Genomic DNA, 55,421 nt, shown 5'->3' with positions numbered 1-55,421 from the left:
CGCAGCAGGCCGGTGCTCAGCGGGTAGGCCGCGTAGGCGCGGTTGCTGCGGATGTACCACATCAGGGCCAGGGCCATGCCATTGGCAACGATGGCGGTCACCAGGCCAATCCCCATCAGGCCCAGCTTCGGCAGGCCGAACATGCCTTCGATCAGCGCGTGGTTGAGCAGGTAATTGACCACCGTACCGCACAGGCTGATCACCATCACCGGCGTGGCTTTGCCGATGGCGCTGGTGAAGCCGCGCAGCGCCATGAAGCTCAGGTAGCCGGGCAGGGCGAAGGGCAGGATCGTCAGGAATTGCCCGGCCGCGTGCACGTTGGTCTCGGTCTGGCCGAACATCAGCAGCACCGGTTCCAAGTTCCACAGCAGCAATGCCGCCGCCAGAGCCATCAACCATGCCAGCCACAGCCCGGCCTGGGTCAGGCGCGTGGCGCCGTCGATATCGCCCGCGCCATGGCGAATGGCGACCAGGGTGCCCACGGCGGCAATCACGCCGATGCAGAAGATCGCCACGAACGAATAGCTCGCCGCGCCCAGGCCACCACCGGCCAGGGCCTCGGGGCTCAGGCGCGCCATCATCAGGGTGTCGGTCAACACCATCAGCATGTGCGCCAACTGTGAAGCAATCAACGGCCCCGACAGCCGCAGAATGGCCCAGAGCTCGGTACGTGCCGGATGTTGCATGATCATCACGCTCGAATGGTCAGAGGATTGGAGGAGAGGGTTGATTCTCGGCCCTTTGCGCCCGCTGCACAAAAGGATAAATGCGATCATTCGCATGATTAAAACTCATGCTGGATTGATTCTGGTAGGGTGCCGATATTGCGCCGTCGGATCTTTCCCAATGTCTCGTCGTCTTCCTCCACTGTATGCCTTGCGTGCATTTGAAGCCGCTTCGCGACACAACTCCTTCACCCGTGCGGCGCAGGAGTTGTCCATTACCCAGAGTGCGATCAGCCGCCATATCCGCACCCTTGAAGAGCATTTCGCCTGCCGTCTGTTCCAGCGCAGCGGCCGCAACCTGCAGCTTACCGAAGCTGCGCGCCTGTTGCTGCCCGGGGTGCGCGAAGGGTTCGCCGCGCTGGAGCGCGCTTGTCATACGCTGAATGCCGAGGATGACATCCTGCGCATGAAAGCGCCGTCCACATTGACCATGCGCTGGCTGCTGGCGCGGTTGAGTCGCTTCCGCGCCTTGCAGCCAGGCAATGAGGTGCAACTGACCAGTGCATGGATGAACGTGGACGAGGTGGACTTCAATCAGGAGCCTTTCGACTGTGCGGTGTTGTTGAGCTACGGGCATTTTCCGGCGGACTGGGAAGCCTGTTACTTGTTCCCGGAGTTGCTGATCCCCGTCGGCGCGCCGAACCTGCTGGACGATGGCCCCTGGGACGTGGCCCGGCTAGCGAGTGCCGAGTTGCTGCACCCCACCCCCGACCGTCGCGACTGGCGCAACTGGCTGGAGCGCATGGGGTTGTCATCCCAAGTGTCCCTCAAGGGCGGGCAAGTGTTCGATACCCTCGAACTGGGCATGATCGCTGCGGCGCGAGGCTATGGCGTTTCCATGGGCGATCTGCTGATGGTGGCTGAGGATGTGGCGCAAGGTCGACTCAGCCTGCCGTGGCCAACGGCAGTGGCGAGTGGGGAAAATTATTACCTGGTGTGGCCGAAAACCCGCCCCGGTGGCGAGCGTTTGCGCAGGCTGGTGGAGTTTCTTCAAGGCGAAGTCAAGGCGATGGAATTGCCCCGGGTTGAGCGCCTTGATTGAGCATGGTCAGGCCCATGGTGCAATCGTTTGCGCGATACCCCTGTGATTCGCTCAAGTATTGGCAAATGCCGCCGAAGAAGGGGTGTTGGAACCATCGTGCACCAACGCTTCCCACTAGAATAATTTGCCGAGCAGCGCTAAGAGATCAGGATGATCCTGGCCTCGGCCAGGAGCTGTCATGTCTCAACCCCGTGCCCGGATTGCCTCCCAGTTAGGTCTCGCACTCGCCGTGATTCTGGCTGTCGTTATCAGCGGCAGTACCGTCTTCGCCCTGCGTTCCCTCGACTCCGCCAACCTCGACACCCGTGAGGAACACCTGGCCAGCGAGGCGCGTTTGCTCGCCGACCAACTCAATACCTTCCACAGCACCTTGCGCGAAAGTACCCAGCGTTTGAGCGGGCTGTTTGAAGAGCGCTTCGTCGCCGGCTTGAGTGTACGTGCTGACCAGCCGGTGGCGGTGGCCGGCGTGCAGACCCCGAGCCTTTACTTGGGCGACGAGGTGCTGAACAACAATTTCGAAGAAGTGGATGAGTTCAAGCAGATGTCCGGCGGCGTGGCCACGGTGTTCGTGCGCAGCGGCGACGACTTTATCCGCGTCAGTACCTCGCTGACCAAGCAGGATGGCAACCGCGCCATCGGCACTGTGCTGGACCGTCAGGGCGCGGCTTACCAGCGCGTTGCCGAGGGGCAGACCTATATCGGTCGTGCGGTGTTGTTCGACCGTTCCTACATGACCCAATACAGCCCGGTGCGGGACAGCAGCGGCAAGGTCATCGCCGTGCTGTTCATCGGTTTTGATTACACCGACGCCCAGAATGCCCAGTTTGAAAATCTCAAACGCTTCCGTATTGGCCAGACAGGCTCCCTTGCGCTGCTTGATGAGCAGAAACACTGGTTGGTGGCGCCAGCTGGCGTGCAGGCGCCGGATGAGGCCATTGCGGTGATGCTCGACCTGGCAAAGAAACCGGGAGCTGGCCGCTTCTGGAGCGACAAGCACGAGGACTTCTACAGCGTTTCGGTGCCGTTCGACGGCGGCCCATGGGCGGTGGTAGCGAGCATGCCCAAGGCTGAGATTCGCGCCGTGACTTGGGAAGTCGGTATCCGCCTGGTAATCGGCAGTGTGCTGGCGATGTTGCTGGCAGTGGGTGCCACGGTGTGGCTGTTGCGCAGCAAGCTGGCGCCACTGAGCGACCTGGTTCGCCAGGCAGAAGCCCTGGGCGCGGGTGACTTGAGCGCACGCCTCAACGTGTCCAGCCATGACGAGATCGGCCAGTTGGCGCGTAGCTTCAACCAGATGGGCGACGCGCTGTCGACCATGGTTTCCCATATCCGCAACGCTGCCGAACAGGTCAACAGCCGCGCCCAGGCGCTGTCAGGTTTGTCCGGTGGTGCCTATGAAGGCATGGAGCAGCAGTCTGGCGAAATCACCAGCATGGCCGGCGCGGTGGAAGAATTCAGCGCCACTTCGTTGAACATCGCCGACAACATGGGCAACACCGAGCGCCTGGCGCAAGAAAATGCCCAGCAGACCCGCATTGGCCGCGACTCGATGCAGGAGGCGTCATCCTCCCTGGAGCATATCGCCACCGCCCTGAACAGCACCGCTGCGGTGATCAACACCCTGGGCCAGCGCTCCCAGGAAATCGGCGGGATCGTTGGCGTAATCACGTCCATCGCTGAACAGACCAATCTGCTGGCGCTCAACGCCGCCATCGAAGCCGCCCGCGCCGGTGAGCAGGGTCGGGGTTTCGCCGTGGTCGCCGACGAGGTGCGCAACCTGGCGTCGCGCACCCGTCAGGCCACCGATGAAATTTCCACGATGATCCAGAGCATCCAGCAGGAAACCGGCAATGCCATCAGCACCATGGAACACGGCAATGTGCTGATGCAGGAAGGCCTATCGCGTAACGCCGCCGTGGCCTCGGCCCTGGCGCGCATCGACGAGCAAAGCCGCTCGGCCGGCCAGCAGTTCGCTGCGATCAACACCGCGACCCAAGAGCAAAGCAGTACTGCCACATTGCTCAGCAGCAACTTGCAGAGCATTGCACTGGCCAACAGCGAGCAGCGCGAAGTGGTGTCGAACCTGGCGGTTACCGCCAAGGAGCTGGAGACCTTGGCGGCTGGCTTGCGTCAGGAGGTCGACCGGTTTCGTTGAGGTTCAGGGCTCCCCAAGCCCTGGGTCCACGCGCTTGCCGATGTCTTTGAGCCGCGCCAGTTGGTCGACCATGCCTGGCGCTTCGTCCAGGCTGGTGACGAAGGTCCACAGATAGGTCATGACCGCGTAGATGTGGCCAGCCTTGACCGCTGGGGTCATGGCCAACTGGCTGATCGCAACCACGAACAGTAAGGCTGCGATCGCGCCGATAAACAGGAACGCCGCGGCCTCGCGGTCTGACAGCCAGATACGCAGGCGTGACAGCACCTGGTAATGGCGTCGCAGGGTTGGCGCGCCGACCTTTTCGACCAGGCCGATCTCTTTTTCCAAGCGGTTGTTCAGGCGCTCGTGCAGCGCCTGATTACGTTCGGCAAAGCGTGGCAACAAGGTGATGCACAGCAGCAGCGCGGCCAGGCATGCCATGCCTACCCATGGTTCAATCACGATCAACATCACCGCCGCGCCCACAATCGATACCAACGCCGTGGCAATGGTTGGCACGTGTTTTTCAAAAAAGTCGACAAACTCCCGTGCTAGTACCACCCGTGCCGCCGATTTCGAGGTGCTGTGGTTCTGTAGGCGCTGGTTGAGAATGACCGGCACCGCGAGGTCGGCATAAATGCGCGTGAACGTGCGCGTGTCCAGTGCCCGTCGTGCCGCCCCTACGGCCCAGAACGCCATGACCACGGCGGCATAGAGCAACGCACTGGTGGTATCGCCGCGGATAATCGAATCCACCGCGAACCCGGCAAACAGCGGGTAAGCCAACAACAGTGCGTTCTCCAGCGCCACCAGCGACAAGGTGCATGACAGCTTGCCGGGATAGGCTTTGGCAATAGCTTTGAGCGTCTGACTGGCGGACTGTTGGCCGATTTTCTTGCTTTCTTCGATCAGAATGTGTGGGGTGACGGATGTCATGGGGTGCACCAAAGGAGTGATAGACGCTATTATTGAGCGACTGCTCAAGTATCCTTGAGCGATCGCTCAAAAAGCAAGCGCCGTTTATCTGTCCACGCTCGAAGGAATTGCTCTATGTCGCGTATCGACCGTAAAGACCAGATCATCGCCGCCGCCCTGGAGCTGTTTCGCAGCAAGGGTTTTGCCGATGTATCCACCCGTGACCTGGCCGAACATGCCGGGCTGTCGCGCAGTCACGTTTATCACTACTTCAGCGACTGGAATGAACTGCGCCGCGAAGCCTTTGTGCGTTTTGCCAATGAGCAATTGGACGAAGTGCGCGAGCCCTTGGCCGATGCGCCACCGCAGGAGGCGCTCGTGGGGTTCTTGCACGACTGCCTGCCCAGCACTGCCGATGCCGGTTGGGCGCTCTGGCTCGACGCCTGGGACGAGGCCATGCACGACGGGCAAATGGCCCAGGCTTACCTGGCGATCAACGCTCAATGGCAAGGCATGCTTGCCGAGGTGATCGAGCGCGGCGTTGCCTCCGGCGCGTTTCACTGCGAGTCGCCCCAACGCGCTGCACGGCAGATTTTTGCCATGGCGATGGGCTATGCCGATGACCTGATGCTCAAGCCTTCCACCGAGTCGGCAGAAGCGGCATTGGATGAGGTGCTGGAAGTGGCGAGGCCGCTGCTGGGGTTCTCCTGACCGCTGCTAGCCAATCGCGGCCGGTCGGTACTGCAATGCCTCCGCCAAATGATGGCGAACGATGCCGTCTACTTGCTCAAGGTCCGCAAGCGTACGCGCTACCTTGAGTAACCTGTGTGCTGCGCGCAGGGATAACGTCAGCCGTTCACAGGCGCTCTCCAGCCAGTGTTCATCGGCTTTCTCCAAGCGGCAGTGTTCGCGTAGTCCAGGCAGATCCAGGAACGCATTGGCACAGCCCTGGCGCTGTTGCTGGCGCTCCCGGGCCTCGGCCACCTGGGCGGATGCCTGAGCGGTGGTGTCGCCGGCCTGCTGGGAGGGGTTCAGCACGGTGGTCTCCCGGGCTACGGTCAGGTGCAAGTCAATCCGGTCCAGCAACGGCCCGGAGAGCTTGTTGCGATAGCGCTGGATCTGCTCCGGCGTGCACCGGCAACGCCCACTGGGCTCGCCCATGTAGCCGCAAGGGCAGGGGTTCATCGCCGCGACCAGTTGAAAGCGCGCCGGGAACCTCACCCGGTCACGGGCTCGGGAGATCACGATATGCCCCGACTCCAATGGCTCGCGCAGCACTTCCAGCACCTTACGATCAAACTCCGGCAGTTCATCCAGGAACAGCACCCCGTGGTGGGCCAGGGTGATTTCCCCCGGTTGCGGCTTCGAGCCGCCCCCCACCAGTGCCGGCCCGGATGCCGAATGGTGTGGTTGCCGGAACGGGCGGTTAGGCCAATGGCTCAGGGGCTGGAGGCTGACCACGGATTGGATCGCTGCTACTTCCAGGGCTTCCTGCTCGCTCAACGGCGGCAGCAAACCCGGAAGCCGGCTGGCGAGCAGGGTCTTACCGGTGCCCGGGGGGCCACTGAACAACAGGTTATGCGCGCCGGCCGCGGCGATCAGCAGCGCACGCTTGGCCGCCAATTGGCCCTGTACTTCGATCAGGTCCGGGTAGGGTTGGTTCAAATACAGCAGGCCGTCGGATGTGTAGGGTTCAATCGGCACGTGTCCATTCAGGTGCGCCACCACCTGCAGCAAATGATCCACGGCGATCACTTTCAACCCAGACGCCAGGCACGCTTCCTCGGCATTGGCTCGGGGCACTATCACGGTGCGCCCAGCCTTGCGCGCTGCCAGTGCTGCCGGCAACACACCCTTTACCGCCCGCACCTCACCGGATAGCGCCAGCTCTCCCAGGCACTCCACCTCATCGAGCATCATCGCCGGCACTTGCACGCTGGCCGCGAGGATCCCCAGGGCAATCGCCAAATCAAAACGCCCGCCGTCCTTGGGCAGGTCGGCGGGCGCGAGGTTGAGGGTGATGCGACGTGCTGGGTATTGCAGCGCCGAATTCAGGATGGCACTGCGCACGCGGTCTTTGCTCTCTTTCACCGCCGTCTCCGGCAAACCCACCAGTGTCAGTGATGGCAGACCATTGGCCATATGCACTTCGACGGTGACGGCAGGGGCTTCGACGCCGAGCTGGGCGCGACTGTGGACGATGGCGAGGGACATGCTCGTTCCTTGAAAGGGAGGGCCGCTTCCTGCGGGTTCTTCAAGGGTAGACGAGGGGGGAAGAGCGAGGCGGGGAAGGTTTTACAGAACGTATCCGTGGTGCAATGCATAACAAATGTGGGAGGGGGCTTGCTCCCGATGGCGATGCATCAGCCAATATTAATAGCGACTGACACACTGCTATCGGGGGCAAGCCCCCTCCCACGTGGACTGCGTTTATTCAGCCGACGTTGGCGTCAGCCGCGCTTCCAGTTCTGCCACTTTCGCCTCCAGGCTCTCCAATCGCGCACGCGTGCGGGCGAGCACCACCATCTGGCTATCGAATTCTTCGCGACTGACCAGGTCGAGCTTGCTGAAGCCGCTTTGCAGCAGGGCCTTGAACTGGCTTTCGATTTCATTGCGGGGCAGCGGGGTGTCGCCGCTGAACAGGCGAGAGGCGTGGCCGCTCAGGGCGTCGAGGAAGTCTTTGGGCGCGAGCATGGGAAGTAGTCCGGAAAACAGTTGGCCGGCAGTGTATCACGCAGCGTCTATAGTCTTTTCACGTCCCCGCTGCGCACGCTTTTCGCGCAGTGGGGCGGGCAGTCGCGCACTGTTTTGATGCGCATTGCCGCCGCGCAAACGCCTCGAGAGTGGGCACAAGTGGGCAAAGGACTGTTTTCAGTGGCTTTTACGGAGCTGGCAAGGTTTCTGCTTAGACGATCATGACCCATGCACTGACGCAGTCGCTGTGACGAATGCAGTGCGCCGAGGGATCAGGGGGTAAAGGTTTCGTCACCAGTGGTTCGCTGGCGTCGTGACGGCATATGCCGAGGCGACGATGCGTTACAAAGCCAGGCGCTGCGCTTAGACTTGAGACGGGTTTGTTTTCCTGGGGCAAGTCCACCAATTCGGGAGAGAGTTTTCATGAAGCTAGTCACTGCCATCATCAAGCCGTTCAAGTTGGACGATGTACGCGAGTCACTGTCCGAGATCGGCGTGCAGGGCATTACCGTTACTGAGGTCAAGGGCTTCGGTCGGCAGAAGGGTCATACCGAGCTGTATCGCGGCGCGGAATACGTGGTCGATTTCCTGCCGAAGGTGAAGATCGATGTCGCCATTGACGACAAGGATCTTGATCGGGTTATCGAGGCGATAACCAAGGCGGCCAACACCGGCAAGATCGGTGACGGCAAGATCTTCGTGGTCAATCTGGAACAGGCTATTCGCATCCGTACCGGCGAAACCGATACCGACGCAATCTAAGCCGCCAAACCCCAACGCCCCAGGAGAAAACAATATGACTCTGCGTAAATTCGCAGGGCTCGGAGCCCTGCTGTCCATCGTAATGCCAGGCCTGGCCATGGCGGCAGATGAAGTGGCTGCTCCAGTCCTCAATTCCGGCGACACTGCCTGGATGCTGACCGCCACCGCACTGGTGCTGTTCATGACCATCCCTGGCCTGGCGCTGTTCTACGGCGGCATGGTCCGCTCCAAGAATATCCTGTCGGTGATGATGCAGTGCTTTGCCATCACTGGACTGATCAGCATCCTGTGGGTCGTCTACGGCTACAGCATCGCGTTCGATACCACCGGTATGGAACAGGGCGTGGTCAATTTCAATTCCTTCTTCGGCGGCATGGGCAAGGCGTTCCTGGCGGGTGTCACCCCGGCCAGCATTACCGGGCCTGCGGCGCTGTTTCCGGAAGCGGTGTTCATCACCTTCCAGATGACCTTCGCCATCATCACCCCAGCGCTGATCGTCGGTGCTTTCGCCGAGCGTATGAAGTTCTCCGCGATGCTGATCTTCATGGCGATCTGGTTCACCCTGGTCTATGCGCCGATCGCGCACATGGTCTGGAGCGGCAACGGTGGCCTGATGTGGGACTGGGGTGTGCTGGACTTCGCCGGCGGCACCGTCGTGCATATCAACGCTGGTGTGGCTGGCCTGGTGGCGTGCATCGTGCTCGGCAAGCGCAAAGGCTTCCCGACCACCCCCATGGCACCGCACAACCTGGGTTATACCCTGGTGGGCGCGGCCATGCTGTGGATCGGCTGGTTCGGTTTCAACGCCGGCTCCGCCGCGGCGGCCAACGGCACTGCGGGCATGGCGATGCTGGTTACCCAGATCGCCACCGCCGCTGCGGCACTGGGCTGGATGTTTGCCGAGTGGATCACCCACGGTAAACCAAGCGCACTGGGGATCGCCTCGGGCGTGGTGGCCGGCCTGGTCGCTGTCACACCAGCCGCTGGCACCGTGGGACCGATGGGCGCCTTGGTGATCGGCCTGGTCGCTGGTGTGGTGTGCTTCTTCTGTGCTACCAGCCTCAAGCGCAAGCTCGGCTATGACGACTCCCTGGACGCCTTTGGCGTACACGGTATCGGCGGCATCGTCGGCGCGATCCTCACCGGTGTGTTTGCAGCCCCCGCCCTGGGCGGCTTCGGCACCGTGACGGACATTGCTGCCCAAGTCTGGATCCAGTGCAAAGGCGTCGGCTTCACTGTGATCTACACGGCGATCGTGACCTTCGTCATCCTCAAGGTACTGGACATGGTCATGGGCCTGCGTGTCACCGAAGAGGAAGAGGCTGTAGGCCTCGACCTGGCGCAACACAACGAGCGCGGCTACAACTTGTAAGCACAAGAAAAAAAGATGCCCGGCTTGCCGGGCATTTTTTTGCGTGGCGTTTGTCTGTGGCTAAAGGTGCGTGGGTTTTTTGTCGACTTTGTGATGGGATCCACGCGGCACTTTCAAGGGTGCAAATGTCTTACAGCTATGAAGGCGTATTCGGCACTTTGTTTTTTCCCAGAGCGCGCTAGAATGCGCGCCGATGGGCGGAGAACTATATGTGGCAACAGACCCTGATTACCCTGCGGGCCAAGCCCCGGGGCTTTCATCTGGTAACGGACGAGTTGCTTGCCGGCTTGCCTGAATTAAAGGCGTGTCGTGTGGGCCTGTTGCATCTGTGGCTGCAGCACACCTCGGCCTCGTTGACCATTAACGAGAATGCCGACCCGGCGGTTCGCCGTGACTTCGAGCGGTTTTTCAACCTGCTGGTACCGCAAGGCAGCGCCGGGTTTGAACACAACGACGAAGGTCCGGATGACCTGCCGGCGCACTTCAAGGCCAGTCTGCTGGGCTGCCAGCTGAGTTTGCCGGTAAAGGTCGGCCGCTTGGCGATAGGGACCTGGCAAGGTGTTTATCTGGGCGAGCACCGTGATCATGGCGGTGCTCGTAAAGTCCTCGCCACCTTGCAGGGTGAAGAGGCATAAGCCACTGGTTATCCGGTGGATGTTGATTTTTTTCCGGCGACCTCGACAGAGGGTGAAGCTGGGCTATAACTAATCTGCTTTTCGCAAGTCATGAGGTAGAACATGAGCGACGATGATCTGGAACAAGACGACCTCGAAGTAGGTGATGAAGACGAAACCGAAGAAGGTCTTGAAGTAGCAGCGGAAGACGTTGCTGACGATGTCGATGAGAGCAGTGTCGATGAGGCGAGTCCCAAAGCCAAAGGCAAAGCCAAGGCTGCGGTCTCGGTAGACGAGCTGCCGAGCGTTGAAGCCAAGAACAAAGAGCGCGATGCCCTGGCCCGTGCGATGGAAGAATTCCTCGCCAAAGGCGGCAAAGTGGTCGAAGTCGAGCCCAACGTGGTAGCTGATCCACCGAAGAAGCCGGACAACAAGTACGGCAGCCGACCCATCTGAGGTCTGCCTCCTGCTTGCCGAAAAAGCCCGCCGTCGCTGCGGGCTTTTTCACGCCTTATGATTTATCCGAGCCTTGTGGTGTTCTAAATGTGGGAGGGGGCTTGCTCCCGATCGCGGTGTATCAGTTGCCAAATGTGCTGGCTGAACCACTGCTATCGGGAGCAAGCGCCCTCCCACATTTTGATCTGCGGTGTTACTGCCAGCTCTGCAGCAACTGCGGCAACTCCGTCAGGCTACGAATCTCTGCATCCGGACGCTTGGAGGCTTCCCACACTTTGCCCGTTGGGTTAAACCACACCGCCCGCAACCCCGCCTGCTGTGCGCCGGCGATGTCATCTCCAGGGTGATCGCCCACATGCACTGCCGCACTGGCATCCACGCCGCCCCGCTGCAACGCCTCTTCAAACAAGCGTGCATCCGGCTTGGCGATGCCGATATCTTCGGCGCGCAAGGCAAAGTGAAAGTAGTCCGCCAGGCCCACGCGCTGCACATCGGCATTGCCGTTGGTGATCACCCCCAGCAAAAAGTGCTGGCGCAGCGCTTTGAGCATCGGCTCAGCTTCCGGGAAAACGGTGAGCTGGTGGCGTGCATGGATAAACGCTTCAAAGCAGACATCCGCCATCTGTGCAGCTTCTGGTTGTGGATAACCGGCCTCTTCGAACGCATGCACCAAAACACGATGTCGCAACAGACTGATGCGGTGTTTGAGTTCAGGATGGCGCTGCAGTACTTGCTGGCGCAGGCTGGCGAAATGCTCCAGGGGCAAGTCCCCGACCTTGGAGGCGTTGACCGCCAGCCATTCGCGCATCGACGCTTCGGCGCTGATGATGACAGGTACGTTGTCCCAGAGGGTGTCGTCCAGGTCGAAGGTGATCAGCTTGATACTCATGAGTCGCCGCCCTTGATGCGTTTGGCCCGTGGATGGGCGCTGTCGTACACCGTTGCCAGGTGCTGGAAGTCGAGGTGGGTGTAGATCTGCGTGGTCTTGATATCAGCGTGACCGAGCAGTTCCTGCACGGCGCGCAGGTCCTGGGAGGACTCCAGCAGATGGCTGGCGAAGGAGTGGCGCAGCATATGCGGGTGCAGGTTCTGCCCGAGCTCCCGCGCACCGGCGGCCTTGACCCGCAGCTGAATCGCCCGTGGTCCCAGGCGCCGACCTTGCTGGCTGACAAACACCGCATCGTCCGCAGGGTTGGTCAACAGGCGCAGCGGCAGCCAAAGCTCAAGGGCTTCCCGGGCCTTCCTGCCGACCGGCAACACGCGGGTCTTGCTGCCTTTGCCGAGGACTTGCACCAGGCCATCTGCGAGGTCCAGTTGATCGAGGTTAAGGCCGGTCAGCTCCGACAGGCGCAGGCCCGAAGAATAGAACAGCTCCAGGATCGCCTGGTCGCGATGGGCCAGGAAGTCATCTTCCACGGCGCCATCGAGCAGCTGCAGGGCGCGGTCGGTATCCAGCGTCTTGGGCAGGCGTCGCTCGCCTTTGGGCGGGGACAGGCCATTGGCCGGGTCGTGGTCGCACAGGCCTTCGCGATTGAGGTAGTGATAAAGCCCTCGCACCGCCGACAGCAGCCGAGACAAGCTGCGCGAGGACTGGCCTTGCTGGTGCAATCGTGCGATCAGGCTGCGCAGGGCTTGGATATCCAGGGCCTTCCAGCTGCCGATGTGCTGCTTTTCGCAGTAGGCCAGGACCTTGTTCAAGTCTCGCCGATAGGCTTCGAGGGTGTGGGGCGACACCTGGCGCTCGTTGCGCAGATGAGCGCAGTAGGCGTCCAGTTGCCGCTCCATGGTCAGCGCACCGCGCGCAGGGTGGTGGTGTGGCGTGGCAGGACGCGGCCCAGCACTTCGGCGATGTAGGTCAGGAACAAAGTGCCCACCGAGCTCTTGTAGTGTGCAGGGTCGCGGCTGGCAATGGCCAGTACGCCGTGCAAACCCTGATGGCTGAGGGCAATGACTGCAGTAGAGCCGATCTGCTTGCGCTGTTCGGCGCCGAACAGGAAATCCAGTTCATGTTCGCGCAAGGTGCCGCTGACGGTCTTGCCTTCGGAAAGAAGGCCACCGATGGCCGTCTGCGCCTCGCCACCTGTGACCCAGCGACCCACCGGCATTGGGTTATCGCTGAACAGGATCAGGCTGACAAAAGGCACCTGGAAATCCTCGCGCAGGCTGTCTTCCACGGCGATCACCGTTTCTTCCAGGCTGGCGGCGTCCATCAGGGTCAGGATCAGGCGGCGGGTCTTGTCGAACAAACGGTCGTTGTCGCGGGCCACGTCCATCAGATGGGAGAGCCGATGGCGCATTTCGATATTGCGCTCGCGCAGGATCTTCATCTGCCGCTCCACCAGCGACACGGTATCACCGCGCTGGTGGGGGATACGCAGGGCCGGCAGCAGCTCTTCGTGCTCTACGAAGAAGTCCGGATTAGCCTCAAGGTACGCCGCGACAGCAGCGGCCTCCAGGCTTTCACTCGGGGTAGCGTGTGCGGGTACTTGAGGCTTATCGGTCATTGGCTTGGCTCACTCATAGACGGACCTGTCCTTCGTATACACGCGAGGCCGGCCCGGTCATCATCACCGGGTGGCCAGGGCCTGCCCATTCGATGGACAAGCGTCCGCCGGGCAGGTCGATCAGCAGCGGCGAATCCATCCAACCCTGGCTGATCGCGGCCACGGCAGCGGCGCAAGCACCAGTGCCGCAAGCCTGGGTTTCGCCGGCGCCACGTTCCCATACGCGCAATTGCGCACGGGTACGGTCGATCACCTGCAGGAAGCCCACATTGACCCGTGCCGGAAAGCGCGGGTGATGTTCGATCTTCGGGCCCAGTTCGTGCACCGGGGCATTGTTGATGTCGGTGACCCGCAGCACTGCATGGGGGTTGCCCATGGACACGGCAGCGATATCCACGGTCTTGCCATCCACATCCAGCGGGTAGCTGAGGGCCTGCTCGGTGGCCTGGAACGGAATATCCGCCGGCACCAGGTGTGGCGCGCCCATGTTGACGCTGATCTGGCCGTCACTGCGGATATCCAGTTCGATCACGCCGCCCTTGGTCTCGACGCGAATCTGGCGTTTGGCGGTCAGGCGCTTGTCGAGCACAAAGCGCGCAAAGCAGCGCGCACCGTTGCCGCACTGTTCCACTTCGGAACCGTCGGAGTTGAATATCCGGTAGCGGAAATCCACCTCCGGGTTGCTCGGCGCTTCAACCAGCAGCAACTGGTCGAAGCCGATACCGGTGTGGCGATCGCCCCACTGTTTGGCGTGCTTGGGCAGGATGTGCGCGTGCTGGCTGACCAGGTCGAGGACCATGAAGTCATTGCCCAGCCCGTGCATCTTGGTAAAACGCAGCAGCATGGCTTACTCCGGCAGCAGGCTTTCGCCAGCATACAACTGGGCTACCGTCTCGCGGCGACGCACTTCAAATGCTTGATCACCGTCCACCAGCACCTCGGCGGTACGCCCGCGGGTGTTGTAGTTGGAACTCATGACAAACCCGTAGGCACCGGCCGAATGCACGGCCAGCAGGTCACCTTCTTCCAGGGCCAACTGACGATCCTTGGCCAGGAAGTCGCCGGTCTCGCAGATCGGGCCGACGATGTCATAGGCGCGGGCAACGCTTGCGCGAGGCGTCACGGCGGTGACATTCATCCAGGCCTGGTACAGCGCCGGGCGGATCAGGTCGTTCATCGCCGCATCGACGATAGCGAAATCCTTGTGTTCGGTGTGCTTGAGGTACTCGACCTGGGTCAGCAGTACACCAGCGTTGGCGACGATATAACGGCCCGGCTCGAACATCAGGGTCAGGTCGCGGCCTTCAATGCGTTTGCGCACGGCCTGGATATAGTCGGCGATCGCCGGTGGTTCTTCATCGCGATAACGCACGCCCACGCCACCGCCAAGGTCGATGTGGTGCAGGTAGATGCCGCACTCGCCCAGGCGGTCGATCAGCGCCAGCAGGCGGTCGAGCGCATCCAGGAAGGGTGGCAGGGTGGTCAGTTGCGAACCGATATGGCAGTCGACGCCCAGCACTTCCAGGTTCGGCAGTTGGGCGGCGCGGATGTACACGTCTTCGGCGTCGGCGATGGCGATGCCGAACTTGTTCTCTTTGAGACCGGTGGAAATGTACGGGTGGGTGCCTGCGTCGACATCCGGGTTGACGCGCAGGGAGATCGGCGCGCGTACGCCCATTTCAGCGGCAACAAGCTGCAGGCGCTCCAGTTCGTCGGTGGACTCGACGTTGAAGCAATGTACGCCGACTTCCAGGGCGCGGCGCATGTCATCGCGGCTCTTGCCGACCCCGGAGAACACGATCTTGTCAGCCTGGCCGCCGGCGGCCAGTACGCGTTCCAGCTCGCCACGGGAGACGATGTCGAAACCGGCGCCCAGGCGCGCCAGGACATTCAGTACGCCCAGGTTGGAGTTGGCCTTGACCGCGTAGCACACCAGGTGCGGTACGCCGTCGAGCGCGTCGGTGAACGAGCGGTATTGGGCTTCGATATGCGCACGGGAGTACACATAGGTCGGGGTGCCAAACTGCTGGGCAATCGCGGACAACGCCACGCCCTCCGCGCACAGCTCGCCGTCCCGGTAGTTAAAAGCGTCCATAAGTGTCCCTTAGTAGGTGTCGTGCTTATGCGCTTTTGACGGCTTTTGCGACGATTGCGCCTGTTCATTCGGGTCTTTGCTGTCATCGGGAAGGTACAGCGGGCCTTTTTGACCACAGGCACTGACGAGACAGGCGACCGCGACGAGCGCAGCAAGGGAAGAGATCAGGCGCTTCATGGCGAAATCCTTGAATATGCATTAATTGCGCCCGAGTATACCGACCACCCGCCAGCTTGCCTATGCGCCGCAATACCCGTCCGGCGGGGGTTTGCCGAGATGACTGCGAAGCGGGTTACGCTGTTAGAGCATATTTCGTACTGCCGCCTGTAATGAAATCGGTATCCTTTGCAATCAGTGAAGCGCGTCCGTATCGTGCGGCGCTTGAGCAAAACCAGACACTTTTGAGGTTGCCACAATGAGTTTGACCGAAGCCCGTTTTCACGACCTGGTGGATACCACACAGGAGAAGCTGGAAGATATTTTCGACGACAGCGGCCTGGATGTGGATCTGGAAAGCTCGGCCGGGGTGTTGACCGTCAAGTTCGAGAGCGGCCAGCAACTGATCTTCAGTCGCCAGGAACCGCTGCGTCAGCTGTGGCTGGCGGCGCGCTCCGGTGGCGTTCACTTCGACTACGACGAAGAAAGCGGCAAATGGCAGTGCGACAAGAGCGAAGAATTGTTGGGCGAGATGCTCACCCGCCTGGTCCACGAATATAGCGGCGTCGAGCTGGATTTTGATGAGTTGGGGCAGGACGAGATCTGACCGTGACCCAGCCTGCACCTGCACGCCCGCCCAAGCCGCTGTTCAGTAATGTCAGCCCGGCGGTGCCATCACCTTGTATCAGTTTGTGTCGCCTGGACGAACAGAAGGTCTGCCTCGGCTGCTTCCGCCATGTGGAAGATATCCGCGAATGGCGCTCCGCCGACGATGCGCGGCGCCGGGTGATCTGCGCTGAAGCCGAGCAACGCAAGGCACGCCTCTGACGCCGTCTTGTTTATTTGTGTCGCTGTGGTAGTGTCCGGATACACCTCAACTCATCGAGGTCCGTGAGAACCCCGCCTTTTCCTGGCGGGGTTTTGCTTTTTTTGTGCAGAAAAAAGGAGTCTGCCTGAATCATGACCGCACCTTCCATCATTCTTACCCGTCTCGACGTGCAGCGTCTTGAGCAGCTGATCGACCGCTTGGGCGACGAAACTCCCGGCGTCGAAGCGTTGCAAACCGAACTCGACCGCGCCGAAGTGGTTGGCCACGATGAAGTGCCCCCAACTGTCGTGATCATGAACTCCAGCGTGCACTGCCGTGAACAAGGCAGTGGCAAGGACTACCACCTGACCCTGGTCTACCCCAAGGACGCGAATGCCGACCAAGGCAAGATCTCGATCCTTGCGCCGGTGGGCAGTGCCTTACTGGGCTTGCAAGTGGGCCAGCATATCGACTGGCCTGCGCCGGGCGGCAAGACCCTCAAGCTTGAACTGCTCAGCGTCGAAGGCCAGCCCAAAGATGGCGGCGCCTTCACCCTCTAGACCTGATCCAGCGCGGCATTGAGCGACTGTTCCAGTTCTGCCTTGTAGCGCAGGTACAGATTGCTCGGGCTCTGCACATCCCCCAGCAGGCCCGACAAATCCAGATCGGTGATATAGCAGCGGTATCGTTCGGTTTCCTGGCGTTGCGCGACGATCTCCCGGGCTACCACGGCAAACAGTTGGTCGCCAAATTCCAGCTCGGAAAATTCCCGCTGATTGCAGTACAACGTGATCCCCACCTGGCCCGGCGTGCCCTTGCCGATAATCGCCTGCACGTCATAAAACGGCTTGTCGGCAGGATTTTGCGGGGCTGGCCTGGACTCGACTCGGCGCGCGCGGGAGTTGCCTGAGGGCAATAGCTGGTAGTACAGGGTGCGAATCTCACCCACGGGTGGCTGCGCGTCCAGGGACGATAACGCCTCCCGACGATAGAGGATCGATTGCAGAAAGCGCTGCAGTGGCGCCAGCAGACTCTGTTCATCGTGGAATGGCAGGCGTTGCTGCCACAGGGCATTGAATTCGTCGAGCACGTACAGCTCGGCGAAGCCTTCGTTGACCCGATAGAACACCTGCACACAATCGGCCTGACCCATGGGTAGCAGCAGCGCCAGGTCGTGGTCTTCCAGGGCCATGGCGTCAAGGTGCCACGGGCTGTAGCTGGCCAGTTCCTCACTGAGGTAGGCAATCAGCGCATCCTGGGTGGGCAGCGGCACATGAGTAGCCTGGCCCGGTGTCAGTTCCATGACGTGATAGTGCTGCTGCACCTGAAGCAGGTAGCGATGATTGCCTTGGCTGAGCAGCAGGTTCTGCGCAGTGTCGAATACTTCCTCCACCCTTTGGGCAATGAACTGCGCACGGTTGTGGCAGAAGCAGCGCACCCGCAGCCGTGGCAGATGATCCTGTGGCAGCTGGTTGAGGTAGTCGCGCAGACAGTCGAGCAGCGCGTGGGGGCCGTCGTAGCGGCTGACCATCACCTCGTTCCAGCTATTGAGCGTGACCTGGTCCAGGGTCAGCACCAGGTTGTCGCGTACACCGGCATAGCTCAGGGAGTCGGTGCGCTCGGTGGTCATCAGGATATTCAGCTCGCGATGATGTTTGAGCGGGTCGACGCCGACGTTGATCAGCAACAACACCTCTTCCGGCACTGCCGGACGCAACAGGCGGACTTCATCGACGCTGGCCAGGGGCAGGGCGATGGTCTGTTGCAGGCTGCCCAGCAGGTTGAACAGCTCGAACTCGGTCATGTCACTGGTGCCAGGGTGCAGCGCCAGGCGCGTACTGCTGTCGATTACCCCATTGCGGTGGCACCAGGTAAGCATTTCCAGCAGGTCGCGGCTGCGTTTGATCGGCGCGAAGTGCTCCCATTCCAAGGCCGTGAGGTTGCCGTTATACAAGCCCCAGTGGTATTGGCCAGCTTCCTTGCGGTTGGGCGACTGCACCAGTGTCAGGGTATCTTCGGCCAGGTCGGGCGCAATACCGGGGTTGATGAACTCAACCTTGCCGGCTTTGCGCTCAAACGCTGCATACAGGCGCCGGCCCAACACATTGAGGTCACGCTTGTTGATCAGGCTGATGGTCTGTTCGGTACGGGCGAACTGGGTGAGGAAGCGGTAACTGTAGTTCAGCTCATTGACCAGGGCACGGCGCTCGGAAGCGACCTGGCGCACTTTCCACTGGCTGCGGCTGTCCAGCAGGGCCAGTTGGCGTTGGTCCCAACCCCACTCAAGCGCCAGACGCTCGAGCAGCAACCGTTGCCAGCCGGTAGTGCGCTGGCCACCGCTGAGCTTGCGATTGACCTTCAGGTACAGGCTGCGCCGCACCAGCTCCAGGCGCTCTGGCTCGTTGCGGGCCTTGAGATACTCCTCGATGCGGCGGTAGACCATGATGTAAGGGTCCAGCTCATCCAGATCAATCTGGTTGGCGAACACCGCCCGTTTAAAACGCAGGCTCAGGCACTGCACGTTCGGGTGTTCGCTGGCGTAGACCTCGGTCAGCAGCAGCTTGAGCACCGACTTGTAGGGGGATTCGATGCCCTTGAACAATTGCCACAGTCCGGCACCCGTGAACTCGCCCGGCGGAATGTGGGCCAGGTGGCCGAGGTCGAGCGTCTCGTCGGCGCGGATGAAGCGCTTGGAGATCAGGGTGTGGGTAAATTCGGCGTAGCGGCTTTCTTCATACACCGGCACCAGCCACCAGATCGGCGTGCGCCCGGCCAGCCATATGGCGGTGCGGTAGAACTCGTCCAGCAGCAGGTAGTGCTGGGTGGTGCCGCAATCGTCGGAACTCAGTTGTGTGTCGCGTTCGCCGAGTATGAAGCGCGTCGGTTCAATCAAAAAGAAATGCGCTTCGGCGCCCATGCCCAGGGCCCATGCCTCGAGCAATTGGCACTTCTTGCGCAGCTCGGCCAGTTCGTTGTCGTTCAGATCGGGCGCATGGCACACCCACACATCCATATCGCTTTGATCGGCCTGGGCCAATGTGCCGAGGCTGCCCATCAGGAACAGGCCATGGATCGGCCGGGGCGGGTTGCCGTGGCGAGGTTTATAAGAGAACGAACGGGTCAGGCGCTGGGCTTCGGCCAAGGCCAGGACGTCGGGTTCGAAATTCGACAGCCCGGCCGGGGTGGTGCTGGAGACGTAGCCCGGCAACAACGGGTGATTGACGTGAAAAAACAGCGGCAGCAGGGTCAGTACGCTTTGCTGGCGCGGTGTCAGCCCCTCAACGGCACGGGCCATGCGTCCTTCATTTAGGGCCATGAAGCGCGCGCGCAACTGAGTCAGCACCTTGCGGTCGATGCCTTCATCCAGGTCGGGGCGGATTTCATGGGTGCGGGTCATGTCGAACTCGGTGGCTCGCAAGGCCCGACATGGGCGGCCGTGTAGGAGTTTACAGCCAGAAGCGTAGGAGGTTTAGAGGGGAAATGATTTTGGCGTCAGAATTTTCGCCGTTGCGCAACAACACCCTTGGAATCCGCAAGGGCGGACTCCACGGGCGGTATCCGTTATCAGGCGGCTTCTTTGGTCGAGCTGGTAGTCAGGATAGTCAGCAGGGTTTGCGCTTGTTCGGCGGCGTCGCGACCCAGGCTGGTCAGATAACCGCCATCCGGCTGGTCGATCAGTTTTTTCTCGAAGAGGCGCTTGGCAGCGGCAATGGCGGCAGGAGCGGCAGTCTGGTGGACTTTCAGACCTTCCTGGGAGCTGCCCAGGTTGAAGAGTGCAAGGATTTCCAGTTCGGCAACCAACTCGGGGGTATACGACATAAGGACTCCAGACTTTCTAAATTTATTAGAGGCTAGCAAGCCATAAGGTGAACGCACTTTGACGGGCTGTCCAGTGAGAAAGTCGCAGGTATTGATATGGCGCAGATTTGTGGCGAGGAAGCGGGCTTCCTGGCCACGCCAAGGCTGGTTTCAGTTGTTTTCAGGCGGTAGTTCAGGAAGTGCTCGCAGCGCCGTTTCATACCATTCGGTATCGAAAGCACGGTCTTCTTCGAGCATCTTGTCTATCTCAACGGCCAGCACATGGGCCATGAGATTCAAAATATCTTCGCGCTCGTAACCAACCAGGGTCAGTTTATTGAAGGTCGCCTTGGCGGCAGGCGGGTTGTCGCTTTCGATCTGGTTTTCGATAGCCTGGGTCAGCGTGCTTTCGGTGAACTCTTCTTCGTCGTTATCAATATCGGTCGGCTCGCTCATGGCAGGCTCCTCAAGGAAAGGGTGCCAGTCTACCGCCATTCAGGCAGGTGATGCTGCTGGTCAGCCCGGCTTCGGGCATCTATAACTCTTGCAGCCAACCCCACACCCGGCCTGGAGGCTTTGCGATGCTCAAGCTTTACGGATTTTCGGTCAGCAACTACTACAACATGGTGAAACTGGCGCTGCTGGAGAAAGGACTGCCTTTCGAAGAGGTGCCTTTTTATGCCGGGCAAACCCCCGAAGCGCTGGCGATAAGCCCCCGCGGCAAGGTGCCGGTGCTGGGCTTGACGCAGGGATTTATCAACGAAACCAGCGTGATCCTCGAATACATCGAGCAGACCCAGGAAGGCCCTGTGCTGCTCCCGGCCGAGCCGTTCCAGCGTGCCCAGGTGCTGGCGTTATGCAGGGAGATCGAGCTGTACATCGAATTGCCTGCCCGTGCCTGTTTCGCCGAGGCGTTTTTCGGCATGCCGGTGCCGGAGGCGATCAAGGAAAAATCCAAGGCCGAGTTGTTGCTGGGCATCGCTTCTTTGGGGCGGCATGGCAAGTTCGCGCCTTATGTGGCGGGTGAAAGTTTTACCATTGCCGATCTGTATTTCATGTACAGCTTGAATCTGGCCTGTGGTGTGGGCGAGAAGCTGTTTGGCCTGGATCTGCTGGCTGGGTTACCGAAGGCGAAGACGCTGCTCGCGCGCCTGAATGAAATGCCCAACGCACAAAAGGTGGAGGCGGACAGGCAGGCGGCGCTGCCGTCATTCATGGCGATGATTGCGGCCAGAAAGTGATCAAGTGTGGGAGGGGGCTTGCTCCCGATAGCGGTGTGTCAGCTAAGATTTTCTTACCTGATACATCGCTATCGGGAGCAAGCCCCCTCTTATCAAACATAAAATAACCCATTGTTTTTGCTCTTAAAATTTAAGCCGCTTTTACCAACTGCAGTCCCATCTTGCGTGCCTTGCGTTCCAAGGCGCGCATCTGCCGGCCACGGCTTCTTTCTTCGAATTCCGCGATACCTTTTTCAACGTAGGGTTGGCCCTTGGTCAGCATTGCGTAAATCAACCGTGCCAGTTGGTGCGCTGTCGCCTTGATTGCGCAGCAGGTATCCATCCGGGTTAGGCGCGCCCGATGGCTTGCGCCGATAAAGCTTTTGTCGTTGCGTGCGATAGAAGCGGCTTGCTTCAAAGCCTGCGCAGCTCGGTTAATCACGGTTACAGATTTTCCAGGCAAGGTTTTTCCTCCTGAAATACGCGTTGGCGGCGCGAGGCCCAGCCACGAACAAAAGTGCTGCGAGGTCGGAAACTTTGATAAATCCGGTCCCAGTTCACTGGCCAAGACCAAAGCAGTATCGATGCCGATAGTAGGAATTGCGGTTAAATCCACCCCCATCACTTTGTTCAGCGCTCGATGCAGGATCAATTGCTGCTCATTCGAGCGGTGTGGATTGCGCAGCGTTTTAGCCGGGCACACGACCTCGTTTTGAAGAACAGGCAAGCGTTCAAGCGTAAAAGCGATGGCTTGGTCGCACTCACCAATCTGTTTTTCCAGGAAGTCATAAGCCGCCAGCTCTTGACTCAGTGCATGCAGATGCTCAGCTCGCCAATTACCCCGCAAACTACGAGCGACGGTGGCTTGATCGGCTTTAACACGCTTGTCTCTAAGCATTGCCAGCACTTCGGGATCGCGCTCGCCATTAACAATTGCCCGCAAAATGCTCATGCCCGTCACGCCTGCGATGTTACTGATGACTTGAGCCAGTTGGATGTTCATCTGGACTAAAGCCTTTTGCATCCGGTTGAGAGCTTTGGCTTGATCGCGCACCTTATTGCCACGCTGACGGACCAGTGAGCGTAATGAACACACGTCGTCCGAAGGACGAAAAGCACCTCTCAACAGGCCATGCGTCATGAGCTGAAGAATCCACTGACAATCCAGTACATCGGACTTGCGTCCGGTTATCTGCCGCGTCGCGCGGGAGTTAACGAGGTAGACCTCAAAGCCTCGTCTATCGAGTATTTCGAAGAGCGGGATCCAATAAACGCCGGTCGCCTCCATCGCCACCACCTTGACTCCCATGGACTCAAACCAATCGGCCATGGCATGCAAATCATCGGTGAAGGTTGAAAATCGTTTAACCGGCTCATCGCATTTCGTCGGATCAACAGCGGCCAAATGCTCACGCCCGCCCACATCAACAGCACCGCAGTCGGGATGGATAACCTCAAAACGTTTTTGGTTCTTGCGCGTCATGACAATTCCTCGCAGGATTGAACGACGCGGGCGGGGTACACGGTGGCGAGCGGATTCACTCTCTTATACGTGGTCACAGCTTGCTGTGCCGACAATGACTCCACGCCGATACCGTGCAGGCCACTCTCCCACTCGGGTGCTGACACACCAGTGCTGGCTACGGCCTTTGCCCCGCACGCGTTCTTCAACCTTACGATGAACCAGTTTGATGCGCGACAGCGCTATGTCGAAGACTTAGTGGGGCCTCCCACATTTTTTAGCGGCTGGCGAGCAGGGCCTGGCCGCATACTACGGCAGCCTTGACCTGTGCCGGTGCAGTACCGCCCACATGGTTGCGGGCATTCACCGAGCCTTCGAGGGTCAGCACGGCAAACACATCCTGCTCGATCTGGTCGCTGAACTGGCGCAGTTCTTCCAGGCTCATCTCCGCCAGGTCCTTGCCGGTGTCTACGCCATATTTAACCGCGTGGCCGACGATTTCGTGACAGTCACGGAACGGCAGGCCACGGCGTACCAGGTAGTCAGCCAGGTCGGTCGCGGTGGAAAACCCGCGCAGGGCCGCTTCACGCATCATCGCGTGCCTGGGCTTGATCGCCGGGATCATGTCGGCAAAGGCACGCAGCGAGTCGCGCAGGGTGTCGGCGGCGTCGAACAGCGGCTCCTTGTCTTCCTGGTTGTCCTTGTTGTAGGCCAGGGGTTGGCCTTTCATCAGGGTCAACAGGCCCATCAGTGCGCCGAATACCCGGCCGCTTTTACCCCGTACCAGCTCGGGCACGTCGGGGTTCTTCTTTTGCGGCATGATCGAGCTGCCGGTGCAGAAGCGGTCCGGCAGGTCGATGAACTGGAACTGCGCGCTGGTCCATAGCACCAGTTCTTCCGAGAAACGCGACAGGTGCATCATCGCAATGCTGGCGGCGGCGCAGAATTCGATAGCGAAGTCACGGTCCGACACGCCATCCAGGGAGTTGCCGCCCACGGCGTCAAAGCCCAGCAGTTGTGCGGTGTACTCGCGGTCGATCGGGTAGGTGGTACCCGCCAGCGCGGCGCTGCCCAATGGCATGCGGTTGGCGCGCTTGCGGCAATCGACCAGGCGCTCGTAGTCGCGGCTGAGCATTTCGAACCAGGCCAGCAGGTGGTGGCCGAAGGTCACCGGCTGTGCGGTCTGCAAGTGGGTGAAGCCGGGCATGATGGTGTCCGATTCACGCTCGGCCTGCTCCAGCAAACCTTTTTGCAGGCGGGTGATTTCGGCCAGGATCAGGTCGATTTCATCGCGCAGCCACAAGCGGATATCGGTGGCTACCTGATCGTTACGGCTGCGGCCGGTATGCAGTTTTTTGCCGGTCACGCCGATGCGGTCGGTCAGGCGCGCCTCGATGTTCATGTGCACATCTTCCAGGTCGACGCGCCAATCGAACGTACCGGCCTCGATCTCACCGCGGATGGTGGTCAGGCCGTCGATGATGCTGTCACGCTCGGCGTCGGTCAGCACGCCGACCTTGGCCAGCATCGTGGCGTGGGCGATGGAGCCCATGATGTCGTGGCGGTACAGGCGCTGGTCAAAGGTGACGGAGGCGGTGAAGCGGGCGACGAAGGCGTCGACGGGTTCACTGAAGCGGCCGCCCCAGGACTGGTTGGTCTTGTCGGTGCTCATGGATTCGCTCGTGATCTGTTTGAAAGAGGCATGGAGGTGTGCCGGCGATAATAACAGGGTTGCCCTTGGTGGCGGTGTTGCGGGTGTCTGGCAATTTTATTTGCGCGGTAGATGGCTAAGTGCCTTGCCGCCGACCGCATCCGGGACGAGACTGGACAGGTACTTATTGAAACGATATTTGACGATTGAGCAATATCGTCTCGGTGAGCGTCTACAGTTGCACTGATAGTGTGTGAATGCACCAAAGTCGACTGATGCGGTCATAACCAGACTATCCATTAAACAGGGGGGTATTCGGATTGTGTATCAGTGAACCCTACGACGATGCCCGACGGCAGCAGGTCCTGGGCGCAATTGAACAGGTCCGGGTAAATTTGGGTGCCGCTCTCAGGGCACTTTTTGCCGCTCGCGCTAGTCTTAGCGTGGATCGCTGTGACGTAAGTCACCGCACCTGTCTACGCTATCCTTGTGCGAGACTCACGCAGGAATCCAGCGCAATATGAATGTCCTGATCGTTGATGACGAACCCCAAGCCCGCGAGCGACTGAGCCGTCTGGTCAGTGAACTCGAGGGTTATACAAACCTTGACCCGAGTGCCACCACTGGGGAGGAGGCGTTGACGCTGATCGAGAGCCTCAAGCCAGATCTGGTGCTGCTCGATATCCGCATGCCGGGCCTCGACGGCTTGCAAGTGGCCGCCCGCCTGAGCGAGCGCGAGTCGCCGCCGGCCGTAGTTTTGTGCATGGCCCATGATGAGTTTTCTGCTCAGACGCTTGAAGAGAGCAATGTCAGTTTTCTTATCAAGCCAGTCACTGCCGAAGCCTTGCTCAAGGCGTTGAAAAAAGCCGAGAGACCCAACCGCGCCCAGCTTGCCGCTTTGACCCAGCCGGCTGCCCAGAGTGGTAATGGGCCACGCAGCCACATCAGTGCGCGCACTCGCAAGGGTATCGAGCTGATCCCACTTAGCCAGGTCGTCTATTTTATTGCCGATCACAAGTACGTGACCTTACGTCATGAGTCTGGTGAAGTGCTGCTCGATGAGCCGCTCAAGGCCCTGGAAGACGAGTTTGGCGACCGCTTCGTGCGCATCCATCGCAACGCGCTGGTAGCCCGTGAGCGCATCGATCGCCTGCAACGTACGCCCCTGGGGCACTTTCAGCTATTCCTGAAGGGGCTCAACGGCGATGCACTGATTGTCAGCCGACGCCACGTCGCCGGCGTGCGCAAGATGATGCAGCAGCTTTAACCCAAGGTCTGCGGCGCGGTCTGCGTTCCTTGTCGTGGTGCGATGTGGCCAGGGAGGCCCCGCACTTGCTGATTCAAATCAAAGCGTATTTGCCTGAGCTGTTATTATCCGCTGTAACTATTCAGTTCGGATTGATCCATGTCCTCTCGCGAAATCCGCATCGCCACCCGTAAAAGCGCCCTGGCCTTGTGGCAGGCCGAATACGTCAAAGCACGCCTTGAGCAGGCCCATCCGGGCCTCAAGGTATCCCTTGTACCCATGGTCAGTCGTGGCGACAAGCTGCTCGACTCGCCACTGTCGAAAATCGGCGGCAAGGGCTTGTTCGTCAAGGAGCTGGAAAACGCGCTGCTGGAGAACGAAGCCGACATCGCCGTGCATTCGATGAAAGATGTGCCCATGGACTTCCCTGAAGGCCTGGGCCTTTTTTGCATCTGCGAACGCGAAGACCCGCGCGATGCCTTTGTTTCCAACACCTACGCATCCCTGGATGAATTGCCGCTGGGCAGCATCGTCGGCACCTCCAGCCTGCGTCGCCAGGCTCAGTTGCTGAGCCGGCGCCCCGATTTGCAGATCCGTTTCCTGCGCGGCAACGTCAACACTCGCCTGGCCAAGCTCGACGCCGGCGAATATGACGCAATCATCCTTGCCGCTGCCGGCTTGATTCGCCTGGGCTTCGAAGAGCGCATCACGTCGGCCATCAGCATCGAAGACAGCCTGCCCGCGGGCGGGCAGGGTGCGGTCGGCATCGAATGCCGCACCGTCGACAGCGAAATCCACGCACTGCTCAAGCCCCTTGATCATGCGGATACCGAAGTGCGTGTCACCGCCGAGCGCGCCCTGAACAAGCATCTCAATGGTGGCTGCCAAGTGCCAATCGCCTGTTACGCCGTGCTCGAAGGTGAAAACCTGTGGCTGCGTGGCCTGGTCGGCGACCCGGACGGCGGTACGCTGCTGACCGCCGAAGTGCGCGGCCCGCAACGTGATGCCACGGCCCTGGGCATCCAGGTCGCCGAGGAGTTGCTGGACAAGGGCGCTGGCGCCATCCTGCAGAAAGTCTATGGCGAGGCCGGCCCGCAGTGACCGACTGGCGCGTACTGCTGACGCGGCCTGCCGAGGAGTCGATGGCCCTGGGGGCCTTGTTGTCCGAGGCTGGTATCTACAGCAGCAGCCTACCCTTGCTGGAAACCGAAGCGTTGCCGGTCACACCCGAGCAACAAGCGTTGTTCGGCGCGCTGCAGCGCTATTGCGCGGTCATCGTGGTGAGCAAGCCGGCCGCGCGCCTGGCCTTGCAACGATTGGGAAGTACTCCGGCGCCAATGCCCTGGTTCAGCGTTGGGGCGGCGACGGCGCAGATACTGGCCGGTCATGGCCTCGATGTTCACTATCCAGCCACTGGCGATGACAGCGAGGCCTTGCTTCGATTGCCTGCATTGCGCGAGGCTACTGCCCGGCCAGATGCAAGGGTGCTGATCCTGCGCGGCGAAGGCGGGCGGGAGTTGCTGGCAGAGCGTTTGCGCGAGCAAGGTGCTAGTGTCGACTATCTGCAATTGTATCGGCGTTTTCTTCCAGCCTACGAGAAGGGCGCGCTGATGCAGCGCATTCAGTTGGAACGCTTGAACGGCCTGGTGGTCAGCAGTGGGCAGGGTTTTTTACACTTGCAGGCCATGGCCGGCCCCGATTGGCCAGAGGTGGCACAGCTGCCATTGTTCGTGCCCAGTCCGCGCGTCTATGAGATGGCGCGGGCCGCTGGCGCAGAAAAAGTTGTGGACTGTCGTGGCGCGAGTGCCGCGGCTTTGTTAGTGGCGTTGGGGAGCTATCCCGTTCCCACTCTCTGATACGCAAAGGACGGATACGTGAGCGAAACAGCCTTGCCTAAAGATGAAGCTCAGCCCGCGCTCGACGCGCCGGTCGAGACACCGGTCAGCGCACCACGCCGCAGCAATGGCCTGGCCATCGTCGCCTTGCTGCTGGGCGCTGCGGGCGTAGCCGCCGGCGGCTGGGGGATTTGGCAGGTGCGCGCCCTGCAAACCAGCAGCCAGCATCAGCTGGGCCAGGTGCAGACCCTGGATGAGCAATCCCAGAGCCTCAAGCAAAGCCAGCAGCAGATGGCCGCTCGCCTGGCGCAGTTACCGGGTGCGGACGAGCTTGAGGAGCGCCGCCGCCTGGTCGCCCAATTGCAAGGTGATCAGCAGCGCCTGAACCAGCGCCTGGAAACCGTGTTGGGTGCCAGCCGCAAGGACTGGCGCCTGGCCGAAGCCGAACACCTGATCCGTCTGGCCAGCTTGCGTTTATCTGCCTTGCAGGACATCAACAGCGCCCAGTCGCTGGTCCAGGGGGCGGACGAGATTCTTCGCGAGCAGAGCGACCCGGGCGCTTTCGCCGCGCGCGAGCAACTGGCCAGGAGCCTGGCCGCGTTGCGTAGCACCGAGCAGCCGGATCGTACCGGCCTTTACCTGCAACTGGCGGCCTTGCGTGACCAGGTCGTGCAGTTGGCGGCGATTGCGCCGGAATATCAACTCACCGAGCCTTCCTCCCAAGGGCGTCCCACCAACGATACGGAAAATTGGTTGAGCCAGTGGTGGGAGCAGATCTCCCGTTACTTCCGCATCGACTTCAACCCGGATGACAACATCCGCCCATTGTTGGCGGGCCAAGGCTTGAACCAAGTGCGACTGGCCCTGAGCCTGGCGCTGGAGCAAGCACAGTGGGCCGCGCTGAATGGCGAGTCGGCGGTGTACAGCCGCTCGTTGGGGCAAGCGCGCAGCGTATTGCAAGACAACTTCAACCAGGACAACCCGCAGAGCAAGGCGATGCTGGCGCGTATCGCTGAGCTCGAGCCCAAGGCCGTGTCGGTGGTGACGCCCGACCTGGCAGCGAGCCTGGCTGCGGTGCAGGCGTACCTCGAACGTCGACATCAGTCTGCCGATGAGGCCAAGGCTTCGGCTGACAAACCGGCGACCCAGGAGTAGAGCTGATGAAGCGTTTCTATGTGATCCTGGTGCTGGCAATTGCGGTCGCCCTGGCACTGGGCGTGGGTATTTCGAAACACACCGGCTACGTGCTGATTACCTATCCCCATTTGCTGCATTACGAATCGAGCCTGTGGGCTACGCTGGTGGCGGTATTTGCCATCGGCCTGGCGATCTACCTTGTGCGTGTGTTGTTTAGCCTGGTCACCACATCCAGCGGTGTGGTCAATCCCTGGTCGCGGCGCAACCGCAGCCGCCGCGTGCAAATTGCCATCGAACAAGGCCAGATGGACCTCGCGGAGGGCCGCTGGGCCAGTGCCGAACGCCATTTGCACCGCGCCGCGGAAGCAGAGCGCCAACCATTGTTGTATTACATCGGCGCAGCCCGCGCGGCCAATGAGCAGGGCCGTTATGAGGAGTCCGACGGTTTGCTGGAGCGCGCCTTGGAGCGCCAGCCCCAGGCCGAACTGGCGGTTGCATTGAGCCATGCCCAACTGCAGATGGACCGAGGCGATACTGACGGCGCCCTGACCACCCTGCAGGCGATGCACGAGCGTCACCCGCATAACGCGCAGGTGCTACGGCAGTTGCAGCGCCTGCATCAGCAGCGTGGCGATTGGTCATCGGTGATTCGCCTATTGCCTGAACTGCGCAAGGACAAGGTATTGCCTGCGGGCGAGCTGGCCGAGCTGGAGCGTCGCGCCTGGGGCGAGAACCTGAGTCTGGCTGCCCAGCGGGAAGAGCAAGGTGAAGCGGGCTTGCAGTCCCTGGAGCGCGCCTGGGAGCAATTGACTTCGGCCCAGCGCCAACAGCCACAGTTGGTGCTGGCGTATGCCGACCAACTGCGTCGGCTCGGTGCGGATGCCAAGGCCGAGGAGGTGCTGCGTGGTGCGCTCAAGCGCGGCTATGACAGCCACCTGATCCGTCTGTATGGCCTACTGCGCGGCAGTGACCCAGCGCGTCAATTGAAGTTTGCTGAAGGTTGGCTCAAGGATCATCCTGGCGACGCCAGTTTGCTGTTGACGCTGGGCCGCCTGTGCCTGCAAAACAGCCTGTGGGGCAAGGCACGGGACTATCTGGAAAGCAGTCTGCAAGTGCAGCGCAATCCTGAAGCCTGCGCCGAACTGGCCCGCCTGCTGGCCCAGTTGGGCGACACCGAACGAAGCAACCAGCTGTTTCAAGAGGGCCTGGGGTTGCTGGACAATCGTTTGCTGTCCTCGCCGCTACCAGTCCCTGCGCGAGTTTGAAGTAGGAAAGGGTGAACAGATTGGCTCCGACCTATCTGACACCCGGTCCGCCAATCCCCCGTAAACGCTTGGCCTAACTGGTGTTGTTACTAATTCCTACTTGTTGTAATTGGATTTCCTCCGGGCTCTGGCGGGATGTCCTTACGTTTTCGCGGAATAGTCTGCTCTAGGGCGTATTGAAAGGGGTTGGGCCTTTACTCTACCGTAGCGACCTATCTCTTGCAGTGCGGATAAACAATGTCTTTGGCCCCTTTACGCTCTTTGTTTTTGCTGGCGTTCATGGCAGGTGCGCTGACGTTGGGCGCGTCCTTTTATCTGGAATATGGCGCGCTGCTACAGCCTTGTTTTCTATGCCAGGTACAACGCCTGTTGCTTGCCATTTTTACGCTGATCAACCTGATCGCTGCTCTTCATAAGCCTGGACGCATGGGCCTTTGCCTGTATGGACTGGCAAGCATGGGGTGTGCGCTGCTTGGCGCCATTACCGCAGGGCGCCAAGTGTTGTTGCAGAATATGCCCTCAGGCCAGGTCCGGGATTGCTGGCCCAGCCTGCAATCAATGATTGAGAACCTGTCGTTCTGGCAGGCAGCACGCTCAGTATTCAACGGCACTGTCGATTGCGTCGAAATCACCTGGACGCTATTTGAACTGAGTCTTCCCGAGTGGAGCCTGCTGTTCTTCGTGGCCATGCTGATTCTAGGTGCCATGCAATTTTCAAGGTTGTTGTTTTGTAGGCATTTGCGCCGTGCAAGGGCATGAAAACCGAACGCAGGTTGTAGGAGTGGATTAAACACTTGTATGAACTTTCTCTCCTGCGTACCTTGAAGCCACAGTCATGCGGGCATAATCTGGCCCGCACGCGTTATCCAAACCGTTTGTCAGACGCGGCCTTGTCCGGCTGCTGCTTTATCCTCGAAGTGTTGCGCAGGTACATAGCAGCAGCGCCCCTATAGGGAAGAGAGATCATCATGCTGGAAAGTTGTCAGAATGCTCAGGAACGCTGGGGTGGGGTGCACAAGCTGATCGACAGCTGGTTGAAAGCACGTCACGAACTGGTTCGGGCCTTTGATGCTCTCGGCGCCAAGCCCGAAGCATTGGGTGAGAATCGCGAGCCATTGCAGGATTTCTGTGGAGTGCTGGTGGACTACGTGTCGGCAGGCCATTTCGGTGTCTACGAGCAACTGACCAAGGAGGCGGAAGCCTTCGACGACCAGCGTGGTCTCGATCTGGCAGAGACTATTTACCCGCGCATTGATGTGATTACGGAAAAACTGCTGGCATTTACTGACCTGTGTGATGCAGGGAAATGTGTTGCGGAAAAATTCAAAGAGTTGGGTGCGCTGCTACATGAGCGTTTCGAGTTGGAAGACTGCCTGATAGAAGTGCTGCACAACGCGCATAAGGAAGAGGCTGCCACCCAGGCCTGAACCTTTGCAACGATATGAAAAACGGTGCGCATGTCGCACCGTTTTTTTATGGGTCAGTGGCGAGTGCCAAGCAGTTCTATCTCGAACACCAGCGGCGTAAAGGGCGGGATCAACTCACCCGCCCCATCTGCGCCATAGGCCAAGGCTGAAGGAATCACCAGGCGCCATTTCGCACCCACCGGCATCTGTTGCAATGCGCTGCTCCAACCGCTGATCACGCTGTCCAGGCGAAACCATTGCGGCTGCGTACTTTTGTCGAAGACGGTCCCGTCGGGTAGTCGCCCCACGTATTTCACCTGCACCTCATCGCTGGCCAGTGGCTTATTACCTGTGCCAGGTGCCAGCTCGGTGAGCAGGATGCCGTCTGCCAATTCGCGCACGCCAGTGATGGCTTTTTCCTGCGTCAGGAATTGTTGTTCGGCGACGAGTGCTTTTTCGCTTTGAGGGATTTGGGCGTCGGCGGCGTTCTGTGCTTCGTGCTGGGCGAGTATCTGTTCGATACGAGCCTTGTCCAGCGCAAGCGGCTTGCCCTGGTAGGCTTGCCTGAGGCCGTCCACCAGTGCCTGGATCTGTAGGTCAGGGACTTCCTGGCGCAACCGTTCGCCGAGGCTTGCGCCGAGACTATAGGCAAGGTCGTGCGGATCCGAGGCGGTGGTTTTTGACAGCGGTTGCTCGCTCGCATCGGCTACGCAGATCACTAAGCCAAGCACTAGAAAAAGGTAACGCGACATGGACAGTCTCCCGGCGAAAGTGCGACGGATTATGCCAGTGTGAGTGAGTAAAAAGTGGCGCGGTTTTTCGTTATATCGATAAGAATTTTCGTACGGTGCAACGCAAGGCAAACGATACTGTCAACATGCCCTAGCGGCGGTAAGAGCAGAGGGCTAGTATGAGCCGCACCCACGTCAGCCAGGAGGTAAACCATGTCGGCCAAACAGAAGCCTGTAAATACCCCGTTGCACTTGCTCCAACAACTTTCGGGCAGCCTGCTCGAACATCTGGAAAGCGCATGTTCCCAGGCGTTGGCCGATGCAGAAAAACTGCTCGCCAAACTGGAAAAACAACGCGGTAAAGCCCAAGAAAAACTGCACAAGTCCCGCACCAAACTGCAAGACGCCGCTACAGCCGGCAAGTCCAAGGCGCAAGCCAAAGCCAAGGACGCCGTTAAAGAACTTGAGGACCTGCTGGATGCCCTCAAGGATCGTCAAGCGGAGACCCGCAGCTACATTTCCCAACTCAAGAAAGACGCTCAGGAAAGCCTGAAGCTGGCCCAGGGCATTGGCCGTGTGAAGGAAGCCGTAGGGAAAGCACTGGGTGCTCGTACCCCTGCAAAAGTTGCAGCCAAGCCGGTTGCGAAAACTGCTGCTGCGAAACCTGCTGTCAAGCCAGCGGCTAAAACCGCTGCTGCGAAACCAGCCGCCAAGCCAGCTGCCAAAACTGCTGCTGCGAAACCTGCTGTTAAGCCAGCTGCCAAAACTGCTGCTGCGAAACCGGCCGCCAAGCCAACTGCCAAAACGGCTGCTGCGAAACCAGCCGCCAAGCCAGCGGCTAAAACCGCTGCTGCGAAACCGGCCGCCAAGCCAGCTGCCAAAACTGCTGCTGCGAAACCTGCTGTTAAGCCAGCTGCCAAAACTGCTGCTGCAAAACCAGTCGCCAAGCCAGCGGCTAAAACCGCTGCTGCGAAACCAGCCGCCAAGCCAGCTGCCAAAACTGCTGCTGCGAAACCAGCCGCCAAGCCAGCGGCTAAAACCGCTGCTGCGAAACCAGTCGCCAAGCCAGCTGCCAAAACTGCTGCTGCGAAACCAGCCGCCAAGCCAGCGGCTAAAACCGCTGCTGCGAAACCAGCCGCCAAGCCAGCTGCCAAAACTGCTGCTGCGAAACCAGCCGCCAAGCCAGCGGCTAAAACCGCTGCTGCGAAACCAGTCGCCAAGCCAGTTGCTAAACCTACTGCCGCGAAACCAGCCGCCAAACCCGCGGCTGCAAAACCAGCACCTGCCAAGCCAGCCACTCCAGTAGCACCTGCTGCCACTGCGACCTCTTCAACCGCTCCAGCCGCATCGACCAGCAGCACCCCTGCACCGGTAGCGTCAAGCACCACCCCAACCAGCGCTTCCTAAGTGTTGGCGACTACGACGCGCAGCCGCTGCAGCGCGTCGTGGTCAAGGTTGGCGGCTTCGGCCGCCAAGCCTTCAAGCCATCCGTACTGACCCACCCCCTCATTGATAGGCCATGCCTGCGCCAGCGTTTCCAAGCGCATCAGCAGTGCTCGCTCGGCTTCCACCTCCAGGGTCTTGACCCGCTCCCGTAGCGATGCCAGTTGTGTATCCTGCTGCGCCTCGGCTCGCCATTGCACACGCACTTGTCGCAACGGTTCGACCACCTGTGTCCGCCAGGGGCGAGCAAGCTGCTGCAATGCCTGCACGCGTTCGGACGTATACGCCACACCTCGTTGTTCCAGCCATGCACCACACAACAACAGGCACACATCCGCCCCTTGCTCCTGCAAGCGCAGGCACTCGGCCTCCACACCCGGGCGGGCGTAGGTCGAGAGGGCAAAGCTCCACAGGTCAGCGCACATATTCACACCCAAGCCAGCGGCCAACGAAGCTGGTAGACTCCGCCGCCATTATGATCCGACTTCAAAGCCTAACATTACAGCGTGGCCCGCAACGTCTTCTTGAAGACGCCGAGCTGACCCTGCACGCCGGTCACAAAGCCGGCCTGATCGGTGCCAACGGCGCCGGCAAATCCACGTTGTTCGCCTTGTTGCTGGGTGAGCTGACCCCGGACTCCGGAGACTGTCTGCTGCCGGCCGACTGGCGCATCGCCCATATGCGCCAGGAGATCGACACCCTGGACCGCATCGCGATCGACTACGTGCTCGATGGCGACCTGCGCCTGCGCCAGGTGCAACACGACCTCGCCGAAGCCGAAAAAAACCAGGACGGTGCCGCCCAGGCCCGCCTGCACGCCGAGCTGGACAGCGCCGACGGCTATACCGCCGACGCCCGTGCCCGCAAGATGCTCGCCGGCCTGGGTTTTACCAACGAACAGATGGACCGCCCGGTCGCCGATTTCTCCGGTGGCTGGCGCATGCGCCTCAATCTGGCCCAAGCGCTGATGTGCCCTTCGGACCTGCTGCTGCTCGATGAACCGACCAACCACTTGGACCTCGATGCGATCCTGTGGCTGGAAGACTTCCTCAAGAACTATCAGGGTACGTTGCTGCTGATTTCCCACGACCGGGACTTCCTCGACGCCGTGGTCGATAACATCGCCCACGTCGAACAGAAGAAGATCACCCTTTACCGTGGCGGCTATACCGCGTTCGAACGCGCCCGCGCCGAGCGCCTGGCCCAGCAGCAACAGGCCTATGAGAAGCAACAGGCGCAGCGTGCGCACATGGAAAGCTACATCGCCCGGTTCAAGGCCCAGGCCACCAAGGCCCGCCAGGCCCAGAGCCGGATCAAGGCCCTGGAACGCATGGAAGAGCTGTCGGCGGCCCACGTCGATTCGCCGTTCGACTTTGTATTCCGCGAATCGGTGAAGATCTCCAGCCCGTTGCTGGACCTCTCCGATGCCCGCCTGGGTTATGGCGACAAAACCATCCTGGAGAAGGTCAAGCTGCAGCTCACGCCAGGCGCTCGTATCGGTTTGCTGGGCCCCAACGGCGCGGGCAAGTCGACGCTGATCAAGAACCTCTCGGGCGAGCTTGCGCCTCTGTCCGGTCGCCTGACCCGTGGCGAGAACACAGTGGTGGGTTACTTCGCCCAGCACCAACTGGACTCGCTCGACTCCAAGGCCAGCCCGCTGTTGCACCTGCAACGCCTGGCGCCGACCGAACGCGAGCAGACCTTGCGTGATTTCCTCGGTGGTTTTGACTTCCGTGGCGCGCGCATCGATGAGCCCGTGCTGAATTTCTCCGGTGGCGAAAAAGCCCGGCTGGCTCTGGCCCTGATCGCCTGGGACCGCCCGAACCTGCTGCTGCTCGACGAACCGACCAACCACCTGGACCTGGAAATGCGCCTGGCGCTGACCATGGCCCTGCAGGAATTCAGCGGTGCGGTATTGGTGGTGTCTCACGATCGCCACCTGCTCAAGAGCACCACCGATAATTTCCTGCTGGTGGCCGACGGCAAGGTCGAAGAGTTCGACGGCGACCTGGACGACTATGCGCGCTGGCTGACCGATTACCGCCTGCGCAATGCGCCGGCCAGTAACACGCCGGTCAATCCAGACAAGACCGACAAGAAAGCCCAGCGCCAGGCCGCTGCCGCATTGCGCCAGCAGTTGGCCCCGCACAAGCGTGAAGCCGACAAGCTGGAAGCCGAGCTGGGCAAGGTGCACGAGCGCCTGGCCAGGATCGAAGCCAGCCTGGGCGACAGCGCCGTCTACGAGGCGGCGCGCAAGGATGAACTGCGCGACCTGCTGGCCGAACAGGCCAAGCTCAAGGTGCGCGAAGGGCAGTTGGAGGAAACCTGGATGGAGGCCCTCGAGTTGCTCGAAACCCTGCAAGCGCAGCTGGAGGCGCTGTCCTGATGGAAGCGTTGCAACTGCCGTTGCCGGCGCAATGGGTCGAGCCCGTATGGATCGGCGTGCAAATCCTGCTGATCCTGCTGGCCGGCTACCTGGCCCAGCGCTTTGTCGCCAAGGGCCTGACCCGCCTGGGTGAGCGCTACCCGCTGCCGCCGCAATTACTGATGCCACTGCGTGGCGGCCTGCGCTGGCTGATCATGGGCAGTGCACTGATCTTTGTGCTGGGCCGCCTGGGTGTGTCCGCCACTGTCTTATGGACGGCGCTGTCGGGGTTTGTCGCGGTAGCGGCAGTGGCGTTCTTCGCCATGTGGTCGGTGCTGTCTAACCTGTTGTGCGCGATCCTGATCTTTACGGTCGGGCCGTTCCGTCTCGGTGACATCGTCGAGCTGGTGGACACCGTCGACAAACCCGGCGTGAAGGGGCGGGTCGTGGCGATCAACCTGCTCTACACCACGTTGATCGAGGTCGAGGAAGCCGGGACCAGCAGCGCGATGGTGCAGGTGCCCAACAGTATGTTCTTCCAGCGTTCGGTGCGGCGTTGGCCGGGAACAGGTACGCATATCTTGTAGGAGCGAGCTTGCTCGCGAAAATCGTCAACGGTAACGCAGTGCATCCAGTCGGCCCGTATCGCTTGTGCGTTTTTCGCGAGCAAGCTTGCTCCTACAAAAATCTATAGCCAGTCTTCGCTCAGTGGAGTTAGCTTAAGGCACTACCGCTAATTCCCTTCTGAGGTGCGCAATGGCTCTCGACACATGGCTGGCCTTCTTCCTGGCCAGTTGGATCATTTCCCTTTCCCCCGGCGCGGGTGCCATCGCCTCGATGTCCAGCGGCCTGCAATACGGTTTCGTGCGTGGCTACTGGAACGCCATTGGCCTGCAACTGGGCCTGGCGATGCAGATTGCCGTGGTGGCGGGCGGCTTGGGCGCCATTCTGGCGGCGTCGTCTACCGCGTTCTATGCGATCAAATGGTTTGGTGTGGCCTACCTGGTGTACCTGGCCATCAAGCAATGGCGCGCCTTGCCCATGGACATGACCGATGACGCCGCCGTGCGCCCGATCGGCAAGCCGATGGCGATGATGTTCCGGGGTTTCCTGGTCAACGCCAGTAACCCAAAGGCCCTGGTGTTCATGCTGGCGGTGCTGCCGCAGTTCGTGAACCCGCAGGCGCCCTTGCTGATTCAATACCTGATCCTCGGTGCGACCATGATCAGCGTCGATATGATCGTGATGGCGGGGTACACGGGGCTGGCCTCTAAAGTCCTGCGTCTGTTGCGCACGCCTAAGCAGCAGAAGCGTGTGAACCGTACCTTCGCCGGTTTGTTTGTCGGTGCCGCCGGTTTCCTCGCCAGCTTGCACCGCGCCACGGCGTAACTGAACGAACCGGATCAAAATGTGGGAGGGGGCTTGCCCCCGATAGCGGTGAATCAGTCGATGAGTCTGTTGACTGAAACTCCGTCATCGGGAGCAAGCCCCCTCCCACATTGGTTTTGTGGTGATATGAAATAACACCTTGAGTCGAATCCATTAAAGCTCAACAATAGTGTTACTTCGTATTTCCACTTGAGATCCATTCATGACTGCCCCTTTCCGCTTTCTCGCCTGGCTGCTGTTGCCGGCGATGATGTCGTGCAGCTTCAATCTCTTGGCCGCAACCGCCGAGGGCGCTCCACAGGCCCTGCATTTGCTGGATTACATCGGCGCCGACTACCCGCCTACGGTAGAAGCGGACAAGGTGGTGGACGACTCGGAATATCGCGAGCAGGTGGAATTTCTTGGGGTATTGCAGGGCCTGGTGGCCGATCTACCGGATAAGCCCGAGCGCGCCGAGCTGGTAACCGGCGTTGATGAACTGCTGGCAGCGGTCAATGCCCGCCAGGACGGTGCGAGTGTGGCTCGTCAGGCCCGTCAGTTGGGTGCCAAGCTGGCGGTGGCCTATGAAGTCAGCCAGGCCCCGGCGATTACGCCGGACCCTATACGCGGTGCGCCGCTGTACGCTCAGCACTGTTCGGTCTGCCACGGCACGGCCGGTGCCGGTGATGGCCCGGCGGGCGTAGGTCTCACGCCGCCGCCCGCGAACCTGCGAGATGCCACGCGTCTGGATCGCTTGAGTCTGTATGCGATCTACAACACCCTCGGCCTGGGTGTCGAAGGCACCGATATGCCGTCGTTCGCCGACCAGCTGGACGACCGCCAGCGTTGGGACCTGGCCACCTACATCGCCGGTTTCACCGCCGACCCGGCTGCCGCCAAAAGCGCGCAGGCGTTCAACTTGGCCGACCTGGCGCGCCAAACCCCCAATGAAGTGGTCGCCGCCAATGGGCCGGCCGCCGCCGCGGCTTTCCGCGCCCAGCGTGCGCAGCCGCCGCAGGTCCAGCGTGGCCCCGCGCAGTTGCTCGACTACACCGCCACCACCCTGGACAAGAGCCTTGCCGCCTTCCGCAACGGTGACTACGAGCAGGCCTACGACCTGTCGGTCGCCGCTTACCTGGAAGGTTTCGAGCTGGTGGAAAGCTCCCTGGATAACGTCGATGCCAATGTGCGCAAAGACACCGAGAAGGCCCTGATGGCCTATCGGCAATCGTTGCAGGACGGCTTGCCTATCGAGCAGGTGCAGCAACGCCTGGACGTGGCCAAGGGCAAGCTGACCGAGTCCGCCGGCCTGCTGGGCGGCGATGGTTTGAGCTGGTCTTTGAGCTACATTTCCGGTTTGTTGATCCTGTTGCGCGAAGGTCTGGAAGCGATCCTGGTGCTGGCGGCGATCCTGGCCTTCCTGCGCAATACCGGCCAGCAATCGGCGGTGCGTAGCGTCAATGTCGGCTGGGGCCTGGCGCTGTTGGCCGGCTTGGCCACCTGGGCCTTGGCGGCGTATGTGATTGACGTCAGCGGTGCCCAGCGCGAACTGCTCGAAGGCTGCACGGCGTTGTTTGCCAGCGTGATGGTGTTGTGGCTCGGCGTATGGATGCACGACCGACGCCACGCGGCGGCCTGGCAGGACTACATCAAGAGCAGCCTGGTGGGCGGCGGTGGGCGTTTCGGTTTTGCGGTGCTGGCGTTCTTCTCAGTGTATCGCGAGCTGTTCGAGGTGATCCTGTTTTACGAAACCCTGTGGCTGCAAGCCGGCCCAGCCGGGCATAACGCAGTATTGGCGGGCGGGGCCACGGCGCTGGTGCTGCTGGTGGGCCTGGCCTGGGTGATCCTGCGCGGTTCGGCGAAACTGCCGCTGGCATTGTTCTTCGGCATCAACGCCGCGTTGCTGTGTGCGCTGTCGGTGGTATTCGCCGGGCACGGTGTCAAGGCGTTGCAGGAGGCCGGCATTTTCGGCACGCGGCCGGTGGCGTTCTTTGAGTTCGACTGGCTGGGCATTCACGCCGATGCATACTCGTTGAGTGCGCAAGCCGTGGCTATCCTGGCGATTGTGGTGCTGTATGGTCGCAGTCGGCTGGCTGAAAAGCGTCGTATGCCGTCAACCCAGCGCGGTTAAGAATTTGGGAGGGGTCACGCCCAACACATCAGGTATGTGTTGGGTCATTAGTTGGTAAGGAGTTTCGATGCGGGTGTGGATCGATGCCGACGCCTGCCCACGGGCGGCCAAGGACCAAGTGGTGAAGTTTGCCCTCAAGCGCCAGTTCGAGGTGGTGCTGGTGGCTGGGCAGAGCCAGATCAAGCCGAGCTTTTCCTGTGTGAAGCTGATCGTGGTGCCCAGCGGCCCGGATGCGGCTGATGACTACCTGGTTGAGCATGCTGTGCTCGGTGAACTGGTGATCTGCAGCGATGTGCCCTTGGCCGACCGCCTGGTAAAGAAGGGCGTCACGGCCCTTGACCCACGGGGCAAGGAGTTCAGCCCGGCGAACATGAGCGAACGCCTGGCGGTGCGTAACCTGTTCACCGACCTGCGTGAGCAGGGCCAGATGGGCGGCGGGCCACCGCCCCATGGAGAAAAGGACAAGCAGGCGTTTGCCAATGCGCTGGACCGAATCCTGACCCGTTTGATGAAGCCTCTGTAGGAGCGAGCTTGCTCGCGAAGAACCTGAGAGCGCTGCGTTCATCCAGCTTGCCCGCGTTATCGTTGACGTTCTTCGCGAGCAAGCTCGCTCCTACAGAAAGAGGGCGTCAGTCATTTTCGTGGGTCAGTTCCAACACCCGATCCACCAGTTTGTTGATGCCTGATGCGACCTCGCTGATGTTCTTGCCGAGCATATACGCCGGCGTGCTCACCAACCTGCGCGCCTTGTCCTCGACGATGTCCTCCACCGTGCATTCGTGGTGGGTGGCGCCCATCTTGTCCAGGGCTGCCGCTGTGTCGGCATCGTTGCCGATGGTGCAGATCACGCCCGGTCCGTAGATTTTCGCGGCCAGGGCCGGTGATATGCAGATCAATCCCACAGGCTTGCCGGCTTCGGCAAATGCTTCAGCCAGTTCCAGCACCTGCGGGTTGACGCTGCAGCCTGCGCCTTCTACGGCAAAGTTCGACAGGTTCTTCGCGGCGCCAAATCCGCCGGGCACGATCAGCGCATCGAAGTCGGCAGCATTGGCTTCGCGAATATCCTTCACCGCGCCCCGGGCGATACGAGCGGATTCCACCAGTACATTGCGTGTTTCGGGCATTTCCTCACCTGTGAGGTGATTGATCACATGGAGTTGCGCAATATTCGGCGCAAAACATTCGACTTGAGCGCCGCGCTGGTCCAGGCGCAGCAGGGTGATCACGCTTTCATGGATTTCTGCGCCGTCGTACACGCCACAGCCGGAAAGGATCACTGCAATCTTTTTGCTCATGGGCATTTCTCCTGATTCATGGCGTTAAATGTCTACTAATTTGTAAGCTGTTGCCAATGGGATCTGATGGCGGTGCACCTAATCTTGATGTAACAAAAATACACCGGACTAGCCCATGGACTTCGTGCCTTACGCGGTACCGTTTTTCATCGCCCTGATCGTGGTTGAACTGCTGGCCGACCGTTGGCGCGGCGCGCGTAACTATCGGGTGGCCGATGCTATCAACAGCCTCAGCACTGGCGTGTTGTCCACAACCACCGGTTTGCTGACCAAGGGCGTGGGCCTGCTGACCTACGCATTCGCCCTCAAGCACCTGGCGCTGTTCGAGTTGTCGGCCCAGAGTGCCTGGACCTGGGTGTTCGCCTTCGTGCTCTATGACATGTGCTACTACTGGCTGCATCGCATGGGTCATGAGCGCAATATCCTCTGGGCCGCGCATTCGGTGCATCACCAGAGCGAGGACTACAACCTCACCACCGCCTTGCGCCAGACCAGCACCGGCTTCCTGCTGAGCTGGATCTTTTACCTGCCCCTGGCCGTGGTCGGTGTGCCGCTGGTGGTGTTTATCAGCGTGGCGTCGCTCAACCTGCTGTATCAGTTCTGGGTCCACACCCGTCACGTTCCCAAGCTCGGCTGGTTCGAGTGGTTCTTCGTTACACCGTCCAATCATCGGGCCCACCATGCACAGAACGCTCTCTACATGGATCGCAACTACGGCGGGGTGTTCATTATTTGGGACCGACTGTTCGGTACGTTCCAGGAGGAAGACGACAACGAGCCGGTCATTTTCGGTGTGACCACGCCCTTGGCCAGTTGGAATCCGTTGTGGGCCAACCTGCAGTTCTACGCGCAGTTATGGAGTGACGCCCGGCGTACTGAAAGCTGGTGGGACAAGTTACGTATCTGGTTTATGCGCACCGGTTGGCGCCCGGCGGACGTCAAAGCCAAGTACCCGATGCCCAAGCCGGACCTGAGCCAGTTCCGCAAATTCGAGGTGCAGTTGGATGCGCGACAGCAGGTATACATCGCCTTGCAGTTTGCGGTGTATGTGGGATTTGGCAGCTATCTGATGAATTTCGGCGAGGCGTTGCCCTCGGTGGCGCTGGTCCTGGGCTGGGGGGCCATGGCGCTGGGCCTGTTTACTTTGGGGGTGGCGCTGGAGAATCGCCCGTGGGCGTTGAAGGCCGAGCTGGCGCGGCTGGCGCTGAACGCGCCGTTGGTATGGCTGGCACCGTTGGTCGGGCTGTGGCCCGCCAGCAACCTGGCCTGGCTGGCGCTGGCGAGCTACAGCCTGCTCAGCGTGATCGGCCTCTACTGTTGCAGAAGCCGGCTCACTCGATTGGTGTCTTAGGTGTTTGCACCGGGGTTGGCTCGGCAGCGAGCCGGGCCTTGGCCTCGGCACATGCCTCGCGGGCGATACGGGCATTCTTGACGCGGCGGCGCAGCCACAGGACAAGGCCCAGCACCAGCAGCGCGCCCAACACCCACAGTTCGTATTTCTTGACGCTGCCGAGCATGCCTTCCAGCACTGCGCCGAAGTGGTAAGCCGCAGCCCCCAGCGCAGCGGCCCAGATCGCCGCACCGATACCATTAAGGATCAAATAGCGCAGCGGCGGGTAGCCGGACAGGCCGATTGCCACGGGCATCACCGTGCGCAAGCCATAGACGAAGCGGAAGCTCAGTACCCAAATATCCGGGTGCTTGCGAATATGTTCCAGCGCTTTGTCGCCCATCAATTGCCAGCGCGGCTTGCGTGCCAGCAGCTTGCGGCCATGCTTGCGCCCCATGTAGTACCAAAGCTGGTCGCCGGCGTAGCTGCCGAAGAAGGCAACGACCACTACCAGGTTGATATCCATGTAGCCACGGAACGCCAGGAAGCCTGCGAGCACGAGGATGGTCTCGCCTTCGAAGAACGTGCCGAGGAAGAGGGCAAAGTAACCGAAGTCATGCAGAAATTGTTGAAGCATGGTCTGGGGTGCTGGCGAAATGAACGCGCAGCCTACGCCTTCACGGAGATTCATGAAAGTATCGAGATGTGTCACGAAGTGAACAATTCCTACATAAATGACGAATGTGACTACAGGTCGCGTCGATAAGCACAACTGTCATTCCTTCGTCATAATGGCCGCTTATAACTGCAACGCTCGCCCGTAAACGCGGGCTCAGGAGTCTGTCGTGAGCTTTACCCCTGCCAATCGCCTGTTCCCCGCTACCCGTCTGCGTCGCAATCGCCGTGATGACTTTTCTCGTCGCCTGGTACGTGAAAATGTACTGACGACGAATGATCTGATCCTGCCGGTATTTGTGCTCGACGGTGAAAATCGTCGGGAAGCGGTGGCATCGATGCCGGGTGTGGAGCGTTTGACCATTGATCAGTTGCTGATCGAGGCGGCCAATTGGGTCGAACTGGGGATCCCGGCACTGGCACTGTTCCCGGTGACGCCGTCGGAACTCAAGTCCCTGGGCGCCGCCGAAGCCTGGAACCCGCAAGGGATCGCTCAGCGTGCCACCCGCGCCCTGCGTGAGCGCTTCCCGGAGCTGGGCGTGATCACCGACGTGGCCCTGGACCCGTTCACCACCCACGGCCAAGATGGCATTCTTGACGAAGACGGTTACGTTCAGAACGACATTACCGTCGATGCACTGGTCAGGCAGGCGTTGTCCCATGCCGCAGCGGGCGCCCAGGTGGTTGCGCCGTCGGACATGATGGACGGTCGCATCCAGGCGATCCGTGAAGCGCTTGAACTGGCCGGCCATGTCAATGTGCGGATCATGGCTTACTCGGCCAAGTACGCCAGCGCCTATTACGGGCCGTTCCGCGACGCGGTGGGCTCGGCCCTGAACCTGGGCAAGGCCAACAAGGCCTCGTACCAGATGGACCCGGCCAACAGCCACGAAGCCCTGCACGAAGTCGCGGCGGACCTGGCCGAAGGTGCCGACATGGTGATGGTCAAGCCCGGGATGCCTTATCTGGACATCCTTTATCGGGTCAAAGAGGAATTCAAGGTGCCGACCTTTGTCTACCAGGTCAGCGGTGAATACGCCATGCACATGGCAGCAATCCAGAATGGTTGGTTGAGTGAAGGGGTGATCCTCGAATCCCTGACTGCCTTTAAACGTGCCGGCGCCGATGGCATCCTGACCTACTTCGCCGCCCGCGCCGCCCAATTGCTTAGAGAGCAACAATAGCCCTCACAGGAACACTCGATGAATACCGAAGGACTCTCAGAAGTGGCTGTAAAAGACGCTCACCCTGTGGTTGAACAAGTCGCCGAGACCCCGCCGGAGCTGGAGCCGGCCCCGCCTGCCGTGGTCGTTGAAGCGCCTGCGCCGGCGCCGGTGGCCGTGGTCACCAACCTGGATGACAGCAGCCTGTACATCCACCGCGAGCTGTCACAGTTGCAATTTAACATCCGCGTGCTGGAGCAGGCGCTGGATGAGTCCTACCCGTTGCTGGAGCGGCTGAAATTCCTGCTGATCTTCTCCAGCAACCTGGACGAGTTCTTCGAGATCCGTGTCGCCGGGCTCAAGAAGCAGATCACCTTTGCCCGCGAACAAGCCGGTGCCGACGGCCTGCAACCGCATCAGGCCCTGGCTCGTATCAGCGAGCTGGTGCACGGCCATGTGGATCGCCAATACGCAATCCTCAACGACATCCTGCTGCCGGAGCTGGAAAAGCATCAGGTCCGCTTCATTCGCCGTCGCCACTGGACCACCAAGATCAAGACCTGGGTGCGCCGTTACTTCCGTGACGAGATTTCCCCGATCATCACCCCCATCGGCCTCGATCCGACGCACCCGTTCCCCTTGCTGGTGAACAAGAGCCTCAACTTTATCGTCGAGCTGGAAGGTATCGACGCCTTCGGTCGCGACTCCGGCCTGGCAATCATCCCGGCACCGCGCTTGTTGCCACGGATCATCAAGGTACCCGAGGAGGTAGGCGGCGCTGGCGACAACTATGTATTCCTGTCGTCGATGATCCATGCCCATGCCGATGACCTGTTCCAGGGTATGAAGGTCAAGGGCTGCTACCAGTTCCGCCTGACCCGTAACGCCGACCTGGCGCTGGACTCCGAAGACGTCGAAGACTTGGCCCGTGCCCTGCGCGGCGAGCTGTTCTCGCGACGCTATGGCGACGCTGTACGCCTGGAAGTCGCCGATACCTGCCCGAAACATCTGTCGGACTACCTGCTCAAGCAGTTCAACCTGGCTGAGTCCGAGCTGTACCAGGTCAACGGCCCGGTGAACCTGACGCGCCTGTTCAGCATCACCGGCCTGGACAGCCACCCGGAGCTGCAATACAAGCCGTTCACCCCGCAGATCCCGAAACTGCTGCAAAACAGCGAGAACATCTTCAGCGTGATAAGCAAGCAGGACATCCTGCTGCTGCACCCATTCGAATCCTTCACCCCGGTGGTCGACCTGCTGCGCCAGGCCGCCAAGGACCCCCACGTCCTGGCCGTGCGCCAGACCCTGTACCGCAGCGGCGCCAACTCGGAAATCGTCGATGCGCTGGTGGATGCTGCGCGTAACGGCAAGGAAGTCACCGCAGTGATCGAGCTGCGTGCGCGCTTTGACGAAGAGTCCAACCTGCAACTGGCCAGCCGCCTGCAAGCGGCCGGGGCGGTGGTGATCTACGGCGTGGTCGGCTTCAAGACCCACGCCAAGATGATGCTGATCCTGCGGCGCGAAGCCGGTGAGATCGTGCGCTACGCCCACTTGGGTACGGGCAACTACCATGCCGGCAACGCCAAGCTCTATACCGACTACAGCCTGCTGACATCCGACGACGCGCTGTGCGAAGACGTCGGCAAGTTGTTCAGCCAGTTGATCGGCATGGGCAAGACCTTGCGCATGAAGAAGCTGCTGCATGCACCGTTCACCCTAAAGAAGGGCATGCTCGACATGATTGCCCGCGAGACCCAGTTCGCCCTCGACGGCAAGCCGGCGCACATTATTGCCAAGTTCAACTCGCTGACCGATCCGAAGATCATCCGCGCGCTGTACAAGGCCAGCCAGTCCGGCGTGCGCATCGACCTGGTGGTGCGGGGTATGTGCTGCCTGCGTCCGGGTATTGTCGGCGTGTCGCATAATATCCACGTGCGTTCGATCATCGGTCGCTTCCTGGAGCACACCCGAGTGTTCTACTTCCTCAACGGCGGTGAAGAGCAGATGTTCCTCTCCAGTGCCGACTGGATGGAGCGCAACCTCGACAAGCGGGTGGAGACCTGCTTCCCGGTGGAAGGCAAGAAGCTGATCATGCGGGTCAAGAAGGAGCTGGAAAGCTACCTTACCGACAACACCCACAGCTGGAGCCTGCAGTCGGACGGTCGCTACGTGCGTAACACGCCGACCGGCAACCAGAACCCGCGCAGCGCGCAGGCGACGTTGCTGGAGAAGCTGGGTAGCCCGATTCTTGCGGTGAACTAAACCCCAGCACCAGCGAGGTCTAAAAAATGTGGGAGGGGGCTTGCTCCCGATAGCGATAGGTCAGTCACGAATAATTTGACTGATTCACCGCCATCGGGAGCAAGCCCCCTCCCACATTTGTTTTGCGGTGTGCTTTTTAGCGCAGGTTCAGACTGAACCCCACCCGCGTCAGCCATTCCGCTTCCTGGGCGAAGTCCGCCTGGGTCAGTTGGTGTTCATCCAGCCAGCCCTTGGGGAACACCACGTCAAGGCTGTCGCCATCAGCGTGCAGTTTCACCTGGGGCATTTCCTGGGTACCGCGGATGTGATGGAACAGGATCGCAAAGCGCAACAGCGCGCACAGGCGGATCAGCTTGATGCCGTCTTTACCGAATTCGGCAAACTTGTCCTTGGGAATGTTACGGCGATGGCCGCGCACCAGCAGCGCGAGCATCTGTTGGTCTTCCCGGGAGAAACCGGCCAGGTCCGAGTGTTCGATCAGGTAGGCGCCGTGCTTGTGGTAATGGTAGTGGGCGATGTCCAGGCCCACTTCATGCACCTTGGCGGCCCAGCCCAATAGCTCGCGCCAGACTCCATCTTCCAGGTCCCAGTCCTCGGCCACCTGGTCGAAGGCGTGCAAGGCTTTGCGCTCCACGCGGGCGGCTTGTTCCAGGTCGACGTGGTAACGCTCCATCAGCGAGCTGAGGGTGCGCTCACGCACGTCTTCGTGGTGATGACGGCCCAGCAGGTCATAGAGCACGCCTTCGCGCAGGGCGCCATCGCAGTGGTCCATGCGTTGCAGTTCAAGGGCGTCGAAGATGGCCTCGAGAATCGCCAGGCCCGCGGGGAAAATGGCGCGACGGTCGGGCTTGATGCCGTCGAAGTCGATTTTCTCCGCATCCCCAAGCTTGAACAACTTGCGCTTGAGCCACGCCAAACCCTCGGCGTTTACCTCGCCAGTACCATGGCCGCCGGCTTTCAAGGCCAGGCCGATGGCGCGGATGGTGCCGGACGAGCCGATGGCTTCATCCCAGGTCAGGCGGTGCAGGGCGTGTTCGATACTCATGATCTCCAGGCGTGCCGCCGTGTAGGCCTGGGCATAGCGCGCCGGCGTGATCTTGCCGTCCTTGAAATACCGTTGGGTAAAACTCACGCAGCCCATCTGCAGGCTTTCACGCAGCAGCGGTTCAAAACGCTGGCCGATGATGAACTCGGTGCTGCCGCCGCCGATGTCCGCCACCAGGCGTTTGCCGGGAGTATCGGCCAGGGTATGGGACACGCCGAGGTAGATCAGGCGGGCTTCTTCACGGCCCGAGATGACTTCCACCGGATGCCCGAGGATGTCTTCGGCACGATGGATGAACTCGTTGCGGTTGCGAGCTTCGCGCAGGGCGTTGGTGCCGACGATGCGCACGGCGCCAGTAGGCATGCCGTTGATCAGTTGCGCAAAGCGCTTGAGGCAATCGAGCCCGCGTTGCATGGATTCTTCATTGAGCTTGCGCTCGTCGTCGATCCCGGCGGCCAGTTGCACTTTCTCGCCGAGCCGCTCGAGGATGCGGATCTCGCCGTTCTGGGCCTTGGCCACGACCATGTGAAAGCTGTTGGAGCCCAGGTCGATGGCGGCGATCAAGGACAGGTTCTTGGCTTGGGATTGCGGCATGGTTTGGGGATCTCGGTCGATAACCTTGCCATCGTGCCACGATCGACCGCTGGCGCCAACGCGTTGTGCTTCGGTAATTTTACGAATGCTGTCTGTAGGGAAAATTTATTGTAACTGTAGGGGGTATTTACATTTGGCTGTTGAATAGGTTTTTCAGTGGTGTAGGAATATCTAACGATAGGCCATCGTTAAAATGCCTATGACTTTGCTTACAATAGTTGGGATGGTGTTTTGTCCGATATCTCGCTCAGGACTACTCTACTAATGGATAAAGGGTGTTGCTTGATTTAACCCGGGACCACAGTAAATGACGTGTTGTCTGATTCATTTGCTCAGTACCAAGGCGCCAGACTGTCACTCGGCAATTCTGCCTGGGTGTTATTTATTTATAGTTTTGTATTAAGGAAGATAAGGTGTTGGGCGATGGAGTCGCCAAGACCAAAATAAAGAGCGCCTGAAAACTTCAAGTGACAGGACAAACATGAAAAAAATTATTGGATTGACCTTAGGCATTGCGTGCCTGGCTGCGACCCTGAGTGCCCAGGCAACCACCAGTGCCCAGTTGGTCGTCAGGGGAACCATTACCCCCGCTGCATGCAACCTCAGCCTGGCCGGCAGTGGCATCATTGACTACGGTACGATCCGTTCCGGCGAATTGTCCCGCACGGCGTTCAACCCGCGCGAGGAGAGGACCACTTCCCTGATCATCAATTGCGGCACCACGCCTGCCAGGTTCGGGCTCACCCTGACTGACCTGCAGGCGGGCAGCAAGGTGACAGGTATCCTGGGGTCAGGCTTTACCGAAGCGCAGAACTTTGGCTTGGGCATGGTAGGGGGGCGGCGAACCGGTGGTTATTCGGTGACCCTCAGGGACCTGCGGTCTTCCGGCGGGGTGCTGCATCCGATCATGCGCACAGGCGTGGGGGCCTGGCAGAACAGTGATGGCAAAGTTGCCCAGTCGCCAAGCCAATATTCTTGGCGTAACAGCGTGACTATCACACCGGCCTCTATCAGCCAGCTGACTGGCACACTTGCAGTGAAGGCGGTCATCAACAGGGCTCAGGACTTGGATCTGAGTCGCGACGTTTCCATTGATGGTCGCACTACGCTGGTATTGAGCTACATCTAAACAACTGAAAGCAGCCGATCAAGAAATCATTATTTCTTATTGGCTGTTTTTCTGTGGGCGGTTGATGGCCGATCGTCAACTTCATGAGTTGCGGAGAATGCCGAGTGCGTGGTTTTTTTATAAGTTGTACGTTGCTGTGGAGTGTTTATTTCAGCGCTGTTGCCACGGCAGACGGTATGTTGCCGGAAACAACGGTGGTGGTGCTGTATGAAGAAGACGGCGAAGCCACTATCAATATCAAGAATACTGACGAGGGGCCGGCGCTGCTTCATTCAGTTGTTGAAAACGTGCCTGAAGACCTGGAACCGCTACTGATTGTCACGCCGCCTATCACTCGAGTGGAGGCAGGGGAGACGCAACTGGTGCGCTTCATCAGCACCTTGAAGGAGCCGCTCAAGACCCAACGGCTCAAGCGTATCTCATTCGAGGGCATCCCCCAGGCTCGGGCCGCCGGTGGTGCGACCATCGGCATTACCCTGCGTCAGAATTTGCCGCTGATCCTGCATCCGCAAGGCCTGCCGCGACACCACACGCCTTGGGAGTTGCTGAAGTGGAAGCGGGCGGGGCAACAACTGACCGTCCATAACGACAGCGCCTATGTCGTGCGCCTGGCGCCGGATGTGCAACTGCTGCCAAACGATATCTTGGCCACCTTGCCGCGCACCTACATCTTGCCGGGCGAGGTGTTGGTGGCGAAGGTTGACGTGGCCTTGGACGGCGCCGCTCAAGTTCAGATTCAGCCAGCTACGGTCTATGGGTTTTCGGTCGATAGCTACCGGGCTCCGATCAACACCGATGAGGGTTGATCGACCCATGATGATGCCTCTGAATAATCATGTCGAAGCCCCTGCGTGGCCTTGCAAGCCCAGGTTGCTCATCGGCTTTGCGGCGCTATGGAGCTTGCCGGGTCTCGTGGCTGCGCTGGAGATCGGGGAGGGATTCGATCTTGCTGCGCTCACCACCCACGGCATAGACCCCAAGGTTTCCGACTACTTCCGCAGTGCGGCGCGCTTTCGCGAAGGCGTCCAGGTGGTGGGGTTGCGCGTCAATGGAAACCCCCTTGGATTGGTAGATGCCCGGTTCGACGCACAGGGGGAGCTGTGTTTCACCCCTGGGCTGCTGGAGAAGGCTGGACTGGTCAAGCCCCGGGGCATTCTTCTGGAAGGCGTCACGCCGGACCAGGCTTGTCATGATTTTCTCGGGCAGTTCCCGGCGACGATGGTACGCCTGCGGCCCGGTAGTGACGAAGTGGTACTCGTGGTGCCCACCCAGGCTCTGCGTGAGCCGCAATGGGAAGCCGGAAGTTTTTCCAGGGGCGGGGCGGCGGCCTTGTTCAACTATGACGTGCTGGGGTATGACAGCCACTCGCGCAGCGGGCCCACACGGTTCGTGTCGGCCTATACCGAAGCGGGTTTCAACCTGCAAGACTGGATCGTCCGCAGCCGCCAGTTCTATGTGTCTGACAACGGCAAGACGCGCACTGAACACCTGCATGCTTATGCCCAGCGGGACATTGCCGCGTTGCATTCGACATTCCAGGCGGGCCAACTGTCCAGCAATAACCCGCTGTTTGGTGGCATCCAGCTCTCCGGCTTGCAGTTTTTTCCCGATGGGCAGTCCCGGGCACCCGCAGGCAGCAACAATGCGGTGGTCGAGGGTTTGGCCCAAAGCCAGTCGCGGGTTGAGGTGCGCCAGTCCGGCGTGTTGATCCACAGTACCCTGGTGCCCGAAGGACCGTTCCGGTTGAGCGGATTGCCCCTGCTCAATGGCACCAGTGACCTTGAAGTCAGTGTGATTGACGTGCGGGGCGCCAAGCGCAGTTTTGTTGTGCCGGCGGCGTCGTTCGCGGGGGCTGCCCCGGCGGCGCCTGGCTATTATTTCTCGCTTGGCGAACTGCGCAGAACGGCGGGTGAAGAGGGCCCCTCACCGGTGATTGCCATGGGCAGTGGCACTTGGGGGCTGGGGCGCGATTCATCTGCGGGTTTTGGCTTGTTGAGTACCGATGATTATTGGGCGGCAGGTGGCAGCCTGAGCAGTGTGTTTTTCCAGCGGGTTTCCGTAAACGCACGACATAACCTGTCCCGAGACAGCCACAAGGCTGTGTCCGGTTCACGTAGCAGCCTGTCCGTGAGCAGCCCGGTGGTCGCCAATATCGATGTCAATTTCAGCGCAACCACCCAGACGCGCGGTTACCGCGAAGTCACTGAAGTGGGGCATTCCCTCAGAACCGATGATCTGGATTCGTACTTCAAACACCAATACACGGCGGGCATGAGCTGGAACGACGCCATCCTGGGCATATTTTCTCTGAACTACACGCGCAGTGCTCAATTTGGCGGGCAAACTACCGAGCATGTGTTCGCCTCATGGAACAAGGCGTTTGGCCGCGTCGATGTTGCATTCATTGCGGATTCGCAAGTGGGTGGCAAGCGGGCCCGCCGTGACGCTTCACTTGCCGGCAGCGGGCCTGGCAGTTCCCTGGATAACGACCTGTCCTTGCGGCTGCAGGTCAGTGTGCCGCTGGGAGGGGATCGTCGTGTAAGCAGCTTCACCAGTCGCCGTGGTGACCAGTTCACTGCGGGGACTGCGTTGAGCGAAAGGGTCAACGAGTATGTGAATTACGAAGTCGGTGTCGAGCGCGACATCCGGGCCCGGGAGCAATCGGTGCGGGGCCAGGTGGACCTGCTGCCACGCTATACCCGGGTAGGCCTGGGTGTCAGCCGCGATCCCCTGGGCACCAGCTACACGGGGCAGTTGCAGGGCGGTGCCGTGGCTCACGAAGGTGGCCTGACCTTCTCGCCTTATACCGTGCAGGACACGTTTGGCGTCGTCTCGGTCGGCGATATCGGTTCCGCGAAAGTCCAGACCCCTCAAGGCCCGGTATGGACCGACTTCAGCGGGCAAGCAGTGATCGCGGGCCTGCCGGCCTACACCAACAGCCGAGTTGAGGTGCAGACCCAATCGTTGCCCAGGCAGGTGGACCTGAAAAACGGCACCCAAGTACTTGCCGCGGGTCGAGGCTCATTCAATACCGTGGATTTCGATGTGGTGAAAGTGCGTCGAATGCTGGTCACCGCGAACGATCAGCATGGCCGGCCATTGCCTCAGGGCGCCTCGGTATTGGGCAAAGGCAATCGTTTCCTCACCAGCGTAGTGGGCGAGGGCATGATTTTCCTCAACGACGTCACTGAGTCGCAAAGCCTGCGGGTTTTATTGCCGGACTCTTCCACTTGCCAGTTGAACATTGACCCCGGAACCAAGCCAGACAATGACAAATTCTATGAAGCCGCATCGGCGGTTTGCCGGGGTGGTTAAGGCCGCAAGCCTGCCCTTGGCGCTGTGTTGCACCTTGCTGGCGCCGCCTGATGCGTTGGCTGAAAACTGTCGCCTATCACTGAGCCAGCCGCGCATCGACTATGGCCCGATACGCAGGGATGCAGAGGCTCAAAGCACCACAGTGGTGCTGGCTGTCCGCTCGCTCAGCGTGAATGTACTCTGCATTGAGCCAGCGGCCATGGCCCTGCGTTTTGTTGGCGCTGCCGCCGATGGGCAGGGTTTTCGGTTTGGCCGCGAGGGGCGTTACCGGTTGAGTCTCAAAAATGCCCAGGTGGATGGCCGCCCCGTCGACTGGGCGGTTGCCCATGTGTCTGGCGCGCCAGCCAGCGGCCAGTTGCTGCCCGGCCAGGCCGTGGTGGCGCACGCAGCGGGCCGGCCGGTGGTCGGTCGACGGCTCACTGCCCTGGTGGAAATCAAAACCGAACTGCCCTCCAACGCCTTGGCGGTACGCAGTGAAATCCACTTGGAAGGGCAAGGCAGCTTTGAGCTGGTCAGCTCGGGTGTTCCACCGAGCCAATGAAATTGGCAAGCTCGGCGGTTCTGGGGTTGGCGAACAATATTTTGGGGTCGCCGGTTTCGTGCACCTTGCCCTGGTGCATGAACACCAGTTTATCGCCGACTTCCCGGGCAAAGCGCATTTCGTGGGTCACCATGATCAGGGTCATGCCGTCCTGAGCGAGCTGGCGCACCACACTGAGCACTTCATTGACCAGCTCCGGGTCCAGGGCTGACGTAATCTCATCGCACAACAGCACCTTGGGTGACATCGCCAACGCGCGGGCAATGGCCACACGTTGCTGCTGGCCGCCGGACAAACGATCGGGAAAGGCATCGAACTTCTCGCCCAGACCGACCCGCTCGAGCATCTGCTTTGCCAGCTGTGCCGCCTTGGCCTTGGGCACTTTCTGTACCACCTGCGGCGCCAGCATCACGTTTTCGCCGACGCTCAGGTGCGGGAACAGGTTGAACTGCTGGAATACCATGCCGACTTTCTGCCGCAGGCTGCGCAGATCGGCGCGGGCGGCGTCCAGGTATTCGCCGTCGACTTCGATCACTCCGTCATTGATCGACTCCAGGCCGTTGAGAGTGCGCAGCAAAGTGGACTTGCCCGACCCGCTGCGGCCAATGATCGCCACCACCTGGCCTTCATCCACCGTCAGGTCAATGCCCTTGAGCACATGGTGATCACCGTAATATTTATGCAGGGCCGAAATTCTAAGCAGAGGCATGCAGTCTCCTTTCCAGGTAGCGCGCACTGAGGGACAAGGGGTAGCAGAGCAGGAAATAACCGAGGGCCACCAGGCCGTAGACCATGAAGGGTTCGAAGGTGGCATTGGCGAGCATGCCGCCGGTCTTGGTCAGTTCGGTGAAGCCGATGATCGAGGTCACGGCGGTGCCTTTGACCACCTGCACTGAAAAGCCCACCGTGGGCGCGACGGCAATGCGCAGCGCTTGCGGCAGGATCACATAGCGCAGTTGCTCAAGTGGGTTCAGGGCCAGGCTGGCCGAGGCCTCCCATTGGCCGTGGGCGATGGAGTCTACGCAGCCGCGCCAGATTTCGGCCAGGTAAGCACTGGTAAACAGGGTCAAGGCGATTGCCGCCGCCAGCCAGGGCGATATATCCACGCCAAGCAGGGCAACCCCGAAGAACACCAGGAACAACTGCATCAACAATGGCGTGCCCTGGAACAGTTCGATATAGGTGCGGGCACTATTGCGCAGGAACGCTTTACGGCTGATGCGCATCGTCATCACCAGCAGGCCGATCAGGCCGCCGCCCACGAACGCCACCAATGACAAGAGCAGTGTCCATTGCAGGCCGGTGAGCAGGTTGCGCACGATGTCCCACAAGGTGAACTCATTCATCGACTGTTCCTCATCACAAATCGCCGGCCGATCCAGTTGAGCAACTGGCGAATCATCAGCGCCATGCACAGGTAAACAAGGGTGGTCAGGGCATAGGTTTCAAACGCACGGAAATTGCGCGACTGGATAAAGTTGGCGGCAAAACTCAATTCTTCAGTCGCGATCTGCGAACACACCGCCGAACCGAGCATTACGATGATGATCTGGCTGCTCAGGGCTGGCCACACCTTGCCCAGCGCCGGCAGCAGCACCACATGGCGGAATGCTTCGACGCGCGTCATTGCGAGCGCCGCGGCCGCCTCCAGTTGCCCACGCGGGATGGCCTGGATCCCGGCGCGGATGATCTCGGTGGAGTAGGCGCCGAGGTTGATCACCATTGCCAGCACCGCGGCTTGCCACTCGGTAATTTTCAACCCCAGGGACGGCAGGCCGAAAAAGATGAAGAACAACTGCACCAGGAATGGGGTGTTGCGGATCAATTCGACATACACACCAAAGATCCACGCAAACGGCTGGATCTTCCACGCCCGCACCACGGCGCCGAGGGTACCCAGGGCAACCCCGAGGATCGCGCCGATGGCTGTCAGCTCCAGGGTGAACAGTGCGCCGCGCAGCAGCAGGTCGGTATTGGCCAGCACTGGCACAAAGTCGAATTGGTAGGCCATCGGTCAGCTCCGCTTCAGAGATCAGCAGGCAGCGGTTCTTTCAGCCACTGCAGTGCGTTCTTTTCCAGGCTGCCATCAGCCTTGGCCGTGACCAGGATCTGGTTGACCTTCTCCAGCAACGCCGGCTCGTTCTTGTTCACGCCCACGTATACCGGCGAATCCTTGAGCTTGACCTTCAGCGCAGGTACGCGTTTGGGATTGCGTTCGCTGATGGCGACCATGACCACGTTGCCGCTGGCGATCAGGTCGACCTGGCCCGCCAGGTAGGCGGCGATGGTCGAATTGTTGTCTTCGAAGCGCTTGATCGTGGCTTCCTTGGGGGCCACTGCGGTCAGCTCGATATCCTCGATGGCGCCCCGGGTCACACTGATGGTCTTGCCCTTGAGGTCATCGGTGCTGCCAATGGCGGCCTCAGGCGGCCCGAATACGGCCAGGTAGAACGGGGCGTAGGCCCTGGAGAAGTCGATGACCTTTTCGCGCTCAGGGTTCTTGCCCAGGCTGGAAATCACCAGGTCGACCTTGCCGGTGGTGAGGAACGGAATGCGGTTGGTGCTGTTGACCGGGGTCAGTTCCAGCTTGACTTTGAGTTGGTCGGCCAGCAGCTTGGCGGTATCGATGTCCAGTCCGCGTGGCTGCATGTCGGGGCCGACCGAACCAAAGGGCGGGAAGTCCTGGGGAACGGCGACCTTGAGGGTGCCCCGGGCGACGATTTCATCCAGACCA

The 55,421-nt window shown here is 60.4% G+C and carries 55 protein-coding genes (2 of these 55 cut by a window edge); 31 read left to right on the top strand and 24 right to left on the bottom strand.

The features are described 5' to 3' along the window. Window positions 1-692, bottom strand: the 5' end (the start) of a protein-coding gene (locus QYQ93_RS28445; RefSeq protein WP_338475990.1) for a NorM family multidrug efflux MATE transporter. 712 nt of this gene lie to the left of the window's left edge; the window shows 692 of its 1,404 coding nt (coding positions 1-692); the start codon lies at window positions 690-692; its stop codon lies beyond the left edge, outside the window. Window positions 693-846: 154 nt separating this feature from the next. Between QYQ93_RS28445 and QYQ93_RS28440 the strand changes: the two genes are divergently transcribed. Both QYQ93_RS28440 and QYQ93_RS28435 read left to right on the top strand, forming a co-directional pair. Further along, window positions 847-1,767: a LysR substrate-binding domain-containing protein gene (locus QYQ93_RS28440; RefSeq protein WP_338475989.1), complete on the top strand. Its 921-nt coding sequence runs from the start codon at window positions 847-849 to the stop codon at window positions 1,765-1,767. 178 nt (window positions 1,768-1,945) lie between these two features. After that, the gene (locus tag QYQ93_RS28435) at window positions 1,946-3,922 is read left to right on the top strand and encodes a methyl-accepting chemotaxis protein (RefSeq protein ID WP_338475987.1); all 1,977 of its coding nucleotides are present in this window, start codon (window positions 1,946-1,948) and stop codon (window positions 3,920-3,922) included. Between the two features lie 3 nt (window positions 3,923-3,925). Here QYQ93_RS28435 and QYQ93_RS28430 read toward each other — a convergent pair whose 3' ends face one another. Further along, window positions 3,926-4,840 carry an ABC transporter six-transmembrane domain-containing protein gene (locus tag QYQ93_RS28430; RefSeq protein ID WP_043046896.1) on the bottom strand — a complete coding sequence of 305 codons (915 nt, stop codon included), beginning with the start codon at window positions 4,838-4,840 and terminating at the stop codon, window positions 3,926-3,928. Window positions 4,841-4,954: 114 nt separating this feature from the next. Here QYQ93_RS28430 and QYQ93_RS28425 point away from each other — a divergent pair, with 114 nt between their 5' ends. Continuing rightward, on the top strand, window positions 4,955-5,530 hold the full coding sequence (locus QYQ93_RS28425; protein ID WP_043046897.1) for a TetR/AcrR family transcriptional regulator: 576 nt from the start codon (window positions 4,955-4,957) through the stop codon (window positions 5,528-5,530). A 6-nt stretch (window positions 5,531-5,536) separates the two neighbouring features. On the opposite strand, the gene QYQ93_RS28420 is transcribed toward QYQ93_RS28425, so the two are convergent. Both QYQ93_RS28420 and QYQ93_RS28415 read right to left on the bottom strand, forming a co-directional pair. After that, a complete protein-coding gene (locus QYQ93_RS28420; RefSeq protein ID WP_338475986.1) occupies window positions 5,537-7,033 on the bottom strand; it encodes a YifB family Mg chelatase-like AAA ATPase in 1,497 nt (498 codons plus the stop codon). Window positions 7,034-7,249: 216 nt separating this feature from the next. Beyond that, window positions 7,250-7,513 carry an accessory factor UbiK family protein gene (locus QYQ93_RS28415; RefSeq protein ID WP_043046899.1) on the bottom strand — a complete coding sequence of 88 codons (264 nt, stop codon included), beginning with the start codon at window positions 7,511-7,513 and terminating at the stop codon, window positions 7,250-7,252. 423 nt (window positions 7,514-7,936) lie between these two features. Here QYQ93_RS28415 and glnK point away from each other — a divergent pair, with 423 nt between their 5' ends. The 4 genes from glnK to sutA all read left to right on the top strand — a co-directional run bounded on the left by glnK (window position 7,937) and on the right by sutA (window position 10,717). Continuing rightward, window positions 7,937-8,275, top strand: a complete 339-nt coding sequence (gene glnK, locus QYQ93_RS28410) for a P-II family nitrogen regulator (RefSeq protein WP_002555808.1) — start codon at window positions 7,937-7,939, stop codon at window positions 8,273-8,275. 34 nt (window positions 8,276-8,309) lie between these two features. Continuing rightward, window positions 8,310-9,647 carry an ammonium transporter gene (locus QYQ93_RS28405; protein ID WP_043046900.1) on the top strand — a complete coding sequence of 446 codons (1,338 nt, stop codon included), beginning with the start codon at window positions 8,310-8,312 and terminating at the stop codon, window positions 9,645-9,647. 209 nt (window positions 9,648-9,856) lie between these two features. Beyond that, entirely contained in the window at window positions 9,857-10,282 is a 426-nt protein-coding gene (locus QYQ93_RS28400) for a secondary thiamine-phosphate synthase enzyme YjbQ (RefSeq protein ID WP_338475984.1), read from the top strand. Between the two features lie 102 nt (window positions 10,283-10,384). Next, window positions 10,385-10,717 (top strand): transcriptional regulator SutA, encoded by a 333-nt coding sequence (gene sutA / locus QYQ93_RS28395; protein WP_043046902.1) that lies wholly within the window; start codon window positions 10,385-10,387, stop codon window positions 10,715-10,717. Between the two features lie 193 nt (window positions 10,718-10,910). On the opposite strand, the gene QYQ93_RS28390 is transcribed toward sutA, so the two are convergent. The 6 genes from QYQ93_RS28390 to lptM are packed head-to-tail and all read right to left on the bottom strand — an operon-like array spanning window position 10,911 to window position 15,493. After that, complete coding sequence (locus tag QYQ93_RS28390) at window positions 10,911-11,606, bottom strand: HAD family hydrolase (protein WP_043046903.1); 696 nt, start codon at window positions 11,604-11,606, stop codon at window positions 10,911-10,913. Further along, on the bottom strand, window positions 11,603-12,502 hold the full coding sequence (gene xerC / locus QYQ93_RS28385) for a tyrosine recombinase XerC (protein WP_043046904.1): 900 nt from the start codon (window positions 12,500-12,502) through the stop codon (window positions 11,603-11,605). The genes QYQ93_RS28390 and xerC overlap by 4 nt, the downstream gene beginning before the upstream one ends. Before the next feature lie 2 nt (window positions 12,503-12,504). Beyond that, on the bottom strand, window positions 12,505-13,221 hold the full coding sequence (locus tag QYQ93_RS28380; protein ID WP_043046905.1) for a DUF484 family protein: 717 nt from the start codon (window positions 13,219-13,221) through the stop codon (window positions 12,505-12,507). Window positions 13,222-13,234: 13 nt separating this feature from the next. After that, entirely contained in the window at window positions 13,235-14,065 is an 831-nt protein-coding gene (gene dapF, locus QYQ93_RS28375) for a diaminopimelate epimerase (RefSeq protein WP_338475982.1), read from the bottom strand. Between the two features lie 3 nt (window positions 14,066-14,068). After that, the gene (lysA, locus tag QYQ93_RS28370; RefSeq protein ID WP_338475981.1) at window positions 14,069-15,316 is read right to left on the bottom strand and encodes a diaminopimelate decarboxylase; all 1,248 of its coding nucleotides are present in this window, start codon (window positions 15,314-15,316) and stop codon (window positions 14,069-14,071) included. Between the two features lie 9 nt (window positions 15,317-15,325). Next, entirely contained in the window at window positions 15,326-15,493 is a 168-nt protein-coding gene (lptM, locus tag QYQ93_RS28365; RefSeq protein ID WP_003195417.1) for an LPS translocon maturation chaperone LptM, read from the bottom strand. A 238-nt stretch (window positions 15,494-15,731) separates the two neighbouring features. Here lptM and cyaY point away from each other — a divergent pair, with 238 nt between their 5' ends. The 3 genes from cyaY (at window position 15,732) to rnk (ending at window position 16,840) form a co-directional block, all read left to right on the top strand. Further along, entirely contained in the window at window positions 15,732-16,079 is a 348-nt protein-coding gene (gene cyaY, locus QYQ93_RS28360; protein ID WP_043046908.1) for an iron donor protein CyaY, read from the top strand. A gap of 2 nt (window positions 16,080-16,081) precedes the next feature. Then, entirely contained in the window at window positions 16,082-16,300 is a 219-nt protein-coding gene (locus QYQ93_RS28355) for a DUF1289 domain-containing protein (RefSeq protein WP_043046909.1), read from the top strand. A gap of 132 nt (window positions 16,301-16,432) precedes the next feature. Beyond that, a complete protein-coding gene (gene rnk, locus QYQ93_RS28350; RefSeq protein ID WP_043046910.1) occupies window positions 16,433-16,840 on the top strand; it encodes a nucleoside diphosphate kinase regulator in 408 nt (135 codons plus the stop codon). On the opposite strand, the gene QYQ93_RS28345 is transcribed toward rnk, so the two are convergent. The 3 genes from QYQ93_RS28345 to QYQ93_RS28335 all read right to left on the bottom strand — a co-directional run bounded on the left by QYQ93_RS28345 (window position 16,837) and on the right by QYQ93_RS28335 (window position 20,534). Further along, window positions 16,837-19,677, bottom strand: a complete 2,841-nt coding sequence (locus tag QYQ93_RS28345) for a class I adenylate cyclase (protein WP_043046911.1) — start codon at window positions 19,675-19,677, stop codon at window positions 16,837-16,839. The two genes, rnk and QYQ93_RS28345, sit on opposite strands and share 4 nt — an antisense overlap. 167 nt (window positions 19,678-19,844) lie before the next feature. Then, a complete protein-coding gene (locus QYQ93_RS28340; protein ID WP_043046912.1) occupies window positions 19,845-20,099 on the bottom strand; it encodes a TIGR02647 family protein in 255 nt (84 codons plus the stop codon). A 150-nt stretch (window positions 20,100-20,249) separates the two neighbouring features. After that, entirely contained in the window at window positions 20,250-20,534 is a 285-nt protein-coding gene (locus tag QYQ93_RS28335; protein WP_043046913.1) for a hypothetical protein, read from the bottom strand. Window positions 20,535-20,659: 125 nt separating this feature from the next. Between QYQ93_RS28335 and QYQ93_RS28330 the strand changes: the two genes are divergently transcribed. Further along, on the top strand, window positions 20,660-21,319 hold the full coding sequence (locus tag QYQ93_RS28330) for a glutathione S-transferase family protein (RefSeq protein WP_043047040.1): 660 nt from the start codon (window positions 20,660-20,662) through the stop codon (window positions 21,317-21,319). Between the two features lie 130 nt (window positions 21,320-21,449). Here the strand turns inward: QYQ93_RS28330 and QYQ93_RS28325 are convergent, their stop codons facing one another. Both QYQ93_RS28325 and argH read right to left on the bottom strand, forming a co-directional pair. Beyond that, window positions 21,450-22,781 (bottom strand): IS110 family transposase, encoded by a 1,332-nt coding sequence (locus QYQ93_RS28325; RefSeq protein ID WP_338475978.1) that lies wholly within the window; start codon window positions 22,779-22,781, stop codon window positions 21,450-21,452. 256 nt (window positions 22,782-23,037) lie between these two features. Then, the gene (gene argH, locus QYQ93_RS28320) at window positions 23,038-24,432 is read right to left on the bottom strand and encodes an argininosuccinate lyase (protein WP_338475977.1); all 1,395 of its coding nucleotides are present in this window, start codon (window positions 24,430-24,432) and stop codon (window positions 23,038-23,040) included. Between the two features lie 499 nt (window positions 24,433-24,931). Between argH and QYQ93_RS28315 the strand changes: the two genes are divergently transcribed. The 7 genes from QYQ93_RS28315 (at window position 24,932) to QYQ93_RS28285 (ending at window position 31,321) form a co-directional block, all read left to right on the top strand. Next, window positions 24,932-25,678, top strand: a complete 747-nt coding sequence (locus tag QYQ93_RS28315) for a LytR/AlgR family response regulator transcription factor (RefSeq protein ID WP_043046915.1) — start codon at window positions 24,932-24,934, stop codon at window positions 25,676-25,678. Between the two features lie 138 nt (window positions 25,679-25,816). Continuing rightward, window positions 25,817-26,758: a hydroxymethylbilane synthase gene (gene hemC / locus QYQ93_RS28310; RefSeq protein WP_043046916.1), complete on the top strand. Its 942-nt coding sequence runs from the start codon at window positions 25,817-25,819 to the stop codon at window positions 26,756-26,758. Continuing rightward, window positions 26,755-27,513, top strand: coding sequence for a uroporphyrinogen-III synthase (locus QYQ93_RS28305; protein ID WP_043046917.1), 759 nt, complete (start codon window positions 26,755-26,757; stop codon window positions 27,511-27,513). Before hemC ends, QYQ93_RS28305 begins: the two co-directional genes overlap by 4 nt. An 18-nt stretch (window positions 27,514-27,531) precedes the next feature. After that, window positions 27,532-28,647: a uroporphyrinogen-III C-methyltransferase gene (locus QYQ93_RS28300; RefSeq protein ID WP_338475976.1), complete on the top strand. Its 1,116-nt coding sequence runs from the start codon at window positions 27,532-27,534 to the stop codon at window positions 28,645-28,647. 5 nt (window positions 28,648-28,652) lie between these two features. Then, window positions 28,653-29,894: a heme biosynthesis protein HemY gene (locus tag QYQ93_RS28295; RefSeq protein ID WP_338475974.1), complete on the top strand. Its 1,242-nt coding sequence runs from the start codon at window positions 28,653-28,655 to the stop codon at window positions 29,892-29,894. Between the two features lie 237 nt (window positions 29,895-30,131). After that, a complete protein-coding gene (locus QYQ93_RS28290) occupies window positions 30,132-30,653 on the top strand; it encodes a disulfide bond formation protein B (RefSeq protein ID WP_338475973.1) in 522 nt (173 codons plus the stop codon). A 209-nt stretch (window positions 30,654-30,862) separates the two neighbouring features. Beyond that, window positions 30,863-31,321 carry an Rsd/AlgQ family anti-sigma factor gene (locus tag QYQ93_RS28285; RefSeq protein ID WP_043046921.1) on the top strand — a complete coding sequence of 153 codons (459 nt, stop codon included), beginning with the start codon at window positions 30,863-30,865 and terminating at the stop codon, window positions 31,319-31,321. Window positions 31,322-31,374: 53 nt separating this feature from the next. Here QYQ93_RS28285 and QYQ93_RS28280 read toward each other — a convergent pair whose 3' ends face one another. Continuing rightward, window positions 31,375-32,052: an FKBP-type peptidyl-prolyl cis-trans isomerase gene (locus QYQ93_RS28280; RefSeq protein WP_338475972.1), complete on the bottom strand. Its 678-nt coding sequence runs from the start codon at window positions 32,050-32,052 to the stop codon at window positions 31,375-31,377. A 192-nt stretch (window positions 32,053-32,244) separates the two neighbouring features. Between QYQ93_RS28280 and QYQ93_RS28275 the strand changes: the two genes are divergently transcribed. Beyond that, on the top strand, window positions 32,245-33,438 hold the full coding sequence (locus tag QYQ93_RS28275; protein ID WP_338475971.1) for an AlgP family protein: 1,194 nt from the start codon (window positions 32,245-32,247) through the stop codon (window positions 33,436-33,438). Here QYQ93_RS28275 and QYQ93_RS28270 read toward each other — a convergent pair. Further along, window positions 33,435-33,899, bottom strand: coding sequence for a TIGR02444 family protein (locus QYQ93_RS28270; protein ID WP_338475970.1), 465 nt, complete (start codon window positions 33,897-33,899; stop codon window positions 33,435-33,437). The genes QYQ93_RS28275 and QYQ93_RS28270 overlap by 4 nt on opposite strands. Window positions 33,900-33,949: 50 nt before the next feature. Here QYQ93_RS28270 and QYQ93_RS28265 point away from each other — a divergent pair, with 50 nt between their 5' ends. From QYQ93_RS28265 to QYQ93_RS28245, 5 genes are all read left to right on the top strand, one after another. Continuing rightward, entirely contained in the window at window positions 33,950-35,860 is a 1,911-nt protein-coding gene (locus tag QYQ93_RS28265) for an ATP-binding cassette domain-containing protein (protein ID WP_043046925.1), read from the top strand. Next, the gene (locus QYQ93_RS28260) at window positions 35,860-36,426 is read left to right on the top strand and encodes a mechanosensitive ion channel family protein (RefSeq protein ID WP_043046926.1); all 567 of its coding nucleotides are present in this window, start codon (window positions 35,860-35,862) and stop codon (window positions 36,424-36,426) included. The genes QYQ93_RS28265 and QYQ93_RS28260 overlap by 1 nt, the downstream gene beginning before the upstream one ends. Before the next feature lie 169 nt (window positions 36,427-36,595). Continuing rightward, window positions 36,596-37,228 carry a LysE family transporter gene (locus QYQ93_RS28255; RefSeq protein WP_005792425.1) on the top strand — a complete coding sequence of 211 codons (633 nt, stop codon included), beginning with the start codon at window positions 36,596-36,598 and terminating at the stop codon, window positions 37,226-37,228. Between the two features lie 202 nt (window positions 37,229-37,430). Further along, a complete protein-coding gene (locus QYQ93_RS28250) occupies window positions 37,431-39,338 on the top strand; it encodes an FTR1 family protein (protein ID WP_338475969.1) in 1,908 nt (635 codons plus the stop codon). A gap of 67 nt (window positions 39,339-39,405) precedes the next feature. Then, the gene (locus QYQ93_RS28245; RefSeq protein ID WP_043046928.1) at window positions 39,406-39,861 is read left to right on the top strand and encodes a YaiI/YqxD family protein; all 456 of its coding nucleotides are present in this window, start codon (window positions 39,406-39,408) and stop codon (window positions 39,859-39,861) included. A gap of 106 nt (window positions 39,862-39,967) precedes the next feature. Here QYQ93_RS28245 and elbB read toward each other — a convergent pair whose 3' ends face one another. After that, window positions 39,968-40,633 carry an isoprenoid biosynthesis glyoxalase ElbB gene (elbB, locus tag QYQ93_RS28240; protein ID WP_217880783.1) on the bottom strand — a complete coding sequence of 222 codons (666 nt, stop codon included), beginning with the start codon at window positions 40,631-40,633 and terminating at the stop codon, window positions 39,968-39,970. A gap of 115 nt (window positions 40,634-40,748) precedes the next feature. On the opposite strand from elbB, the gene QYQ93_RS28235 reads away from it, so the two are divergent. Then, window positions 40,749-41,984, top strand: a complete 1,236-nt coding sequence (locus QYQ93_RS28235; RefSeq protein WP_043046930.1) for a sterol desaturase family protein — start codon at window positions 40,749-40,751, stop codon at window positions 41,982-41,984. On the opposite strand, the gene QYQ93_RS28230 is transcribed toward QYQ93_RS28235, so the two are convergent. Next, window positions 41,965-42,600: a DedA family protein gene (locus QYQ93_RS28230; RefSeq protein ID WP_043047041.1), complete on the bottom strand. Its 636-nt coding sequence runs from the start codon at window positions 42,598-42,600 to the stop codon at window positions 41,965-41,967. The genes QYQ93_RS28235 and QYQ93_RS28230 overlap by 20 nt on opposite strands. 208 nt (window positions 42,601-42,808) lie before the next feature. Here QYQ93_RS28230 and hemB point away from each other — a divergent pair, with 208 nt between their 5' ends. Continuing rightward, window positions 42,809-43,822, top strand: coding sequence for a porphobilinogen synthase (gene hemB, locus QYQ93_RS28225; protein ID WP_338475968.1), 1,014 nt, complete (start codon window positions 42,809-42,811; stop codon window positions 43,820-43,822). 18 nt (window positions 43,823-43,840) lie between these two features. Further along, window positions 43,841-46,063 (top strand): polyphosphate kinase 1, encoded by a 2,223-nt coding sequence (gene ppk1, locus QYQ93_RS28220; protein ID WP_043046932.1) that lies wholly within the window; start codon window positions 43,841-43,843, stop codon window positions 46,061-46,063. Window positions 46,064-46,199: 136 nt separating this feature from the next. On the opposite strand, the gene ppx is transcribed toward ppk1, so the two are convergent. Further along, on the bottom strand, window positions 46,200-47,702 hold the full coding sequence (gene ppx / locus QYQ93_RS28215; protein WP_043046933.1) for an exopolyphosphatase: 1,503 nt from the start codon (window positions 47,700-47,702) through the stop codon (window positions 46,200-46,202). A 481-nt stretch (window positions 47,703-48,183) separates the two neighbouring features. Here ppx and QYQ93_RS28210 point away from each other — a divergent pair, with 481 nt between their 5' ends. From QYQ93_RS28210 to QYQ93_RS28195, 4 genes are all read left to right on the top strand, one after another. Continuing rightward, window positions 48,184-48,831: a DUF1120 domain-containing protein gene (locus QYQ93_RS28210; RefSeq protein WP_043046934.1), complete on the top strand. Its 648-nt coding sequence runs from the start codon at window positions 48,184-48,186 to the stop codon at window positions 48,829-48,831. Window positions 48,832-48,914: 83 nt separating this feature from the next. Next, window positions 48,915-49,637, top strand: a complete 723-nt coding sequence (locus tag QYQ93_RS28205; protein ID WP_080888993.1) for a fimbria/pilus chaperone family protein — start codon at window positions 48,915-48,917, stop codon at window positions 49,635-49,637. Window positions 49,638-49,647: 10 nt separating this feature from the next. Beyond that, the gene (locus QYQ93_RS28200; protein ID WP_235387801.1) at window positions 49,648-52,146 is read left to right on the top strand and encodes a fimbria/pilus outer membrane usher protein; all 2,499 of its coding nucleotides are present in this window, start codon (window positions 49,648-49,650) and stop codon (window positions 52,144-52,146) included. Continuing rightward, window positions 52,112-52,687: a hypothetical protein gene (locus QYQ93_RS28195; protein ID WP_338475967.1), complete on the top strand. Its 576-nt coding sequence runs from the start codon at window positions 52,112-52,114 to the stop codon at window positions 52,685-52,687. Before QYQ93_RS28200 ends, QYQ93_RS28195 begins: the two co-directional genes overlap by 35 nt. Here the strand turns inward: QYQ93_RS28195 and QYQ93_RS28190 are convergent. The 4 genes in view from QYQ93_RS28190 to QYQ93_RS28175 are tightly spaced (at most 14 nt apart) and all read right to left on the bottom strand, a layout consistent with a single transcriptional unit that may run on beyond the window. Further along, on the bottom strand, window positions 52,659-53,396 hold the full coding sequence (locus tag QYQ93_RS28190; RefSeq protein ID WP_338475966.1) for an amino acid ABC transporter ATP-binding protein: 738 nt from the start codon (window positions 53,394-53,396) through the stop codon (window positions 52,659-52,661). The genes QYQ93_RS28195 and QYQ93_RS28190 overlap by 29 nt on opposite strands. Continuing rightward, window positions 53,383-54,033: an amino acid ABC transporter permease gene (locus QYQ93_RS28185; RefSeq protein WP_043046938.1), complete on the bottom strand. Its 651-nt coding sequence runs from the start codon at window positions 54,031-54,033 to the stop codon at window positions 53,383-53,385. The genes QYQ93_RS28190 and QYQ93_RS28185 overlap by 14 nt, the downstream gene beginning before the upstream one ends. Beyond that, a complete protein-coding gene (locus tag QYQ93_RS28180; protein WP_043046939.1) occupies window positions 54,030-54,698 on the bottom strand; it encodes an amino acid ABC transporter permease in 669 nt (222 codons plus the stop codon). The genes QYQ93_RS28185 and QYQ93_RS28180 overlap by 4 nt, the downstream gene beginning before the upstream one ends. A gap of 14 nt (window positions 54,699-54,712) precedes the next feature. After that, window positions 54,713-55,421 carry the 3' portion of a transporter substrate-binding domain-containing protein gene (locus tag QYQ93_RS28175; RefSeq protein ID WP_338475964.1) on the bottom strand. Its footprint extends 77 nt past the window's final position, so 709 of the gene's 786 nt are visible here — the last part of the coding sequence; its start codon lies beyond the right edge, outside the window — the gene reads right to left on this strand; it ends in the stop codon at window positions 54,713-54,715.

This window comes from Pseudomonas khavaziana (assembly GCF_036704165.1).
GTDB lineage: Bacteria > Pseudomonadota > Gammaproteobacteria > Pseudomonadales > Pseudomonadaceae > Aquipseudomonas > Aquipseudomonas khavaziana.
The sequence above is the reverse complement of the archived record's forward strand: the minus strand, read 5'-3'. Positions and strand labels throughout refer to the sequence as shown.

Bases quoted from the DNA above. Each gene is read 5' to 3' on its own strand.
- QYQ93_RS28280 (WP_338475972.1), bottom strand. From the start codon at position 32,052: ATGTCGCGTTACCTTTTTCTAGTGCTTGGCTTAGTGATCTGCGTAGCC.
- QYQ93_RS28380 (WP_043046905.1), bottom strand. From the start codon at position 13,221: ATGACCGATAAGCCTCAAGTACCCGCACACGCTACCCCGAGTGAAAGC.
- QYQ93_RS28275 (WP_338475971.1), top strand. From the start codon at position 32,245: ATGTCGGCCAAACAGAAGCCTGTAAATACCCCGTTGCACTTGCTCCAA.
- QYQ93_RS28250 (WP_338475969.1), top strand. From the start codon at position 37,431: ATGACTGCCCCTTTCCGCTTTCTCGCCTGGCTGCTGTTGCCGGCGATG.
- QYQ93_RS28180 (WP_043046939.1), bottom strand. From the start codon at position 54,698: ATGGCCTACCAATTCGACTTTGTGCCAGTGCTGGCCAATACCGACCTG.
- hemC (WP_043046916.1), top strand. From the start codon at position 25,817: ATGTCCTCTCGCGAAATCCGCATCGCCACCCGTAAAAGCGCCCTGGCC.
- QYQ93_RS28295 (WP_338475974.1), top strand. From the start codon at position 28,653: ATGAAGCGTTTCTATGTGATCCTGGTGCTGGCAATTGCGGTCGCCCTG.
- lptM (WP_003195417.1), bottom strand. From the start codon at position 15,493: ATGAAGCGCCTGATCTCTTCCCTTGCTGCGCTCGTCGCGGTCGCCTGT.
- xerC (WP_043046904.1), bottom strand. From the start codon at position 12,502: ATGGAGCGGCAACTGGACGCCTACTGCGCTCATCTGCGCAACGAGCGC.
- QYQ93_RS28200 (WP_235387801.1), top strand. From the start codon at position 49,648: ATGATGCCTCTGAATAATCATGTCGAAGCCCCTGCGTGGCCTTGCAAG.
- QYQ93_RS28285 (WP_043046921.1), top strand. From the start codon at position 30,863: ATGCTGGAAAGTTGTCAGAATGCTCAGGAACGCTGGGGTGGGGTGCAC.
- QYQ93_RS28400 (WP_338475984.1), top strand. From the start codon at position 9,857: ATGTGGCAACAGACCCTGATTACCCTGCGGGCCAAGCCCCGGGGCTTT.
- QYQ93_RS28230 (WP_043047041.1), bottom strand. From the start codon at position 42,600: ATGCTTCAACAATTTCTGCATGACTTCGGTTACTTTGCCCTCTTCCTC.
- QYQ93_RS28205 (WP_080888993.1), top strand. From the start codon at position 48,915: ATGAGTTGCGGAGAATGCCGAGTGCGTGGTTTTTTTATAAGTTGTACG.
- QYQ93_RS28390 (WP_043046903.1), bottom strand. From the start codon at position 11,606: ATGAGTATCAAGCTGATCACCTTCGACCTGGACGACACCCTCTGGGAC.
- glnK (WP_002555808.1), top strand. From the start codon at position 7,937: ATGAAGCTAGTCACTGCCATCATCAAGCCGTTCAAGTTGGACGATGTA.
- rnk (WP_043046910.1), top strand. From the start codon at position 16,433: ATGACCGCACCTTCCATCATTCTTACCCGTCTCGACGTGCAGCGTCTT.
- QYQ93_RS28265 (WP_043046925.1), top strand. From the start codon at position 33,950: ATGATCCGACTTCAAAGCCTAACATTACAGCGTGGCCCGCAACGTCTT.
- cyaY (WP_043046908.1), top strand. From the start codon at position 15,732: ATGAGTTTGACCGAAGCCCGTTTTCACGACCTGGTGGATACCACACAG.
- argH (WP_338475977.1), bottom strand. From the start codon at position 24,432: ATGAGCACCGACAAGACCAACCAGTCCTGGGGCGGCCGCTTCAGTGAA.
- QYQ93_RS28290 (WP_338475973.1), top strand. From the start codon at position 30,132: ATGTCTTTGGCCCCTTTACGCTCTTTGTTTTTGCTGGCGTTCATGGCA.
- elbB (WP_217880783.1), bottom strand. From the start codon at position 40,633: ATGAGCAAAAAGATTGCAGTGATCCTTTCCGGCTGTGGCGTGTACGAC.
- QYQ93_RS28270 (WP_338475970.1), bottom strand. From the start codon at position 33,899: ATGTGCGCTGACCTGTGGAGCTTTGCCCTCTCGACCTACGCCCGCCCG.
- QYQ93_RS28440 (WP_338475989.1), top strand. From the start codon at position 847: ATGTCTCGTCGTCTTCCTCCACTGTATGCCTTGCGTGCATTTGAAGCC.
- sutA (WP_043046902.1), top strand. From the start codon at position 10,385: ATGAGCGACGATGATCTGGAACAAGACGACCTCGAAGTAGGTGATGAA.
- QYQ93_RS28335 (WP_043046913.1), bottom strand. From the start codon at position 20,534: ATGAGCGAGCCGACCGATATTGATAACGACGAAGAAGAGTTCACCGAA.
- QYQ93_RS28325 (WP_338475978.1), bottom strand. From the start codon at position 22,781: ATGACGCGCAAGAACCAAAAACGTTTTGAGGTTATCCATCCCGACTGC.
- QYQ93_RS28195 (WP_338475967.1), top strand. From the start codon at position 52,112: ATGAAGCCGCATCGGCGGTTTGCCGGGGTGGTTAAGGCCGCAAGCCTG.
- QYQ93_RS28235 (WP_043046930.1), top strand. From the start codon at position 40,749: ATGGACTTCGTGCCTTACGCGGTACCGTTTTTCATCGCCCTGATCGTG.
- QYQ93_RS28185 (WP_043046938.1), bottom strand. From the start codon at position 54,033: ATGAATGAGTTCACCTTGTGGGACATCGTGCGCAACCTGCTCACCGGC.
- QYQ93_RS28190 (WP_338475966.1), bottom strand. From the start codon at position 53,396: ATGCCTCTGCTTAGAATTTCGGCCCTGCATAAATATTACGGTGATCAC.
- QYQ93_RS28255 (WP_005792425.1), top strand. From the start codon at position 36,596: ATGGCTCTCGACACATGGCTGGCCTTCTTCCTGGCCAGTTGGATCATT.
- QYQ93_RS28345 (WP_043046911.1), bottom strand. From the start codon at position 19,677: ATGACCCGCACCCATGAAATCCGCCCCGACCTGGATGAAGGCATCGAC.
- ppk1 (WP_043046932.1), top strand. From the start codon at position 43,841: ATGAATACCGAAGGACTCTCAGAAGTGGCTGTAAAAGACGCTCACCCT.
- QYQ93_RS28315 (WP_043046915.1), top strand. From the start codon at position 24,932: ATGAATGTCCTGATCGTTGATGACGAACCCCAAGCCCGCGAGCGACTG.
- QYQ93_RS28340 (WP_043046912.1), bottom strand. From the start codon at position 20,099: ATGTCGTATACCCCCGAGTTGGTTGCCGAACTGGAAATCCTTGCACTC.
- QYQ93_RS28435 (WP_338475987.1), top strand. From the start codon at position 1,946: ATGTCTCAACCCCGTGCCCGGATTGCCTCCCAGTTAGGTCTCGCACTC.
- QYQ93_RS28405 (WP_043046900.1), top strand. From the start codon at position 8,310: ATGACTCTGCGTAAATTCGCAGGGCTCGGAGCCCTGCTGTCCATCGTA.
- QYQ93_RS28210 (WP_043046934.1), top strand. From the start codon at position 48,184: ATGAAAAAAATTATTGGATTGACCTTAGGCATTGCGTGCCTGGCTGCG.
- QYQ93_RS28430 (WP_043046896.1), bottom strand. From the start codon at position 4,840: ATGACATCCGTCACCCCACACATTCTGATCGAAGAAAGCAAGAAAATC.
- QYQ93_RS28415 (WP_043046899.1), bottom strand. From the start codon at position 7,513: ATGCTCGCGCCCAAAGACTTCCTCGACGCCCTGAGCGGCCACGCCTCT.
- ppx (WP_043046933.1), bottom strand. From the start codon at position 47,702: ATGCCGCAATCCCAAGCCAAGAACCTGTCCTTGATCGCCGCCATCGAC.
- dapF (WP_338475982.1), bottom strand. From the start codon at position 14,065: ATGCTGCTGCGTTTTACCAAGATGCACGGGCTGGGCAATGACTTCATG.
- QYQ93_RS28330 (WP_043047040.1), top strand. From the start codon at position 20,660: ATGCTCAAGCTTTACGGATTTTCGGTCAGCAACTACTACAACATGGTG.
- QYQ93_RS28245 (WP_043046928.1), top strand. From the start codon at position 39,406: ATGCGGGTGTGGATCGATGCCGACGCCTGCCCACGGGCGGCCAAGGAC.
- QYQ93_RS28425 (WP_043046897.1), top strand. From the start codon at position 4,955: ATGTCGCGTATCGACCGTAAAGACCAGATCATCGCCGCCGCCCTGGAG.
- lysA (WP_338475981.1), bottom strand. From the start codon at position 15,316: ATGGACGCTTTTAACTACCGGGACGGCGAGCTGTGCGCGGAGGGCGTG.
- QYQ93_RS28420 (WP_338475986.1), bottom strand. From the start codon at position 7,033: ATGTCCCTCGCCATCGTCCACAGTCGCGCCCAGCTCGGCGTCGAAGCC.
- QYQ93_RS28260 (WP_043046926.1), top strand. From the start codon at position 35,860: ATGGAAGCGTTGCAACTGCCGTTGCCGGCGCAATGGGTCGAGCCCGTA.